Consider the following 46183-nt stretch of genomic DNA (forward strand, 5'->3'; position numbering starts at 1 on the left):
CGAAGAAGTAGACAGTGAACTCTTCCTAGATGGAGTGTCTGACTCGGCAGTTAAAATTCGCTCCCGCATTAGCGAGTTAGAGTTTTGGCCAGAGCTAGAACATTTTCGCTCCCTGTATCAACAATGGATGGATGAGGGCGCAAATAATCTTCCCGATGAAGAATACGGCATGAGCATGCGCAGAGTGTTAGATATCTTAGGCCGTGCCGCGCTTACTGGGGGGATAAATAAGTTGCTTGATATTGAGTTGCATTTGCGAGAAGGAAAAAGCGACCTTGTGATCCGCACTGATAGGCAATTAAACGAGTCATCAAGCCATGGTATGGCGTACCTTATTTTGTGTAAATTCTTGCTCGCCTTTACCCGTTTGCTGCGCGGTGATGCCGAGGCCACGGTTCATTGGCCGATAGATGAACTAGGGACGCTTCACCAAAGCAATGTAAAGAAAATATTCGATGCTTGCCAAAATAACAATATTAGTGTGGTTGGGGCGTTTCCCAACCCCGAATCAGAAGTTCTAACACTCTTTCAGAATCGTTATTTGATTGACAAAGTAACTCGCCAATTACAGGTGGTTCAACCAAAAACAAGTGCCATTACCGAGCGATTGAAAGCGAGAAAAGAAGCGCAAGAAGGCAGTAAGGAGACATCGGTATGATGACTGAGCAAGGTTTTGTATTAAGTGCACTATTGCAAGGGGCGTTTATTTGCCAAGTGACAAACGAAGAAGCGTGGCGCTTTTTAAAAAGTAACGATAACGCGCAGCAACTAGAGCCCCATCTAAACTTACTCAATCGAACCTTATCAACCACTGCAGAGGGAGAGGTTTTCTTCGCCAGTTATTTAACTATAGGGGAAGCTGAACGTAAGGTATTAACGCAACAATTCCAAGATACTGCGTCAAACCTTATTCCTTTGGTTGAGTGGCTGCTATTGGTACAGCAGGCCAGTGAGTCAGATATGCCTGTTACCATGGGCAATGCAATCCGTTTAAACGAGCTACAAACTACCATAGAAGATACCCCTGCTTACGCAGAGCAACTAGAGAAAATATCGCGTTATAAGATGTTTGGTTCTACAAGTGTAAACCTTGATGGTCAGCTTAAGCAGGTATTTAAACGCTTAACGGAATTGGGGTATCTGAGTAAGCCAAACCCAGATAAACAGATTTACTTGGCCACAGGTAAAGTCGAGCACTTGTATGAAATGATACGCTTTATTGATGAGACTGAAGCGTTAAGCTTGTCGGAACAAGCGGAGGCGGCGATTTCTCAAGGAAGCTTGCTATGAGCCAAGTGTTAATACAGGCGGGTACTAAGTTACTTAATGCGCTAGGCAGACATAGCGATCTTATTATGCAAGCCTATGTCAATGGTACAGTGAAAGAGCAAGATTACAGTGCCAAGGTGTTAGAACAACTCACACAGCTTGGTGTACTGTGGCGCCCTGATGCGCAAAGCGAACTGCGACTGAAAAGCGCGGTAAGAACCCTCCTTGAAGGCAGTCTTCAGGACGAACGAAACCGCACAATAAACGCAAATATTGGCGCATCATTGGCAAGTTTAAAGACCTTGGCCGAACACTATAAAGAAGCCCTTTATCATAATAAGTTCAACGAAGCGGCTGCGCATATGAGTGATTTAACCGAGCATGTGTATCAGTTGTCCGAGTCGCTGTCTAATAGTGTTAGGATCATGTTCAGCCGTATTAATAACGAATTTGGCTATGTATCCTCGGTTGACGCTAAAATCCGTGAAAACGAGCTAGCTCAAGGACAGGTAACCGATTTATTGTCTCAGTTAGAGTGTTTTCGATTTGACGAGTTAAGTGAAATTGCCGGTTCAAATAGAGAATTGCGGCATTTATTGGTGGTATCACTACAGCAACGCTTTTCAAAAGCGGCGCAAGAGCTGTCTGTGGTACAAGCGAGATTACTCGATTTGCTGGGCAGGTTTAGAGAATTTAAAGGGCGTACTCGGTTACTTAAGGGGTACCTGCTGCATATGGAACAGCAACCCGATTTCACGCCAGGGAACTACGCCAACCTAACGCAAGTTCCCGTGCTTTTTAACCAAACCGCTAGCGTTATTAAACCAGCGTCAGTAGATGTCAATAGTGTGGAACATGAAGAAGCCTACCACGGAATGGTGGCCTCGCTATCGCATATTCACAAACGCCATCAACATGATCATGAAGATGACAAGCAACAAGACATTGATATGACTGAGCAGTCTACGGTGTCGTTGGAAAAAGACCCGCTACAACTCGCGGTAGAAGACTACTTTTGTGACGTTATAGATTCAGGGCAACCGAAAACTGCCTTAAGCTATTATCAGGAAAAGTCACTAACCTTTGACCAAGAAGTATGGATTTATCAGGTTATTGGCGGGTATCAGGCGCTGGCCGACCAGGAAAAGCAGTTCTTCGCGTTAGATGCTCACGGTAAAAACGATCCTACGTACACAGGAAACTTCTACATTAATGATATTACATTGGGCTTGCGTTAATTCAATGTGTGAGTGGCAGCCGCATTTACAATAAGGAAATCGGGTTTACCTTTAAATTTCGCCTATTTACCCTATAATATAACTGGTGGTTCACATTTTTTTAACACGGTGAACCTAATCCTTCATGTTAGCGTAATAGGGCTGTCAATTAGCTCATGTAGCTTACTTCTATGACAGAACTTATATGTCTCGCAGGATGCGGGCAATGTAGTGGTACCGGTGCGTACGGTACGTAGAGGAATTTAATTATGCATTTATCTGAACAACAAAGCTTTAATCAAGCGTTAATCAAATTGGCGGTTTTATTGTACCAAGTTGATGGTATGGTCACCTTGTCTGAGCAGGACTATCTCAACTCTGTGGTAGAAGAGCTCGATTGGCAGAGCCCTATATGCCCAGAGGCATTTCTTACCGATACTATTTATCAAACCCGCCAGGCTATTGATACCGGCGATACGTTGCAGTATATGCGTGATCTTAAAGAAGACTTGGTATTTGATGCCGAGAAAGCGTTAGAAGTGGCCATGATGATTACGGGGGTAGACGGGGAACGAAGTGAAGAAGAAACAGAACTACTCTCAGTGCTTACTCATAAACTACTTGCTAAAGCCCTAGTGGCAAATAAAGTGAATGAGCAAAACAGTGAAGGGGAAGCAGTCGCTCACCAGTGAAAAACAGTAAAACTCCTCTTGCCGCAGCCGCCTTGGTTGTGGCTGCTAGCACACTACTAGGCGTAGCCGGGTGTCATTCACAGCCGAGTGCTAGATTTACGGCTTCGTCGGCCACATTTCCTAGCAAAGTTGCGCCTTATTCGCGTTATCTTGGCCGTATTGAAGCATGGCTAAAGTCGGAACGCATTTTTATTAGCGAAAATGAAGCGCAGGAACTGGCGATGAATATGCCGTTTGAGTGCGCAAGCAATGTCACCGATCGCGGCGTGCTTTTCGTTCACGGTTTAGGCGACTCACCGTATTTTTTTCGTGATGTAGCACAATCTTTATGTAATCAAGGCATACGAGTTCGAACCCTATTGTTACCGGGCCACGGAACTAAGCCAGGAGATATGCTTAAAGTATCTTATGACAGTTGGCAGCAGGAAACCGAGTTTCACTTAAACCTGCTTGCTGAAGAAGTTGATACGCTTTACGCCGGTGGCTTTTCTACAGGGGCGAATTTGGTGACACTTGCTGCCTCTGGGCGTGATGATGTTGAGGGCTTATTACTGTTTTCTCCCGCCTTTAAGTCACGCTTTTTTGTGTCAAAACTCGCGCCTTATGTAGATAGTTTGTTTCCCTGGCCTAATGTGGAAAAAGAAGACAATCCCAGTCGCTATAATTCAACGGCGATGCCGGGCTTCGCCGCTTATCAAGAAAGCGTAAACGCACTTCAAGGTTATTTTGAAACCAAGCAGATAGACGTGCCTGTGATAATAGTTGTTGCCGAACAAGACAGCGTTGTCGATACGCAATGGGTTGCTCAGCAGTACGCTAACAACTTCACATCACCCATCAAATGTTTGTTATGGCAGGGAGAAACCGCCCCACGAGACGTAACCGAACAGGGCGCCACAGTAGCGTTACAGACTATGCGCTTACCCGAAAAACGCATAGCTGCGGCGTCTCATATGAGCGTGTTATTTTCACCTGAAAACCCGTTATACGGTGTGCAGTCAAACTTTCGTATCTGCGACAACGGTCAATCAGAAGGTAAGCAGGCTCAATGCGAGGCTGGGGAGGAGGTATGGTTTGGGCCTTGGGGCTACACCGATAAGCAACACGTTTACTCTCGACTTACATATAACCCTTACTTTGACGCTATGATAGCGCAACTACTGGCTTTCACCGATAAGGAAAAAGCCAGTACACTATGCGCTAGGGATTAAGCATGTTCGCCAGCGGCTTCCATTTCTTTTTCTAGTCTATCAGTTTCATCAGCCCGTGGCTTGGTGAAGCGCGCTAAGGCTAGGTACAAAACAGGGGTAAGGTACAAGGTAAAGACAACCGCGATACCTAATCCACCGAATACTACCCAACCAATAGCGTTACGTGCTTCTGCCCCTGCGCCTGTAGAGAGGATAAGAGGAAGACCACCTAATATGGTCGACACAAGGGTCATCATAATTGGGCGAAGACGAACTTTACCTGCTTCAACAATGGCGTCGTACACTTCATAGCCGCGATCTCTTAGCTGATCAGCAAACTCAATAAGTAATATGGCATTTTTCGCCAACAACCCAATAAGCATAACTAAGCCAATTTGCGAATACACATTGATACTTGTACTGGTTAAGAACAAGGCATAAATAGCAGCGGCAATACCAAAGGGAACCGTGAGCATAACGACTATCGCGCTGTTTACACTCTCAAACTGCGCGGCTAGCACTAACAATACAATGATAAAGGCCAAAACATACGTTAGGGCAACTTGCTGTGACGTTTCCTCAAATGTTTGTGCTTCGCCTAAAAATACCAAACCAATCCCGTTCGGAAGGTTTTCTTGTGCAAGACTGCGAACTCCCTCCACAACATCGCTAAGGGGAATATCTTCTGGTAATTCCATTTCAATCTTAATGGCACGGCGCTGCGCTTGTCGCTCTAATTCTGCAGCTACCCCTTCTTCAGTAATATAGGCAACGCTAGACAGCGGAACCAAATTGCCGGTATTACTTTTTACGTACAAGTTGGTTAATTCAGAAGGGTTTAAGGTGCTTCTGTTATTCGTTTGAAGCATGATAGGGATAGCCTGATCGCCCACGTTAAGGTCGGCAATATCATCGCCGTTTACCGCTGCCGTTAGTGTGCTGGCAATATCACTTAAGGGAACGCCAAGCTCTTCTGCACGACGTCGGTCGATGTTTACCCGCATTTGTGGCTGAGTCGGGTCGTAACTCACCCTTGGTCGTCCTAGTTCAGGCATCGCGCTTTCTATATCACGGGCGAACGACATAGCGGCCTTGTGGATATTCTCGTAAGTATCGCCTGTTAACGCTATTTCTAATCCGCCGCCCTGACCTCGAAGGTTTAAGCTATTGCCGCCGAAAGCATTGCCGGGAGCGCCGGGGATATTCTGCAGTCCAGGACGAATTTCATTCACCACGTCCTGTAACGATTTATCTCTATTATCCCAATGTTGGAGCGGGGCAGTTATAAACACAATATTAGGGTCCCAGCGCCCTACAACGGTATAAATAGAGTCAATGGTGCCATTCTCCACATAGGGCAGTAGCATTTCTTCCATTTTCTCGGCTTGCCGATCCATAAAGTTTAGCCCAGCCCCATCAGGTCCGCGGGCAAAAATTCGAATGGTACCTCTATCTTCGCTCGGTAACAGTTCATTGTCGATGTTCTTGGCTAAAAGGTACGCACCACCGCCAGCCAGTAAGCTCAATACACCTACTACCCAAGCGTATTTCAATGCCTTCACTAAAGAATATTGGTATGCCCGTAAGCATGCGTGCCCAAAGCGGCCGAATGTAGCATGAAAGAAACCCGAGGTGGTTTGTTTCTTTACTGCTAATCGTGCGGTAAGTGCTGGAACCAGTGACAAAGCAACGAAGGATGAAATAATTACGGCACCAGCAAGTACACCGCCGAATTCTCTAAATAGCCTACCTGCGGTAGAAGGAAGAAAGGCAATAGGAATGAATACCGAGGCGAGCACCGCGGTAGTTGCAATAACTGCGAAAAAGACTTCTCGGGTTCCCACCACTGCTGCGGCACGCGCGCCTAAGCCCATGCCTCTGCGCCGTTGAATGTTTTCTGATACGACAATGGCGTCATCCACAATCATGCCGGTGGCTAACACAAGTGCTAACAGAGTAAGTATATTAATCGAAAAACCCATCGCCCATATTATGCCAAGGGCGCCTGCCAACGAGACTGGTATAGACAGGGCGGGCACGAGCGTTGCGCGCCAGCTACCGATAAATACCAGTAGGGTAACGATTACAAGGGCAATGGTGAGGCTTAGTGAAACAACAACTTCGGTAACAGAATCGCGGATAAACTCAGCGTCATCAGATGTCACTACGATATCCATATCAGTAAACCGCTTGTCTAAGTCAGCTACCATTGCAAGAACTTCATCTGAGATCTCAATGGTATTTGAGCTTGCCTGGCGTATGACACCTACTCCGATAACAGGTTTTCCGTCAAGGCGCACGACACTTGAACTATCAGCGGGACCGAAATATACGCTGGCCACATCGTTAACGCGAATATCGCCACTAACAACAATATTACCTACATCTTCTGCGGTTACCGAGGTGGCATCAGCGCGTACAATAAGCGCTTGATCAGCCGACTGAATACTGCCTGCTGGAACATCAAATGGGGCAAGGGCAAGTGCATCCGCAATGTCTGTCATGGAAAGCCCGAAACTGGTTAAACGAAGCGGATCTACGGACACCCTAAGAACGCGGGCGCGATCGCCGCTTAAACTTACATCAGCTACCCCGGGAATGCTTAAAAATAGGGGGGCCACATCGGTATCTACCCGCTCTGTGAGGGTTTCCATATCCAGCGTATCACTTGATATTGCAAGGCTAACCACTGCTTGTGCGTCGTTGTCGGCACGAATAATTGAAACTTGTTCAACATCTTCAGGCAATTGCCTTTGAACGCGACTCACCGATTCGCGGGTTTCATTTGCCGCATCTTCTAAGTTAATGCCAGGCCTAAATTCAACCCTAACGCGGGCTGAGTTTTCCTCGCTTTGGGCATAAATGTTTTTTACTCCACTCACCCGCGCTACGGCGCCTTCAAGACGGCTGGTAACCTCTGCGTCAACCGTTTCAGGAGACGCTCCGGGGTAAGACGCTGTTACTGTTACTCGAGGGGTATCTACATCAGGCAATTCTCTTACTTCAAGCCCACTTAATGCGGCTAAACCAGCAATTGCTATCAACAGATTTAATACCACAATGAGTACGGGGCGACGAATAGATAACGAGGGTAAGTCGTTCGTCACGGGAGTCTTACTCATTTGCTGGGCCTCCAGCAAGTTCGGTAGTAATCGCTTGGCCTGTACGCAAACGCTGAACGCCTTCGGCAATAAGAGTATCGCCCTCTTCAATATCGCCAGATACTAAGATAGTGCCGCGAAGGCGTTGGTGAACACTTACATCCACGCGTTTCGCTTTACCATCTTCCGCTAACCAAATATAGGCCCCGGTTGCGCCCCATAGCAAAGCGGCTTCGGGTATTGCCGCATAGCGGTCGCCTTTCATACTTAAATGAACACGAAAGCTCATCCCTGGGCGGTATTTATCAGCAGAGTTATCTAACAGGGCGCGAGCACGGAGGGTACGATCAGTCTCATTGATGCGAGAATCTATTTGCGCGATTTCCGCACTAAGCGAAGTTTCTTTATCCGTCCATGGTTCAAGCGTTACTTTCGGCGCGTTTAGCAAAACAGGTAACGCTGCTTCTGGCGCTTTAAAGTTAACGAATAGTTTAGCGCGATTATCTATGGTGGTGATCACCGTTTGTTCATTAATACGATCGCCTTCTTCTATGTCGGTAAAACCCACTACACCATCAAAAGGTGCAATTATATGGCGGTCTTCTAAGTCTACTTTGGTTTCTTCCAGGGCAACTTGGGCTAAATCTCGCTGAGTACGGGCGAGATCGAGTTCACTAATGGGCACAGCCCCTTTTTTATAACTAGATTCCAATCGCTCTAAAGTACGTTGTGCTTCTTTTAAATTCAGTTCAGCGCGCTTTACTGCTACTTGTTGACGTCTATCATCCAAGCGCACCAGTATTTTTCCCGCTTCTACAGACTGGCCAGGAACAAAGTGAATTTCTTCCACTTCATCAGATACCGGCGAGAAAAGCGTTACAGAGCGCACAGCTTCGGCACTGCCCACAGCTTCAACATTACGGGTTTCATGTATAAATGTGATAGGTTGTGTAACCACCAACTTAGCTGGTTCATCCCCACGATACTGGGCGAAACTTGTGGCGCTTGGAAGAGCGAGCGCGAGGCAGCATGTGGCTGCCGTAAAATAACGGGATAGTAAGTTTTTCATTATATTTCCGAAGCGTTTTATCGTTTTTACGTGATGAGTTTTGTTTGTATTTTGTACATCACGTTACTTAAGCATTATGTACTGTATAGCACCACAGCCAGTTCAGCTAAGCAATTGCAGTTCAGCGTATTCCCTATACAAGGTATCGCTTTTCATCAGTTCGCTATGGGTACCGGTGGCTACAACCTTACCTGCATCCATAACCACAATTCTGTCTGCGTGCTGCACGGTAGCTAGCCTGTGGGCTATAACAATGCTGGTTTTACCTTCCATTAACCGATTCATGGCTTGCTGTACCATGCGCTCGCTCATAGCATCTAGCGCGCTGGTAGCTTCATCAAGCAGTAAAATAGGGCGGTTAGCCAGAATTGCTCGAGCAATGGCAATACGTTGTTTTTGGCCGCCAGACAATTTGGTTCCGCGCTCACCAAGTTCTGTGTGATATCGATTTTCGAGGTTGTCGATGAATTCGTGGGCGAAGGCTTGCTTCGCGGCTTTTATTACCGCCTCGTCATTAGCCTCTTCATTGCCGTATCGAATGTTCTCCATTACCGTAGTTGCGAATACCACGGGCTCTTGTGTTACTACCGCAATATATTTGCGTAGGGTGTGTAGGGGCAGGGTAGATGCAGGCACGCCATCAATCAGGATGTGCCCTTGCTGAGGATCGTAAAAACGCATTAGCATTTGAAATAGTGTTGTTTTTCCTGCGCCGCTAGGCCCAACTAAGGCCAACTTTTCGTTAGCGTTTATATGTAGATTTAGGTTGGTAAACAAAGGCGCACTTCTATTGTACGCAAAGGTAACGTCTTTAAGCGTAATAGATGGCGCCATATGGGATGTATTGATTTTGCTTACGTGATCGCCGGGTGAAATGATCCCAGGTGTGGTCTGGTAAAGTTGATATAGGCGTTCTGAAGCGCCAACCCCCCGTTGCACTTCGCCAATAACTTCACTTATAGTGGCAATACTCCCCCCCGCCATTACGGCGTAAAACAAAAACGCAGACAGTTCACCTACTGTCATGGCACCGCTAAATACCTGTCTGGCGCCCACCCATGCAATAAAGATAATAGCCGTCATGCTTAAGCACATAATGCAGCCGATTAGTAACGAGCGGTAGTGTATTCTGCGCTTAGCCGCAGCCATAGCAAGCTCTACACGAGAGGCGAAGTGATGGCGCTCTTTATCTTCAGCAGTATAGGCTTGTACGGTCATTATTTCGTGCAAGCTTTGGTCGATATGTGCCCCTAAATCGGCTATTTTGTCTTGACTAATTTTGGCGTATTTACGTACCTGTGGGGCGAGAACCTTTATAGGGATAAGCACTCCCGGCACCGCCACAATTACGCAAAAGGTAAGTAGCGGACTTGAAATTCCCATCAGCACTAGCGCGCCACAAAAGGTAACGATGGAACGCAATGTCATTGATAAACTCATTCCTACCACGGTTTGGATCACCGTGGTATCACTAGTAAAACGAGAAATGACTTCGCCAGTGCGTAGTTCGGCAAAAAACGATGGCGGCAGAGATAATAAATGCGCATAGACTTGCTTTCGAATATCGGCGCTAACCCGCTCTCCTAACCACGTCATAAGGTAAAAACGCGCATAGGTTGCCACGCAAGCGACTAATGTGATGGCAAGCACGATAAGAGTGGCTTTATTCAAGGTTTCAGGCGCGCTTTCTACAAAGCCACTGTCGATAGCATACTTAATGCCCTGGCCTAGCATTAGCCATGAAATGGCAGCGGTGAACAAAGCCAGTATGGCCCCAACCACCCGCTTTTTGTACCGACGTAAATGGGAACCAATCCATAGTAAAACTTGCTTTGTAGATACTTCATTTAGCGGTGTAGCCAAAATAACCTCTTTTTTAAACTTCGACTTGGTTTTTAAAATAAGGCTGTAACGTTAGGAGAAAAACCTAACGATACTAACGTGTAAGCGTTACCGGCATGGAGCCAATCTTAAACAATGTTGAAGATTATACGCTGAATATGCATGCGTTGTTTTGAACATGCGACTACAGATGCAGTAAATCAGGTGGGTGGGCCGTTAATCTAAAAACGAGGGGGAGGGGAGAGAGTAATTGAGGTCCGCATCATTACGACGAACCTCAATTGCATTTACATAAAGCACACGGCGGTAACACCGTATGGGTTGCCCATGTTATTCGCTAGTTTTGACTAGCTGCAAGGGCTTGTTCTATATCGGCGATAATGTCATCAATATGTTCGATACCTACTGAAATGCGTACCATATCTTCACTTACCCCCGCAGACGCCAACTCTTGCGCATTTAATTGTCGGTGGGTTGTGCTTGCAGGGTGACAGGCAAGCGATTTAGCATCACCGATGTTGACCAAACGCAGTATTAACTGAAGAGCATCAATGAATTTCGAACCGGCAGCTATGCCACCTTCAATGCCAAAGCTAATAATGCCCGCAGCTTTACCGCCACAAATACGCTTGCAGGTGTCGTAATGTTCACTGGACGGCAAGGCGGCGTAATTTACCCAATTAACTGAAGGGTGTTTTTCGAGAAAAGCTGCGACCTTTTCGGCATTCTCGCAGTGACGCTCCATGCGCAAAGATAATGTTTCAAGCCCTTGCATAATATTAAAGGCACTTTGCGCAGAAAGGGCCGCGCCTGTGTTGCGAAGAGGGACTACACGGCAGCGGCCGATATACGCAGCAGGGCCAAGGGCCTCGGTGTAGGTTACGCCGTGATAGCTAGGATCAGGTGTGGTTAGCATGTTAAAGCGTTCGGCGTTGGCGGCCCAGTCAAATTTGCCCGAATCAACTATAATACCGCCCACGGTTGTGCCGTGACCGCCAATGTACTTTGTTAACGAGTGTACGGCAATATCTGCCCCGTGATCGAATACTCGGCATAAAATAGGGGTGGCTACAGTATTGTCTACAATTAGCGGTACGCCTGCGTCATGGGCAATGTCGGCCCAGCGTTTAATATCCACAATATTACCAGCAGGGTTACCAATAGATTCGCAAAATACCGCTTTTGTGTTTTCGTCGATAGCGGCAGCTAAACCCTCGAAGTCATCGGCTTGTACAAATTTAGTTGTAATTCCTTGGCGTGGGAACGTATGGGCAAACAAGTTGTAAGTGCCGCCATACAGTTGCCCGACACTCACTATGTTACTGCCTACTTCAGCAATAGCTTCAATGGCGTAGCGTATAGCGGCCATTCCAGAGGCGACGGCTAATGCGCCAACGCCACCTTCTAATTCTGTTAAACGTTGTTCTAAGACCGCATTGGTAGGGTTCATTATGCGGCTATAAATATTTCCCGGCACTTTAAGGTCGAATAGATCCGCGCCATGTTGTGTGTTATCAAACGTATAAGACGTGGTTTGATATATAGGCGTGGTTGCTGCTTTTGTGGTTTCTTCGCTAGTATAGCCTGCATGTAACGCAATCGTTTCTGGTTTCATTGAACATACCTTAAGGACGTTAGATGTTAATTTGGACGTTTAGACGTCCATCTAAGGTAGATGAAAAATAACCATTTGTGAAGCCATAAATAGTATGTTGTAAATAAAAAGTTATTGATAGCGGGAGCGTGCAGGTAATTAAGGGGGAATAGCTTTTTTTAATTCAAGAAAAAGCCCTCTCTACCTTTCGCCTTGTGTTCGCATACGCTTATTAATAATCAATGAGTTGGAGTTTCAATAGTGCAACAAACTAATAACACTGTTCTTTATCATGTACACGACCCTATGTGCAGCTGGTGTTGGGCCTTTGCGCCTACTTGGGAAAAAATAAAGCAGAGGTTACCAGAGCATATAGAGGTACGTTATTTATTGGGCGGGCTAGCGCCTGACTCTAACGAACCTATGCCTAGTGCAATGCAAACTGCTATCAGTGGATACTGGCAAACCATTATGCAAAAAGTACCAGGCACACAGTTTAACTTCGATTTTTGGGAAAAATGCGAGCCTCGCCGCTCAACCTATCCCTCTTGCCGCGCAGTTATAGCAGCCAGAAAGCAAGATCCCAGTAAGGAAATAGCGATGCTCCGAGCCATTCAAGAAGGGTACTACCTTCGTGCAATGAACCCATCAGATAATAGCACGCTAATAAGACTGGCCATTGAGCAAGACCTCGATGCTTTGCAGTTTGAGAAAGACTTAACTAGCGAAGCTACACAAAGCGAGCTGATGGAAGAAATTAGCCTAGGGCGAGCCATTGGCGCGCAGGGCTTTCCTAGTTTAATTTTGAAAACGGATGAAGGTTTTCGTTATATTCGTTATGACTATAACGACGCCAGTGTGACCCTACGCCTCTTATAGCGGTTTAAAATGGTTCAAAAAAAGGCTGCTTAATGTGCTCGTTAAACCGTGCCCTCTTTACACTGTTCTAGGCGAGAATTACCAACGAAGTTGGGTACACCAATCTCAACATCAATCACGTGAGAGGCTAATAAACCAGTTTGAGTTTCTTGAATCCAGACTTTCATTCTGTCGCCTTTTCGGGACTGTGCAAGAGAATAGCGTTTACCCCCTTCTAGGTCTGCATCTAAACGAACCACGGCTTCTCTACGATTTTTTTGTCTTGTTCCAGAATTTACAACTGCGGCTGTAACAAAGAGAACGTGTTCACCAGCTGATATGTTTCGGATTCTAAATTCATCGGACGGACGTTGATTCCAGCACATGAGTCGAACAAACTCTTCCTCGTTTTCCCACTGCTGTGCATAGAAATCTACACGGGCTTCGTTTGAGGCGATCTCTGCTTGAGGTACAGTAAGTTGTGAAAAAGAACTACATGCTGCTAGCTGCGCAAGAAGAAATATTGACGATAAAGTGCGAAATTTCATAATAATCCTTTGTTTATTTTCCTGATGCTATTCCAGCATAGCTTTTCACCAAGAAAAGCGGCAACACTAATTAAGGGGTAAATAAGACTTTTACTTGCATTAAATGGTGATATCCGTATAATTCGGCGGCCTTCCAATTGGTGTCTAATTTTTAGACGCAGGTTGAAGGCTTAAGTTAACGGTAACGCTACAACGAGTTTGAGGCATTTATGGTTACTATTCGTTTACAGCGTGGTGGCGCGAAAAAGCGTCCATTTTATCAACTAGTGGTGGCTGATAGCCGTCGTGCAAGAAACGGTCGTTTCATTGAAAACATCGGTTTCTTCAACCCAACTGCACAAGGTCAAGCGGAACGTCTTCGCGTAGATCTAGAGCGTGTAGATTACTGGGTTGGCGTTGGCGCGAGCTTATCAGAGCGCGTTTCTAGCTTGGTAAAAGAAGCTAAAAAATCTGCAGCATAAGCTGTTTTAACTGGTGAGTATAGATGAGTCTAGCGTCTGACAGAGTGGTTATTGGCAAAATTGGCGCGCCCTATGGCGTAAAAGGTTGGGTCAAAATCAACAGCTATACAGAAAAACCAGAAGGTATCTTTGAGTACTTACCTTGGTTTCTTGGTGACGAAAAAGAATATCAAATTGACCAATGGCGACCGCATGGTAAAGGCCTAGTTGCAAAAGTAGTAGGTATTGAAGACCGAGATGATGCTGAACGCATTAAAAACTTGGACATTAATATCGATGCAGCGCAACTTCCCGATTTGGGTGACGAAGGGGTTTATTGGCGCGAGCTCACGGGCATGAAAGTAGTAACAACGCAAGGTTACGATCTTGGTGTCGTGAAAGAAGTATTTAATACAGGTGCTAATGACGTGATTCACGTTAAAGCGAATGTTGGCGATGCTTTTGGTCAAAAAGAAAGATTATTACCTTTTGTTTATGATGAAGTTGTACAAGAGGTAGATAAGGAAGCGAAGGTCATTAAAGTTGACTGGGACCCGGGGTTTTAAGTGACACCGGAAAAGTGGTTCGGGGTAGTAAGCCTGTTTCCAGATATGTTTGCGCCATTCACTCAACAGGGTGTAATAGGGCGAGCAGTTAAATCTGGTAAGTTGTCGGTCGATACCTTTAACCCCCGTGACTTTACTCATGACCGCCATCGTACAGTAGACGATCGCCCCTATGGAGGCGGACCCGGCATGCTAATGATGGTAAAACCGCTTACTGACGCAATACACGCTGCCAAGAGCATTGGTGGCGAAAACAGTAAGGTGATCTACTTATCACCCCAAGGGAAACCCCTTGACCAGGCAGGCGTGCAACGCTTAGCCAATATCGACCGCACTATTTTAATATGTGGGCGATACGAAGGAATTGACGAGCGTGTAATCGAACGCCATGTAGATGAAGAAGTGTCTATTGGCGATTACGTGCTAAGCGGCGGCGAACTGCCGGCAATGGTCTTAATGGACGCAGTTGCTAGGCTAGTACCCGGTGTGCTGGGGCATAAAGCTTCAGCTGTTGAAGATTCCTTTACCGATGGACTTTTGGATTGCCCGCATTATACGCGGCCAGAAGTACTCGATGGTCAAAAGGTACCTGAGGTGTTGCTAAGTGGAGATCATGAAAAAATTAGGCAGTGGCGACTGATGCAATCTTTAGTGAGAACTAAGCAACGTCGCCCTGATTTGTTAAATCACCTAGCTCTGACTGAGGAGCAACAACGTTTGCTTGATCAATATCAAGCACTGTTGCGGCAAGATGACAGTTAACTAGGACGAGAGGATATGATGAGCAAAGTCAGTCAAGATATCATCAAAAAAATTGAGCAAGCACAGCTTAAGTCTGATGTACCTGAGTTTGGTCCAGGTGACACAGTAGTTGTTAAAGTTCGCGTTACCGAAGGTGACAAAGAGCGTCTTCAGGCATATGAAGGTGTTGTTATCGCTAAGCGTAACCGTGGTCTGCACTCGTCTTTTACCGTACGCAAGATTTCTAGCGGCGAAGGCGTTGAGCGTGTGTTCCAAACACACAGCCCGCAAGTTTCTTCAATAGAAGTTAAACGTCGCGGTGCGGTTCGTCGTGCTAAGCTTTACTATCTACGTGAGCGTTCAGGTAAGTCTGCACGTATCAAAGAAAAGCTTAACTAAGATTACTAATCCTTGCGTTATTGTTAACTTCGAAAAAGCCCGCTTTAAGCGGGCTTTTTTGTGCCTATTGTTTAATTAAGTGTCACATTTATTTACATTTTCTTCGAATAGCAAACGTAACTTATTGATTTTTATGGTGGCATACTTTTTGCTAAATCGAACTGTAGGTAAATAATAAAAGGAATAATAAAGATGAAAACCAAATTGCTCTCACTACTCTCGTTACTCGTGGTCTCACACAGTGCCTTGGCTGGGTCTGCTCCGGTAGCAACACCGGTTGACGAACCAAGTACGCTCGTAGTCATTGGCGCTGTTGCTGTTGTAATTGGCTTAGTTAAGTGGAAAAACAGGAAGTAAGTTTCCAAGTGTTAGAAAGTGTAAGTTTCAGAAGTGAACAAATTCACTTTATTGTTTTTGTATCGGTGATTTTGTTTGTTTTGCTTCTTGAAGCTTGCTTTGCTGCCAAGAAAATCAATAAAAAGATCCAATCTGATCGTTGGTTTTTTAATGTTGTTTTATTTTTCATTGGTTCGCTTTGTGTTCAGCTTATTTTACCCGTAACAGCGTTTTCTGCTTCACTATGGTCCCAAGACACCCGTTGGGGATTATTCAATGTCGTATCAACATCTATATTTAGTAGCACGTTAATATTTCTTATTGCTGCAGACTTAGTACTCTATTTAATGCATCGCTTGTACCATTCTCACCCTTGGTTGTGGAAAATACATGCTGTTCACCATAGTGACCAGTATTTTAATGTTTCAACATCGCTACGTTTTCACCCCTTAGAGTTTATTATTACCTCCTGCTTACTTTGTGCCACTATCGTCTTTCTCGCTGTTCCCCCCGCAGCAGTGCTGGTCTATTTTGTAATCCAAGCAGTCTCATCTGCCTTTACCCATGGCAATTTTTATTTGCCCGATGTCATTGCAAAAAAGCTGGCGTGGTTAATAGTCACACCTAACCTCCACTCGGTGCACCATAGCGTCCATCGACATCAAAGTAACAAAAACTTCGGGATCGTTTTAACGTTTTGGGACAGAGTGTTTAATACCCTGTCAGTGGTGAGTCTTAAAACATTAAGGGGAATAACGCACGGCGTTAGTGAACACATGCACATCATTCCCACGAATTTTTCTAGTGTGTTGTTTTTCCCCTTACGTAAAAAGCCTCGCAACAAAGCCTAACCCACCGCTGTTAGCTCGTCATATCCATTATTTTCACAGGCGATTACACCTAGCTTCAATAAGCATTAAGGCTTTTTATCGTGTATTTCATAGGTGAACTATAAATGGACTTCATCAGAATAAGTTAAAGGTATAAATAAGAGCGTGGGTTAATGACAACAGAGTACTTTCACTTTCTCGGTATATTAGGGGTGGCGTTTTTTGCCGTGTCAGGCACGTTATTAGGCCATGAGAAAAAAATAAACGGGTTTGGTGTCGTTGTTGTTGCTTGTCTAACCGCGTTAGGTGGGGGAACAATAAGAGACGTAGTCTTAAGCCAACCTATTTTTTGGATAAGTAGCCCCGATTACTTATTATCCACTTATGCCGCCATTATCGGCACCATCTTATTTATTCGCTATATGCCGCCGCTATCTAACTACTATTTTATTTTTGTGGATGCCGTAGGGCTAGCCATTTTTAATATTATGGGGATTGAAAAAGCCCTTATTGAAGGGACAGGCATGATTATCGCTATTACCATGGGGATGACCACAGGCATCTTTGGCGGGCTTATGCGAGATGTAGTGTGCAGAGAGATCCCTCTTGTGATGCAAGGAGATGTCTATGCTTCTGCGTGCTTGGCTGGAGGCCTAACCTACGCGGCATTATTCTCACTTGATGCACCCTACGCATGGTGCATTCTGGGTTCAGTTGTTGTCACTGTTGTGTTAAGAGCAGGCGCAACCCGCTGGGGATGGCGGGTGAACTTATTTAAAAAACGTCAAGCTGCGCCAAGCGATAAAGAGCAATAAACAGTACCGTGCAGTCAGGCCGCTATTTATATTAACTAAACCGTTAATATCATGTTGTCGATGAAGTAGGGGTTTTCATTGTCGATAGTTTCAATTATATGCTTGTGTAACCGTTTTTTGTGCTCACCAAAGATACTGCGTTTCTTATCGAAAGTTTTGGCGTAATTTAATGCACCTTCCATTAATGATTCGTGTGAGTCAAAAGCACGTTCAATCACATGGTCGTTAGCTAACTCCGCGCCGGATACGCGTCTACCTGAAAGCTTCATTTCGTTGAAACGATAATAGGGCACAGCTTTCTTTACAAACGCAATCATGCCAGGCAGAAACGGTATAGATAAATCTACCTCAGGGAAGCAAAAGAAGCCCTTATCTGAACGCATGAACCGAAAGTCGCAGGCGCAGGTTAGGATAGCGCCATTGCCAAAAGCGTGGCCGTTTATCGCTGCGATAACAGGTATAGGGAATAGCAATAGGGTTTTAAATACCGCATCCATGGTGTGCATGAAGTCTTTAATATCGTCAAATTGCTTTGATTGTATAGCTGGCATTAACCAGTCGGTATCAATACCTAAGCTAAAACACTTTTCATCACTTGCCGTTATCACTAATGCAGTGCAGGTATGATTTTTTTGTACTTCTTCTAAAGTAGACAGCATTTGTTTCGCAAACGCTGGGTTGTGGCGGTTTTCTGCTGTGCACATGGTAAGTATTGCCACGGTTCCATCAAAGGTAAGTTGTAAAGAGTCCATTTCCCGTTGTCGCTTCATATTGGCCATATAGGTAGCCGTATGTTGCACGAATTTTGTGGTGTTTAACAATTAAGGCTATTTATTGAGGTGAATAAATACGCACGTTTCTTCCTTGCTTGCAGGCAAACCGCGAAACCGGCGTCTATAATACTCACCAATGACTAAAAAGTGTTCGCTTAACGCCTCTACATGCCTTATTTTCACGTGGATATGCTACGAAAGGTGGTTAGATTAAAGTATTATACGTTAAAGCTTGCGCTATTAATCGTAAGTTGTTAAAAAGTCAATGACGTTAAAGAAATATAGAAAAAGCTATCTGTATAGTAAAGTTTACATGCTAATGCATACTCTTTTAACGTTCCATTTTTCTTCGTTTAGTAGTTAAGAGAGCCTCATGATTAAGGACACAGTAAATAATATTCACGTCAGCGCAGAAGATGTGCTGATTACCCCAGACGCATTAAGCGCTGAACTGCCTGTTTCTAAAAAAGCGCTAGCAGCGATATCAGATTCGCGAAAAATTGTTTCTGACATTATCCATCGCCGTGATCACCGTATGTTAGTCGTGTGTGGGCCGTGCTCAATTCACGACGTAGAAGCGGCAAAAGAATATGCGCTGAAGCTGAAAGAACTGCACGAGTCGTGTAAAGATACGCTATTTATTGTGATGCGTGTTTATTTTGAAAAACCTCGCACCACAACAGGTTGGAAAGGGCTTATTAACGATCCGCACATCGACGGTACGTTTGATATCGAAACTGGCCTACGCAAAGCGCGTGAGCTGCTAATTTGGTTGGCAGAGCTTGAATTGCCTGTGGCTACTGAAGCCCTTGACCCTATTAGTCCACAGTATCTAGCTGAACTATTTAGCTGGTCTGCTATTGGTGCCAGAACGTCTGAGTCGCAGACTCACCGAGAAATGGCCAGTGGCTTGTCTATGCCTGTAGGCTTTAAAAACGGTACAGATGGAAGTTTAGACATTGCCATTAACGCGCTAAAGTCGGCGGCTTCTGGTCACCGCTTTATGGGCATAAACAAGCAAGGTCAAGTGAGTGTAATTGCTACTAGCGGTAACCCTGATGGCCACATTATCTTACGTGGTGGTAAGCAACCAAACTACGACTCTGTGTGTGTGTCTGAATGTGAAATTGAGTTGCAAGAAGCCGGCTTAACCGCAGGGCTTGTGGTTGATTGTAGCCATGCAAACTCATCAAAAGATTATCGCCGTCAGCCTTTGGTTGCTCAAAATGTAGTTAACCAAATTCTTGAAGGCAATCAGTCTATCATCGGAATTATGCTAGAAAGTCACCTTAAAGCGGGTAATCAAAAAGCAGAAGGTAAAAAACCTGAAGAGCTCGAATTTGGTATCTCGATAACCGATGGCTGTATTGACTGGGAAACTACGGAAACCTTGATCTCGCAAACCAGAGATAAATTAATAACTGTGTTACCCTTACGTCAAAATAAACGTACCGATGTGGCTTAACATGCCGCAAGGTGTTAAGTGACATAGAGGATAACCCGTAATGGCAGATTTTTCGCAGCAACTCAATACGCTGCGTGAAGGAATAGACGAGTTGGATGCCCAACTCGTCGAGCTTTTAGCTAAACGAAGCGCGCTAACCACCCAAGTTGGGCAAATTAAAGCCGAATCCGGTATGCCCGTCTACGTTCCCGAGCGAGAGAAAGCGTTAATTGCTACTCGGCGGGCGCAAGCTGAACGAGAAGGGGTTTCCCCTGAACTTACCGAAGACCTATTGCGCAGAATTATGCGCGAGTCGTATCACACACAAAACAACCGCTATCGCTGTGTTAATCCGTCTTTAGGCACAGTGGTGGTTATTGGCGGTGCTGGTGCACTAGGTAAGGTATTTGTAGGGCTATTTGAACGCAGCGGCTACACAGTTGAAGTTGTAGAGCAACAAGACTGGGAGTCGGGAGATGCACAGAAAACGTTGAGTCGGGCTGCGCTGGTCGTGGTGGCGGTGCCTATTAATGTCACCGAGCAGGTTATTGAACAATTAACTATGCTGCCAAATGACTGTATTTTGGCTGATATTACCAGTATCAAAGAAAAGCCACTAGCTGCAATGCTTGCCACTCACCAGGGCCCAGTAGTTGGTTTACACCCTATGTTTGGGCCTGATGCGCCCGGCATGATTAAGCAAGTTGTGGTGGTGTGTGATGGACGGGAGCAAACTAAGTACACTTGGTTAATTGACCAAATGCGTATTTGGGGGGCGACCATTCATCAAAGCAGTGCTTCTGAGCATGATAAGTCTATGGCTTACATTCAGGTGATGCGCCACTTCAATACCTTTGTTTATGGGGCACATTTAAAAGGTGAAAACCCGGATCTTGAAACCCTAACCATGTTTAGCTCGCCAATTTATCGCCTTGAGTTGGCAATGGTGGGGAGGTTATTTGCCCAAGCCCCCGCTTTGTATGCAGATATTATTTTCAATAATCCGGATAATTTTAGTTTGCTCCGCCGTTTTTATGAGCGTTTTGGTGTAGCACTTTCGCTATTGGAAAATAATGATAAAGAGGCGTTTATTGAGCAATTTTCTGCAATAGGTGAATGGTTCGGTGATTACGCGAAAACCTGCTTGGTTGACAGCAAGCAATTGTTGCTCAAAGCGGATGATGGGCAGTTGTTACGTAAAAAGTAGTCGTACTTAATTACGGCTCGCTACGTTAAGGTGAATATAAGAAAAAGGCGACGTGTGAAGTCGCCTTTTTGCTATCTAAATATACAGGCGGCGATTACTCCGCCAACGCACTGGCAGCGGCAACCTTCGTTGGGCTTATTTCTTCGCTAGGGTAGCATCCTAGCACTTTAATATAGCGAGTAATTGGGCGTAGGGCATCAAGGGCATTTTGCACTGGGCCATCTTCTACATTCCCTTCCACATCAATATAAAACATCTCTTCCCAAGGGTTGCCGGGTATAGGGCGAGACTCAAGTTTAGTCATATTAATGCTGTTATCCCGCAACACCAACAAGGCTTCTACTAATGCGCCAGGTTTTTGAATAGTAGACATTACCAAGGTAGTTTTGGCTGGAACCTGCAGCGGCACCACAACCGGTTTGCGTGCCACCACTATAAAACGGCTGTGGTTTTCTTTTTGGTTGGCTAAATTGCTCTTTATGGCCATTAAGCCATACAGGTTTCCGCCTGCTTCACTGCCAATAGCCGCCACATCGTCTCGCTTCATTTCGCTTACTGTCAGCATGGCAGAAGAAGTGCTGTCCATAGTTTTAACTTCCACATTGCCCAGCTCGGCAAGAAAGTGGCTGCATTGGGTAAACACTTGCGGATGTGCATACAGAGTTTTAATTTTGTCTATGCTTGTCTCAGCGCCCACCAATAATGTATGACGAATCGGATGAGTAAGTTCACCGATAATGCTTAGCTGGGTATGTTGAAGTTGGTCGTATACTTCGTTGATACTGCCTGATGTTGTATTTTCAATAGGCAATACCGCATAGTCGGCTTCGGCATGTTCCACTTTTTGGATAATTTCGCTAAAGCTTTGGCAGCCTATTTCTAGCAATTCACCGGGACGACGAGAGAAATATTTCTGCGTAGCTAAGTAGGAATAAGAGCCTTTATCCCCTAAAAATGCCACTCGATTAAGCGGCAAGGTACTTCCTGGGTTAGCACGTTCGGCCAGCATAGCTTGTTGATTTAACACAGAGTCTTCAATGATAACATGGAATATTTGTGTGACATAATGCGGGTCTAGGCCGACATCTTTGCCTTCTTTGATTAAGCGTACAAGTAATTGTTCTTCACGCTTTTGGTCACGCACTGGAATATGATGTTTAATCTTAGTTTCTGCAACTTCATTGGTCAGTGTACGGCGTTCTGCTAATAGCGATAATAGTTCGCTGTCTAGGGCGGTTATCCGTTCTCTAACGGCATCTAAGGCATTATCTGACATAGTGGTCCACTTGTTGGTAAAAGCTAAAAAAAAACCTCCCTTAGTGGGAGGTTTTTATGCATGTAGCCGCGCCTCCCTAATTAAAGAGCATAAACGCAAAAAAGAAAGCTACTGCAACTATATTATTCGGTTTCATAGGCTAAACTTTATTCTGGCTTGCCCATGGTGTCAACCTTTTATTACAAGCTGTATATAAGTTTTTAAAACCTAACTTGATCCCCGCCGACCAAAAGGTTAGTAGGGCTAATACATTTATTCATTACCTAATAAAGCGGCCAGCATTTGGCGTACTTCTGTAGGTTCAAAGGGCTTATCACACAACGCGTTTACGCCGGTTTGTTGAATATTGGCCATATGTGCACTGTCAGCAGACTCAGAAGTCACCATAATAATGGGGATATGCGTGGTTTCTGGATTAAACCGAATAAACTCAGACAATTCTCTACCATCCATTTCTGGCATGTTGTAGTCGGTAACCACCAAATCAAACGCCTCATCCTTAATATAGGTGAGGGCCATTGCACCGTTTTCTGCTTCTTTAATTCGCTTAAGCCCCATGCCTTCAAGTACTCGGCGAATATGGTTACGCGCTAGTTTACTATCATCAACTAACAATACGCGTACATCTTGAACATCGAACAGTTCAAGCTCGAGTTCATCGTGGTTTATCAAGTCTAAGCTGGCATTTAACGCACGCGACAAGTGTAAAGGTTCAAAGGGTTTAGGAAGGATAGCGGCAACCCCAGCCTGCTTGAATTCTTCTAGTTTACTCATTCGATTTTCGCTAGATACCAGCATAAATGGGATTGTATTGTAAGCATCGCTTTGCTTAATAAATTTAAGTAAATCTAAGGCAGTACCATCTTCAAAATACATTGCGCTAACAATAAGATCGGCGCCATGTGCTTCCACCGCTGACATGGCTTGTGCCACGGTACTTACTGGATCAATTTCCTTTACATTCTCTTTGAGCAATAAGTTAGTTATTATTTTTCTTTGGGTATCAGAGGGTTCAATTAATATTATATGTAAATCAGAAATTGACAGCTTTTCCATTTCCAGACTCTTTTTGTTATGTATTACGGAAAGTAAAGGTTTAGATTATCCACCGGCAATTTTAGCGCTAAATCCACGATCTTGCAGTAACGCTTTAAGCTTTTCACGATCATCGGTTTGTACTTCAATCACGCCAGCTTTTACAGCTCCACCGCATCCGCACTTCTTCTTAAGCTCAGTGCCTAGCTTTTTTAGTTCGTCAGCGGGTAAGTCTAGCCCCTTTACTAGCGAGACACCTTTACCCTTACGGCCTTTGGTTTCTCGGTGAATTCTTACAATACCATCACTTGATACAGAACGCGTTTCGTCTTTAGTTGATTTTTTTACTTTGCCACCGTCAGTACTATAGACCAATAGTGCGTCTTGCCAATCTTGCATATTAACTCCCAAGGTATTTCAACCTTTCATCTCTACCATTTACGCCGATGCGGGGCGTATGGGGTAAGTATAAATAATCATGAGAAAAATAACATTTACTTACCGATAAAAACGCACCTGTATGGTCATCTAGGCGCACTTGATGTGATACTGTGCAAGAAGATATGGGCGAATAGAGAGTGAAGCCTTTTGGTTAAAAAGCGTGAATTCAGACCGTTATCTCATTTTATTGTGAGCTCAAGGGAACTTTCAGACGAATAAATGTGACTATGATATTTGTTTATCTGCAGTAGCTATAAAATAGGAATGCGATATGCTAAGAACTTTACTACAACTCTTTGAAAGTAACGTATCTGAAAGTGAAAAGTCACACACGGTAGAGCTGGCTACAGCAGCTTTACTAAGTGAAATTATGCGAGCAGATGCCCACGTGGATGACGCCGAACTTGCTGCTTATAAAGCGCAGCTATACGCGCGCTTTTCGCTGTCTCAAGAAGCCTTGAATGCGCTGGCTGATGAAGGCAGGGCGAGCGCAGAAGATGCTGTAGATTTGGTACAATTTACCCAGGTAATTAACGAAAACTGTGACAGTCATGATAAACAGCAAATAGTGAAAGGCTTATGGGAAGTAGCTTATGCGGACAAATCTATCGCGCCTATTGAAGAGCATACCATCCGTCGGATCGCCGATTTACTGCATGTGCCCCATAGTCAATTTATTAAAGCTAAACTGTCTGTGACAGGCGATGAACAATAACGGCTAATGTTATGGTTAAATAGAGTGCCCCAACGATAAAAAAATATGGTATAACACCGGCCATTTTTGACTGCGGCATTTTTTAAAAGTGCCTTCAAGAATCGTTTAAAAATTGAGCCTTTCAGAGAATGGGCGTGGCGAGTGTCTAGACGTAATCGAAGGAAAAAGTGTGCTTAAAACGATTAAAGGGCCGGTTGGACTTATCATTACAGTATCGCTATTTTTAATGGCGTTTTTGCTTATTATGCTAAGTGTGAATGAAAATAAATCAGATCACATTGACATCGAAAAGCAGCACGGCGCAGCAATAGCACGAGGCTTAGCCAATACGCTAGCGCCTTTTATGGCCCGGGAATTGGATGTAGAGCGAACGCTTACCCCTTTGTTAGCAGGGCTAATAGAATACCATCATTTTATCGGCGCACGGGTTTACAACGCCAACGATGAACTTATCGTGGAACAAAGCGGCCATCACAACAGAAGGTTTGCCGAAGTATTCTTCCAACAATACCCTGCGTCTGCTATGCCCAATGGTACGTTAGTTGAAAACGACGCTGTGATAGTTCGTAAAAATATCGGTAACAGTCTTTATCCCGACGGATATTTAGTTTTATTTTTTGATATTCACATTCCTGTAAAAGAACGCTTAGAAAAATTATTAATGAGCGTTACCTTACCCGTATTCGGGTTATGGTTATTGTGCACGCTTGCCAGTTTGTTTCTTGTGCACCGCTTACTTAAACCGCTTACCGTATTAACTCAGTTTACCCAGGCTGTAGTACACAAAAAAGATTTTGCCTTACGAACATCTGTTGATGAGGCCAATGAAATAGGCACCTTAGGGCAACATATTAATAGCCTTTTGGCGATGATCGAAGTGGAATTGTTGATTAACCATGAACAAAACCAAACCTTAATAGACCAACAAGAAACAATGTCTAGGCTGGCGAATTACGATAGCTTGACGGGCCTGCCAAATCGCCAATTCGTATTGGATAATTTAAAGCTAGAACTCGCGCGGGCAAGGCGCAATGAAGAAGACCTTGTGCTGTTGTTTTTTGATTTAGATGGATTTAAAGGCATAAATGATTCGCTAGGTCATGAAACGGGCGACCTAATTCTTATTGAAGTGGCAGATAGAGTAAGTAGCCTTATTAGAGAGGGTGACCTAGTTGCACGATTAGGGGGTGATGAATTTCTTATAGTGCCTGACAGAGCCGCGCGAGATACAAGTGTTGAACATCTAGCTATGCGCCTAATCAGCGCGTTCAATGAAGCTTTTCACCTTAGAGGTTTGTCGCTAACAGTTGGGGTAAGCATTGGTATCGCAAAGGCCGCGGATGCCCAGTATGACTTAAGTGAATTAATGAGTAATGCCGACTTAGCTATGTATCGCTCTAAAGCGAGAGGGCGGGGAGGTTATACGGTATTTACCCCTGACATGGTGGAAACCCACAAGCGAAAATTACATCTTGCAAACGCTATTGAACATGGACTCAAAGACGATGAGTTCATTGTTTATTACCAGGTTAAAGTGAATGGCGAGGGTATGATAGTAGGGCTTGAGGCGCTGATCCGTTGGCAGCACCCTGAATTTGGCATGGTTATGCCCTCTGAATTTATTCCTATTGCAGAGCAAGGGGGGAAAATTACCGCGATTACCCAATGGGTAATCGATCAAGTTTGTGCGGATATGCCCACACTAAAAGGGTGGTTAAAGCGACGTTTTCGTGTATCGATTAATTTATCTGGCCACGATATACGCAATAGCTCGTTATTCGACACGATTTATCAAATATTTACACGCCATCAAATAAACCCCGAGTATGTGGAGTTTGAAGTCACTGAGTCTGCCTATTTAGAAAACTTTGCACTGTCGAATAAGTTCTTTAAGCGCATGAGTAATATGGGGTGCGCTATTGCATTAGATGATTTTGGTACCGGATACTCTTCGCTAAGTTACCTTACCCAAATAAGCATCGATACGTTAAAAATAGACAAGCAGTTTGTCCGTGAATTAGAGACATCTGAACGTAGCCAGTTAGTTACGGGCGCAATTATTGACTTAGCAAAGCGTCTGTCGTTAAGTTTGTGCGCTGAAGGAATAGAAAATAGCTTTCAGTGGGACTACTTAATTTCCCATGGTTGCGACCATATTCAAGGCTTTATGTTTAGCAAGCCTGTGCCCCTTGAGGAAGTCATTGCCATGCCTAGCCAATTCGATTTACCCCAGCTAATTGCGCAGCAATCGCAGCCTGACAAAAATTAAGGCCTTGTTAAAGGTTTCGCAGTTAGTGTGTTACTAATTTGCTACGCTTTAACCAGTGTGATCTCAGTGTTTTTGGGTAACGTATTGTTATTTAATAAAAATAAATATTTGGCCTGATTTTAGCAATTCTCTCGTTTACAAGACAAGGCGGTTTGGTACGTGAACAGCGGGAGATGTTAATATGAGTGGGCTGAGTAAAATTGCTATAGGTAGTTTATTATTGTTGGCAACCCCAGCGATGGTTACTGCGCAAACAATATCGAACAAATCGTTAGCATCCAATTTGATGCAGCGGTTAGATGTGAATAAAGATGGCGTTATTTCTTTGAAAGAAGCGGTGCGCCATACAGCATTATTGCGTAATTTTGGCTTAATTGATGGTAACGAAGACGGCAAGTTAACGGTACGTGAACTGGCCACAAGCCAACTTACCCCGGGCCAACGCTCGGCTAAAAATACCGCAAGTAATAAAAAAGAAACCTAGGCTAGACGATTTTTAAGCTCGCAGGCCCCGTTAGCTAACGTTGATATTAAAATACTAACAAATAAAGGATAAGGTTCTGATCGACAAGTTTTCATTTGGCGAACGTTTAGTTCAGCTAGGCTCGCTTCGGCAGTTAACGCTCGGCAGTTTTGTACTTGCTCTCATCCCTTTGATTGCCCTGTTGTGGCAAAGCCAAAGCGATCTTGCCAAAGTGGGTAAAATGACCACGCTTGAAACACGCTTTGTGGTTGATGTGGTAGGCGATATGCAGCGCCTAGATGGCGCGGCCACTGATTTGGAGCGCAGCATTCGCCAGTTCGTGGTTATTCGCAACGAAAAAGTGGCCTCCCTTTCTGACAACGCGTTGGAAAAGTTTGCTGTTGCCGCTGACAACCTGTGTCAGGCACTGTCGATTCCTAATACCTGTGAACAGTTATCTGACCAACTAACGCAGTTGGCGGAATATCGTTCTATTGAGGATCAACTGTTGCTTAATGCGTATTTAGCATCCGTTTCTCACAGCGTTGCGCAATTACGCGACGATGTAGAACACGTGATTGCAGAGCGGGTTCAGCTACAACAAGACGACCTAAATGCCATGCAGGCAAAGCAAGCATGGTCAACGGCAATGCTTGTTAGCGTTTCTTTGTTGCTCATTTTGTTGGGCAGCCAACTCATTGTGAACCCCGTTAATAAGCTTAAACAAATTATCCGTAATGTGGCCCATCAGAAAGGTGAGTTGCCGCCGTTATCTCGACGGGCGCCAAGAGAGTTAATAGATGTAGAGCGAGACCTACATTGGTTGCATGACCGATTGCAACAACTAGAGCATATACGTACTGCGCTTTTACGCCACGCGGCCCACGAATTAAAAACCCCCTTAGCGAGTATAAAAGAAGGCTGTAGCTTACTTTCCGAGAACGTTGTAGGAGAGCTCAATTCGTCTCAGCAAGAAGTACTGTCGCTACTTAGTGGCAGTACCCAGCGCCTAAACACCCTGGTAGAAAAGTTGCTGGATTACAATTTATTGCTGCAACAAGCGCAACCAAAAATTGTTGAAACTAACCCTAAAAAACTGTTAGATGCCTGTCTAGAAGATTATGCATTAGCATTGCAAGAGCGAGAGGTTATCGTGGAGGTAGATGTTGCCATGATTCGCGCTGATGAAGAGCTGTTTCGGCGTATTCTCGATAACCTTGTGTCCAACGCCGTTGCCCATGGTGCATTAGGCAGACCAATCAATGTTCGTATTTACCAACAAGGTAAGCAAGCGGTGGTAGATGTTGCTAATCGAGGCAAGCGTATAGCCGCTGAATCTGTGCCTACTTTGTTTGAACCTTTCACCCGCGGGGCCGAGCCAAGAAACGACAATGTCATTGGAACAGGATTAGGCTTGTCGATAGTTGCCGATTGTGCGCGCTTAATGCACGGCGATGTAAGTGTAGTTGATGTAGACTATGCAGATGTGTGCTTTAGAGTGACGATTCCGCAACAGGAAAAATAAAAATGAGAATAATTGTGTTTGTGCTGACAGCGTCATTAGTGTCAGCGTGTGGTATGTTGCCCGAAAAGGAAGTTGAGAAACCTGCCGAAATAAAAGAAGCGACAAAACCGAAAGTGGTAGAGAAAGATAAACTGTGTTGGTTTGACGAGGCCCCACAATCTTTTGAGCATAACTGCGACTGGCATTTTTGGAGCAATGTTTGGCTAACGGCCGACGCAACTCCCTGGGTTAAGCGTAAACAGCTAATTGAGGCATTAGGTAATACAGAAGCCGACAAGCTAAATAAGTACTTTTTAACCTTGCCCACAGATACGCCCTATCAAGATAAACTACGTGCTCAACTTGCTCTGGATGAAGTAAGCCCTATGTTTAGTGATAGCGCACGTTTATTATTTAATACCATAGCCGTAAAGCCGAATAAACAGCAGATGGAGTTAGAGTCTGCGATGAGCGTGCTAAGCAAAGAGAATGCGCGTAATGTGCAAGCGTTAAAAGCCTTGCGGGCAGAGCTTGATGCTCAACAACAAAAACTAGAAGAATTGTTGCAAATAGAAGCAACACTGATGGATAAAAGCAGGAGTAATCAACAGTGAGTGAGCCGAACTCAGACAAGCCCCAATTATTGTTGGTTGATGATGATAAAAGCTTATTGCGTTTGCTGACCATTCGTCTTGAAGGCGAAGGGTTTCAGGTGACCGCGGTAGAAGACGGGCAAGCAGCATTAAAGAAACTGCAAAACGACAATTATGATGTGGTGCTTAGCGATCTTCGTATGCCCGGCCTAGATGGCCTTAGCCTATTTGAAGAAGTCATGGGTATTCGCCAAGATATTCCGGTAATTCTAATGACTGCCCACGGCACAATTTCAGATGCGGTGGCCGCCACTCAGCGGGGTGTTTTTGGCTTTTTAACTAAGCCTGTAGACCACGACGAATTACGTACTTTGCTGAATAAAGCGCTCAGTCAATCTCAGGCTGCGCAACCTGGCGATTGGGCAAAAGATATTATCACCCGTTCACCGGATATGCTTAATGTGTTAGACCAAGCCTATCGTATAGCACAGCGCGAAGTAAGCGTACTAATAAGTGGTGCTAGCGGCACGGGGAAAGAGCTTCTTGCTAATGCGATCCATCGTGCCAGCAACCGCAGTGATAAGCCATTTATTGCTATCAATTGTGGCGCACTGCCAGAAAACTTACTTGAGTCGGAGTTATTCGGTCACGCTAAAGGCGCGTTTACCGGTGCGGTAACGGCTCACCAGGGCCTATTTCGCGAGGCGGATGGCGGTACTTTGTTTTTAGACGAAATTGGCGATATGCCAATGACGCTACAAGTTAAGCTTTTGCGCGCGTTACAAGAAAGACAAATAAGGCCTGTAGGCAGCAGCAAGCACGTTGATATTGATGTTCGCATTATCTCTGCAACCCATAAAGATTTACATAAGGAAATGGAAGCAGGGACCTTCCGCGAAGATTTGTATTACCGTCTAAACGTGGTTAATTTAAAGCTGCCCTCATTAAAAGCACGTAGTGAAGATATTCCCTTATTATCGCGTACGCTGCTTCAACAAAGTGCGCAGCGCCATGGTGTAAACGTAAGCCAATTTTCTGATGATGCCATGCAGCAGTTGGTAAAGTCGTCTTGGCCTGGCAATGTTCGACAACTGGTGAATGTAGTGGAGCAATGTGTCGCATTAACGCAAACGCCTGTTATCCCTCTTCATTTAGTGGAACAAGCATTATCAGCTACTAAGCAAAGTTGGCCTACGCTTACCGAAGCAAGAGATGCATTTGAAAATCAATATCTTCAAAAACTGTTAAAGATGACCGATGGCAACGTAACACGGGCGGCAGAGTTAGCAGGGCGAAACAGAACTGATATGCACAAACTTATGAAAAAACACGAGTTAGACGCCGCGGATTTTCGTTAGGTAACCGCCGTGGGGCGTATGCTACTGTTGTTTAAAACAAGGGGCTCTGACTGGGCTGCTGCTTTAAGGATAAATTAGGCAAAGGTGTATCGGGAAACCTTTGGTTATACATATCAATAAATTGCTGAGCCAGCCAAGGTGCATCTTTGTTATCTGGGCGATGGCAAAAGAAATAGGGCGTTTTACCGGCTAAACGCCATTGGTGAATCTTTTCGGGCCAAGGCGCCAGACAGCGCTCATTGTCGGCTTTATTGTCGTTGCCAATAAATCGCACCATAGGTTTATTGGCAGTAGCAATAACATTCACCGGCACCCTTGGTTTTTTCTCTCGCACGTCTTTTAATACCTCACTGTCCTCAGGCCCTGAAAACAGTGCCCGGGTATCCATAATTACCCGATTGGCGCGCTGTTTTATCAGCAGTTGATTAAACGCCTTTTCTGCCTCACCTTTGGCGAAAAATAATGGATGTCGTACTTCCACAGCAACACAAATGTGCTGCGGTAGTGTGTTAAGAAAGTGGCGAAGAATAGTGAGTTTTTCAGGACCAAAACTGGCTGGCAGTTGTACCAACATCATCCCTAGTTTGTGCTGCAAGGGGGCCAGCAACGCTAATTGTGTCTGCACCTCTTCATCACAATGCTGCAACTGATGTACATGCGTTATCTGCTGGTTAAATTTAAACGTGAATGAAAAATCAGGCCCGACCGAATCGGCCCATCGTGTTACCGCGTCGGGATGAGGCAACGAGTAAAATGTGGTGTTACCTTCCACTGTATTGCATTCTTTTGCGTAGTGGCTAAGTTGGCTAGGCTCTTTGGGCAAGCCAGCAAACCATGTGCGTAACCACTGCGTGTGCTGCCACATAGGCAAACCAATATATACCGGGGGTAAGCAGGAGAAGGAATTACCTGCATTAGAAGAGGGATTATGTATATTTGTCATTGGGCTTTACGGCGCATTTGTTTATACTATGCGGCCTTTAAACTAATACATCGAACATGATGACTGCGCCGCGCTAATTTGGCCGCCATTGTAGTGCATTTATTGCATGGGACAAGGGCTAGCCAGTATCATGTGAAGCAAGAAAAAATATCAGGGGTCAAGGACCATGCGCACAGATTACTGTGGGAATATCGATTCAACTTACATTGGACAAGAAGTCACGCTATGTGGCTGGGTTAACAAACGTCGTGATTTAGGCGGCGTCATTTTTATCGACCTTCGCGATCGTGAAGGTATTGTACAGGTTGTATTCGACCCCGATTTACCCGAAGTATTGTCGGTAGCAAACACATTGCGCAGCGAATTCTGCGTTAAGTTAACGGGTAAAGTACGTCCGCGTCCCGAAGGGCAAATTAACAAAGATATGCGTACCGGTGAAGTTGAAATATTGGGTACAGGCCTTGAGGTGATTAACAAGGCAGATGTACTTCCTCTTGACTGGAACCAAGAGAACTCAGAAGAACAACGTTTACGCTATCGTTACCTTGATCTTCGGCGCCCAGTGATGAGTCAACGTCTTCAGTTTCGCGCTAAAGTTACCGGTGCCGTGCGTCGCTTCTTAGAAGAAGAGGGCTTCCTTGATATCGAAACCCCTATTCTAACCAAGGCCACGCCAGAAGGCGCGCGCGACTATTTAGTTCCTAGCCGTACACATAAAGGCGAATTCTTCGCCCTTCCTCAATCGCCTCAATTGTTTAAGCAATTGCTGATGATGTCGGGCATGGATCGCTACTATCAAATTGTAAAGTGTTTTAGAGATGAAGACTTACGGGCCGATCGCCAACCGGAGTTTACCCAAATAGATATTGAAACCACCTTCTTAGATGCAGAAGGGGTAATGGGTATTACTGAGCGTATGATACGCGACCTATTTAATAAAATGCTAAATGTTGAGCTTGGCGATTTTCCGCGTATGACTTACGCAGAGGCCATGAAGCGTTACGGTAGTGACAAGCCAGATTTACGTAACCCATTAGAATTAACGGATGTTGCCGATCTGCTTGAAACGGTTGAATTTAAGGTGTTCAGTGGCCCAGCCAAAGATCCTAAGGGGCGTGTGGCGGCTATCCGTGTACCAGGGGGGGCCTCACTCTCGCGTAAGCAAATCGATGAATACACTAAGTTCGTTAGCATTTATGGTGCGAAAGGTTTGGCATGGATAAAAGTAAATGAGCTAGCGCCAGGCCAGGAAGGATTACAGTCGCCCATACTTAAGTTCTTAAGTGAAGATATTACCGACGCCATTTTAGCGCGCACCGGGGCGCAAGCGGGTGATATTTTACTGTTTGGCGCAGATAACTACACAGTAGTTACCGAAGCTATGGGCGCTCTTCGCCTTAAACTTGGTGAAGACTTTGAATTACTTGACGGCGAATGGAAACCATTATGGGTTGTTGACTTCCCCATGTTTGAAGAGTTTGATGGTCAACTACATGCTATCCACCATCCGTTTACTGCGCCACGTGATTTGACGCCAGAAGCGCTTAAAGCTAACCCTGCAGACGCCTTGTCTGATGCCTACGATATGGTATTAAACGGGGTAGAGCTTGGCGGCGGTTCGGTACGTATTCACAATGAAGAGATGCAATCGACGGTATTTAGTATCTTAGGTATTGATGATGAAGAAGCGAAAAACAAATTTGGCTTCTTACTCGACGCACTGCGCTTTGGCGCTCCACCTCATGCAGGTTTAGCGTTTGGATTAGATCGCTTAGTGATGCTTATGACAGGTGCAACGTCTATTCGTGATGTTATGGCGTTCCCAAAAACAACCACCGCAGCGTGCCCGCTAACCTCTGCGCCAAGCCCTGCCAATCCGCAGCAGCTAGAAGACTTGGCGATTGCAACGGTGAAGAAGCAATCTTAGTCTATGGCCTATAAAAAGCCAGAATCAGCGCTGGTGGTGTTGTACGATCAACACCACCGGGTGCTGTTATTACAGCGCAAAGACGACCCTACGTTTTGGCAGTCTGTCACCGGTGCCCTTGAGGAAGGTGAATTACCTATTGAAACCGCATACCGAGAAGTTGCAGAAGAAATAGGTATAGATGCTAAAGCGCACGGGTTTAAGCTTAAAGATCACTGTAAACAAAATAAGTACGAAATTCGCAGCCGTTGGTTGCATCGCTATCCCCCTGGCACAGTCTTTAACACCGAAAATGTGTTCTCTCTACAAATAGATAGTGCCTTACCCCTTGTTCTCACTGAGCACCTGCAATATCAGTGGGTGTCTAAAGAACAAGCGCTAGCCCGTTTGTGGTCACCTTCAAATAAAGAAGCGGTATCTTTGTTTGTACCGAGTGTGCCTTAATGGTTATACTGGGTATAGATCCAGGTTCTAGGATCACAGGCTACGGTTTAATTGCGCGCAAGCAAGGTAAATTGGTCTATGTAGGGAGTGGTTGTATCCGCGTTGGTAGTGCAGATTTGCCTTCCCGTCTTGCCAATATTTATACCGGTATAAGTGACATTATTCGCCAGTATGAACCGGCACAATTTGCGATTGAACAGGTTTTTATGGCGAAAAATCCTGACTCGGCGTTAAAGCTAGGGCAGGCGCGTGGTGCGGCTATCGTGGCCGCTACGCAAGCGCAGCTTCCGGTAGCGGAATACAGTGCTCGCCAAATTAAGCAAGCTGTGGTGGGTAAAGGAAGCGCTGATAAGACGCAAGTTCAACATATGGTAAAGCATCTGCTGAATTTAGCCGGCACGCCACAAGCAGATGCTGCCGATGCGCTTGCAGTGGCTTTGTGTCACGCACATACCGAACAAAGCCTAATTAATATGGCTGGCCAAGTGCGCAAAACAGTGCGCGGTCGCTTACGTTAATTTTCTAGAACCAATCCTAACTTTTTTGCTTTTGTAAGCACACAAAGAGACTATTCATGATTGGACGAATTCGCGGTACGTTAGCTGAAAAACAGCCTCCAGAAATTCTTGTAGATGTAGCCGGTGTTGGCTACGAAATTCACATGCCAATGACCAGCTTTTACCAACTTCCTTCGATAGGAGAAGAGGTAGTTGTATTTACACACTTTGTGGTTCGAGAAGATGCTCAGCTACTGTTTGGCTTTGCTGATAAAATGGAGCGCGGCCTCTTCCGCGAACTTATAAAAGCTAATGGCGTTGGGCCTAAATTAGGATTGGCCATTTTATCGGGAATGTCGGCGGCACAATTTTTATCTAGTGTACAAAACGAAGACGTTTCGGCGTTGGTTAGTTTACCTGGCATAGGTAAGAAAACTGCCGAGCGATTGGTGGTGGAATTGAAAGACCGCTTAGCTAAATTTGGTAAAACCCAAAGTATTGTAATGCCACCGCCAAGTAGCGACTTACTCAACGCTAATACGGTAGTGCCACTTAATGATACTAGAGAAGATGCGCAAAGCGCGCTTATTGCCCTAGGGTACAAACCAGCGCAAGCAAGTAAGCTTGTGGAGAGTGTGTATCAGGAAGGAATGGAAAGCGAATCGTTAATTCGAGAAGCGCTTAAAGCCGCGATTTAATTTAAAAGCAGAACCTATATGATAGAAGCCGATAGACTGATCACCCCAGATGCCAGTAGCGAAGATGAAATTATCGACCGTGCTATACGGCCTAAAATGCTTAGCGACTACACAGGGCAACCCCATGTCTGTGAGCAAATGGAAATTTTTATTCAAGCGGCCCGCAATCGCGATGATGCGCTAGACCACCTTCTCATTTTCGGCCCGCCCGGTTTAGGTAAAACGACCTTAGCAAACATCGTGGCGAATGAAATGGGGGTGAGTATTAAAACTACCTCCGGGCCTGTGCTTGAGAAAGCGGGCGATTTGGCCGCATTGCTGACTAACTTAGAGCGCAACGATGTGCTATTCATTGATGAGATACATCGTTTAAGCCCAGTGGTTGAAGAAATTCTTTACCCAGCCATGGAAGATTATCAGCTGGATATTATGATAGGTGAGGGGCCAGCTGCACGCTCGATTAAGCTAGATTTACCCCCTTTTACGTTAGTTGGCGCGACCACGCGGGCGGGCTCACTAACGTCTCCCTTAAGAGATCGTTTTGGTATTGTACAGCGTCTAGAGTTTTACTCAGTAGCCGACTTAACCAGTATTGTTGCCCGTAGTGCAAGTTATTTGAATCTTACTATGGATGAGGAAGGCGCGAAAGAAGTTGCCCGTCGCTCAAGAGGTACACCACGTATCGCTAATCGCCTGCTGCGTCGTGTACGTGATTACGCAGAAATAAAGTCGGATGGCACCGTAGGCGCTGAAACGGCGGCGAAAGCGCTTGATATGCTAGATGTGGACAAGGAAGGTTTTGATTATATGGATCGCAAATTGCTTAGCGCTATAATCGAGAAGTTTGACGGTGGGCCGGTAGGGCTAGATAACCTAGCTGCGGCAATAGGTGAAGAAAAAGAAACCATTGAAGACGTAATTGAGCCATTTCTTATTCAGCAAGGCTTTTTACAACGTACTCCCCGAGGCCGAATTGTGTCTCAACGCGCGTACTTGCATTTTGGTTTTTCGCCCTCCGTTTAATCCTCAGTATTTGGGGCTATCGCCCCACTTTTTTATACGCAAAAAAAAGCCCGCTCAAGGGAGCGGGCTAAAACAACAAGTGTTGAAGGAAATAAATCCAGGGAACTCATGTCTAACAGGAGAAAAACTCTTGCCTAGCCGTGATAAACACCACTACGCTCTGTGCGACTGATGAAGCGTATTATAGGGAGCTTAAGAATTCTTACAATTGAGTAAAATTGTTTTTTAGCATTAGAAAAATTAATGTGTTTATCGGGTGTTAATAATCCGTCAATAAATCATTAAAACTGTTTATTTATGGGTGGTCTGACGTATAATTCTTATGGTATTTTTACTCTTTTAGTTGGAGTGCTAAGAGGGTTTTGATTAATTTTATTGAAGGTGAAAGGAATAGTTATGCATCGACATCAGGTACGTGTGTATTACGAAGATACTGATGCTGGCGGTATTGTGTACTATGCCAATTATTTAAAGTTCATGGAACGTGCACGTACCGAGTGGTTACGCAGCCTTGGTTTTGAACAAGATATATTATTGGAACAATCGGTGGCTTTTGTCGTCAAACGCGTTGAAATGAATAATTATGCGCCCGCAAGGTTTAATCAGCTGTTGAGTATTGATTCTGAGGTTGTAGAATTGAAGGGCGCTAGTATGACGTTTAAACAAACTATTAAAAACAAACAAGAATTGACATTAGTAACCGGAGAGGTTCATGTCGCTTGTGTCAATCTGGATTCAATGAAGCCCAGACGTATTCCACGTACATTATTAGGGGAAATTTCGCGTGTCATCTGATCTTACTTTTATCGGACTCTTTTTACAGGCCAGCTTTATCGTTCAGTTGGTTATGTTACTTCTACTCGGTGTTTCTATAGCTTCATGGACATTTATTTTTCAGCGTAGCAAGGCGTTGTCTGGTGCGCGTTCTGAAATGCGCCAATTTGAAGACAAGTTTTGGTCTGGGGCTGATTTAAATCGTCTTTATCAGGAACTTTCAGCGCGCAACAACTTAACTGGCATGAGCAGTATTTTCTGTGCCGGGTTCAAAGAGTTTGTACGACTACGTAAATCTAATACCAGCACCAACGGGGTAGTAGATGGTACGTATCGCGCTATGCGGGTTACCATGTCTCGACAGATTGACGAATTGGAAAGTCGTCTACCATTTTTGGCGACAGCAGGCTCTATAAGTCCCTACATCGGATTATTTGGTACAGTGTGGGGCATCATGAATGCCTTTATCGCTTTGGGTGAAGTACAGCAGGCCACGTTGGCCATGGTGGCGCCGGGAATTGCAGAGGCACTTATTGCTACTGCAATAGGCTTATTCGCCGCTATTCCTGCGGTAATTGCCTATAACCGCTTTAGCCATCAAGTTGAGAAATTAGAAAATAACTATGGCAACTTTATGGAAGAGTTCTCCGCTATATTGCACCGCCAGGCCATGGCTAGCCAAGCACAACAACCACAAGCCTAAGCTTATGTTAGGGACGAGCGAGGACTTGTTATGTATGTAAGAAAACGTAGAAGACCAGTATCGGAAATTAACGTAGTGCCCTACATTGATGTAATGTTGGTATTACTTATTATTTTCATGGTAACCGCACCGCTTATTTCGCAAGGTGTGAAAGTGGATTTGCCAAAAGCCAGTGCCAACCCAATTGAGCAAGAAGATAATCCACCTATTATTGCTTCGGTTGATGTAAAAGGGCGCTACTTCTTGAATGTCGGCGATTCACAAGACTCGCCTATAGATAAAGCATCGCTGGCGGCCGTGGTACAAGCTCAGCTTGAGAAAGATCCTAATACCCCTGTTGTGGTAAAAGGTGATGGCCAAGTAGCGTACAATGAAGTTATTCAGCTGATGGTACTATTACAAAGTGCGGGCGTACCCTCGGTGGGGTTAATGACCGACCCTGTAGAGCCAGAATAGGACTCTTGAAGTATGACAGCGTCGTCAGTCGCCATTTATAAATCGATAGGGCTCCACGTTATTGTGGCTGGACTGTTGCTTATTAGCGTCAGTTTTTCGCCTGATCCGCTGCCTAGCCTACCTACGAATGCACCCGTAATAGAAGCGACCTTCATTGATGCTCAAAAGCTAGCCAGTGAAAAGCGCGCGCAAGCACAGGCAGAAGCGCAAGCGAGAGCAGAAGAGGCTGAACGGCAGCGGCAAGCGAAAGCGGCCGCCGAAAAAAGGCGCCAGCAAGCCATAGCAGCAAAGCGGGCTCGTGAGAAGAAAGCAGAACAGGAAGCTAAGCTTAAGCGTCAAAAAGAGTTAGAACGCTTAGCGGCTCAAAAAGAACAGCAACGTAAAGAACGGGAAGCAAAAGCCAAAGCTGAAGCACAAAGAAAGAAAAAAGAAGCGGCTGAACGCGCGGAAATGGAAAGGATAATGCAAGAGCAACTAGCGCAAGAGCAAGCAGCGCAGCAAGCAAGGCGCCGAAAGCAAGTGCTTACAGAAGTTGAAAGGTACACTGCACTTATCCAACAGACAATTAAACGCAATCTCTATCAAGATGATAGTTTTACCGGCAAAGAGTGTCGATTAAATATTAAATTGGCCACCACCGGGTTTGTAACCAGCATTCGGGTATTAGGCGGCAACGAAGCGCTATGTCGCGCCGCTGAAAATGCGGTAAGACGTGCTGAAAAGTTGCCCGTTTCTGATGCAGCAGACGTATATGAGCAGCTTAAAGATATCAACTTAAAAGTGGAATTGTAGTGAAATGAAGATACGAGGTTTATGGATAGCCGCCATCGCAATGGTGTTCAGTGCTAAGGTATTCGCTACCTTAGAAATAGTCATTACTGAGGGGATGGATAATGCTCGTCCCATAGGGGTGGTGCCCTTCAAGTGGAAAGGGGAAGGCGCATTTCCAGGTGAGTTATCAGAAGTAGTAATGGCAGATCTTATGCGCAGCGGTAAGTTTAACCCTGTCGCTACCAGTGAGATGCCACAGTTCCCTGAGACAGCCAACGATGTAGATTACTCCGCGTGGGCGTCGATGGGCGTAGATACCGTGCTGGTTGGAAGTATTAGCGAAAATGGTGCTGGCAAGTATCGGGTATCTTACCAGCTCATCGATGTGTTAAAAGGTCAACTTGATGGCGGTAAGTCTCAAGTACTAAAAGATGGCCAATTGGTTAACAGTAACAGCCATGTAATTGTCGCACGCCAGGCGGTAATAGATGGCAATGATTTTCGTCAATATGCGCACCGCATAAGTGACGTTGTATATGAAAAGTTGACGGGCGTACGTGGGGCATTTTTAACCCGAATTGCTTACGTGATTGTGCGCGACCGCGAGACGTATGAAAAACCCTACGAGCTTGTGATTGCCGACTATGATGGCGAGAATGAAACGCGCTTGCTGTCTTCTCCTGAGCCATTGATGTCGCCAGTGTGGTCACCCGATGGCGAAAAACTAGCGTATGTGAGTTTTGAGAATCGTCGACCGCAAATATTTATACAAGATATATATACCAGTGAGCGAACACGTATCACTAATTTTAGCGGTATTAACAGTAGCCCGGCGTTCTCGCCAGATGGCAAACAACTTGCTATGGTGCTATCTAAAGACGGTAATCCCGAGATTTACGTGATGGATCTCGCTACCAAAAACTTACGTAGAATTACCCGTAATCGTGCAATTGATACCGAGCCTGCGTGGTTGCCAGACGGTAGTGGTTTAATTTTTAGCTCGGAACGGGGTGGTAAACCCCAGATTTATAGCGTAAATTTAACATCTATGAAGGTGAGAAGGGTTACCTTCGTCGGTGAACAAAACCTCGGCGGAACAGTTTCCCCTGACGGTAAGCATATGGTTGTAGTGAACCAAACAAATGGTAATTATCATATTGCTAAGCAGCCACTTGATGGCGGTTCGCCGCAAGTACTGACGAGAACGTATTTAGATGAGTCTCCCAGTATTGCGCCAAATGGAAGCATGATTATTTACAGCACCCTGCATGAGGGAACCCAAGTGTTATCACTGGTGTCTCTTGATGGGCGTTTTAAAGCTAGGTTACCAGCAGCCAATGGACAAGTGAAAGCGCCAAGTTGGTCACCATTTTTGTTCTAAACACTGATACAGTAAACAATAACATTTAAGGATTAGTAGAATGCAAATGAATAAAATAATGAAAAGCTTCATTATCGCTTTGCCTGTGGTGACAATGATGGCCTGTTCATCAGGTCCTAGTGAAGAAGAGTTGGCTGCTGAACGTAACCGTCTAGCGCAAGAACAAGCTGCGGCAGAAGCCGATGCGCGTGAAGCCGAAGCACAACGTGTAAAAGCTGAAGCCGCCCAACGAATGAAGCGTCAAGAAGAAATGGTTCAGCAAGAAATTGAAGCATTGAAAAATGAACAAACCGTATATTTCGACTTTGACCGCTCAGGCATTAAGCCAGAATTTCAGCGCCTTTTAGACAAGCACGCAGCATTCTTGGTTAACAACCCTGACCAAAAAGTAACAATTGAAGGCCACACTGACAGCCGTGGTACACCTGAGTACAACATTGCTTTAGGTGAGCGTCGTGCACAGTCGGTTGAAACATACCTAATGAATGCTGGCGTAAGCAGCAGCCAAATTTCAGTGGTTTCATATGGCGAAGAAAAACCTGCGGTGATGGGCTCAACTGAATACGCGTTCGCTCAAAACCGTCGCGGAGTGGTTGTATACCGATAATGGCTTATACCCTGGTTAAATCTTTAAAAATGGGCGTCGCGGTAAGCGTCGCCCTTGCGTTCTCGGGTCAGGGTTATGCTCAGGCGCCTGTGTATGATGCCAACGGTTCTACCGATTTAGAGCAGCGTATTGCGGTGCTTGAAAGAATAGTCAAAAGCCGTACAGAAATGCAACATCGCCTGCAAACGCAACTCGATAATATGCAGCAAGAAGTGGATACCCTTCGAGGTGCCGTTGAGGTTAATACCAACGAGTTGCAGAAAGTATTAGAACGCCAAAGAGAGTTATATCTCGAAATAGATAAACGGGTGGAAGCACTGAAGCAAAATGGGACGTTAACCACGTCGCCAAGCCCAACCATATCCTCGACGACGAACCAACCTACCCAAGCGCCACAGGAAGGTGAGGAAGCCGCATACAACAATGCGGTTAACCTAATATTAAAGTCGCGAGAGTACGATAAGGCAATTCCCGCTTTTCAGTCATTTATCGCGCGTTTTCCGAATAGCGAGTACGCCCCTAATTCCCACTACTGGCTGGGTCAATTGCTGTTCAATAAGCAACAATGGGAAGAGGCCAGCGATCAGTTTAATACGGTAGTAAGTCGTTTCACTAACTCTAGCAAACGTCCCGATGCCTTACTGAAACTTGGCGTTATTGCTGAGCGTACCGGTGATGTAAGCCGGGCAAAACAGTTATTTCAACAAGTGATAAGTGAATATCCTGATTCGTCGGCTAAGCGCTTAGCTGAATCGAGATTAAATAGCCTTTAAAAAAAACCTCTCATCGAGAGGTTTTTTTGTATGCACAGTGTGTTTAGGGCAACTTCCAAAAGTTTTTTATATATTTTAACGATAATTTCCGCCACTTTTTTACTACGCTCGCAAATATTATAGGTGCCGTATCAAGAGCCTAAATACCCTTAAGTGCAGTAAATGTGGGGGAATAAATGAACGATTTGTGTTCATTTTGAACGCTTAAAAGGTTTTTGACAGAAAAATGAAAATAAAAGAGGCTTTTGGGTTGCGTCAGAAAAAAATCTGAGTATTATATGCCGCCGTTGCCAAGACACAGGCAACGGTAGGAAAGAAGGGTCGTTAGCTCAGTTGGTAGAGCAGTTGACTTTTAATCAATTGGTCGCTGGTTCGAATCCAGCACGACCCACCACTTCTTCTCCTTCCATCAAATGACGGGTCGTTAGCTCAGTTGGTAGAGCAGTTGACTTTTAATCAATTGGTCGCTGGTTCGAATCCAGCACGACCCACCATCATTTGAACAACAAGCAAATCGCTTGGTGTTCGTCTCTTATCGAACATACCGTTATGTGTTACTTGATGGGTCGTTAGCTCAGTTGGTAGAGCAGTTGACTTTTAATCAATTGGTCGCTGGTTCGAATCCAGCACGACCCACCATCAAGCACGCATCTAGATTTTCCTATCAAGTACGTCAAACCCCGTTAATGATGAAGAGCCAAACTTCTCTTATTGCTTACCATTTTCCGTAGATTACAGTGTGAGTATTTATGCCCACAATTAACACGCTCATCCTCCCATCACTTCGTATTTAGGATTATGGTTAGTTTCTGCCGCACAAAGGTTGAAAAAAACACAATGATACATATCTAAGAAATGTGTAATTTTTATGACAGTTGGGTATAATCCACGCCCTTGTCGCAACAGAGATGTAGGTCAATGTCAGTAGCTTTTCGTGCGGAACAGGTCGAGTATCCTTTCCCAGCCAAACCACAGCCATTATCAGACGCCAAAAAGGCAGAGTTGAAATCTGAGATTAAAGCGTTGCTTAAGGCCCGCGATGCCGTACTCGTGGCGCATTACTACACCGATCCTGAGATACAGGCATTGGCGGAAGAAACCGGGGGCTGTGTAGCAGACTCGTTGGAAATGGCGCGTTTTGGCCGTGATGCACAGCAGCAAACATTAATTGTTGCAGGTGTACGCTTTATGGGTGAAACAGCGAAAATTCTTAGCCCTGAAAAAACAGTATTAATGCCCTCCCTCGAAGCTACCTGCTCGCTAGATATTGGCTGCCCTGTTGAAGAGTTCAGTGCGTTTTGCGACCAACACCCTGATCACACAGTAGTTGTATATGCTAATACGTCGGCTGCTGTTAAAGCGCGTGCCGATTGGGTGGTTACCTCAAGCATCGCACTAGAAATTGTTGAGCACTTAGACAGCCAGGGCAAACCTATTATATGGGGGCCTGACCGTCACTTAGGTGCTTACATAGCTAAGCAAACCGGTGCCGACATGCTTATGTGGCAAGGTGAGTGTATTGTGCACGATGAATTTTCGGCGCAAAAATTGGCCGATATGAAAGCACTTTACCCTGATGCTGCTATTTTAGTACATCCTGAGTCTCCAGCTAGCGTAGTTGACATGGCTGATGCTGTAGGTTCCACCAGCCAGCTTATAGCGGCATCGCAGAAAATGGACAATGACACCTTTATTGTTGCAACTGACAAAGGCATTTTTTATAAGATGCAACAGTTGACCCCCAATAAGACATTTATAGAAGCTCCAACGGGCGGTAACGGCGCTACGTGCAAAAGCTGTGCTCACTGCCCATGGATGGCAATGAACGGCTTAGAAGCGATTAAGGCGTCATTACAAGAGAACGCAAGTACGCATGAAATATTTGTAGATGACGGCTTACGCAAAGACGCATTGATCCCTCTGGACCGTATGCTTAACTTTTCTGCCGAGTTGAAGGCAAAACAAGGCCTATAAGCGGTTTAAGCTTAATTTATCAGCAGTTGTTCTGTTTTTTTACACTAGTTCTTGATAAACCAGCTTGCTTTACCTACTATACGCGCGCTGAAAGTTTTGCAGCAACGATTTAGCTATTTTGCATAAGCAAGGTAGGACAATTTGGAGAGGTGGCTGAGTGGCTGAAGGCGCACGCCTGGAAAGTGTGTTTAGGGTTAAACCTAACGAGGGTTCGAATCCCTCTCTCTCCGCCAAATTATCAAAAAGCCCCGTTTCTTCGCGAAGAACGGGGCTTTTTTGTGTCTAGCACAAAATTTGTAAAAGCCTAAGTCGTGCACCAATTGCATGTTTCAAACTCAACTCATCGACATACCAAAATTAAGCGCCTTTAGAGTGAGAGGGTTGGCACGTAGGGTACTTGAATAAATTTCATGATCTTAGTTATTAAAGCATGCCACCAAGTAGTACAATCGCGTTTTTATTTCATCATTCGTTAGTAGAGCCGTAAAATGAAATTTTTTATAACCCTTATTCGTAACCTTCTCGGGGCCATTATTGCATTTGTAGATGTTATTACCCGTGGCACTAAACTAAAACGTTCGCCGGAAAAACAAGAGCAAGTGGTAGAAGAAAGCCAGAATTTGGCTTTGTACCAGTTCTTTGGTTGCCCTTTCTGCATTAAAACTCGCCGTGCAATGTACAAATACAATGTGCCTATACAAAAACGAAACGTGTCAGAGGGGGCGCGGTACAGGGAAGAGCTGTTACAAGGCGGCGGAAAAATTCAAACGCCATGTCTTCGAATTGAAAATAAAGGTAGCGTTGAGTGGCTCTACGACTCTAAAGCGATTATTGACTATTTAGAAGCACGCTTTGTTGAAGCAAAGTAACTGGTAGGTATAGTTCCTTAACTAACCAAGACTAACTAAACAAGACAGGCATAGTAACTAACTAAGACAGGCATAGTACGGCAGTAACTAAATAACAGTAACTAAATAAGACAGGCATATGAACTTATTGCCATCCTTTACCGCATTTTACAGGGTATTGAAGTAAAACGAGTTCAAATTTCTGCCAATTTGCATTAAGGTGCAGCGCTAAAATTTTATAGCGGAAGTACTTCGTATGTCTTTATCTAATAAACCAAGCTTGTTGCACATGTATATGAACGGCAATATTGTATTGCAAATTGTCGTAGGCATACTGCTGGGTACGTGTTTGGCTTTCGTATCTCCTGAACTCGCCTCCAAAGCAAGCCTCCTCGGAACTCTGTTCGTGAAAGCCTTAAAGGCCATAGCACCGCTGTTGGTGTTTGTTTTGGTGATGGCCTCTATTGCCAACCATAAGAAGACACAGAAAACTTTTATTAAACCCGTACTTTTTCTGTATATGGCTGGCACACTTATAGCCTCGGTGACTGCCGTTATATTTAGTTTTGCGTTCCCTAGTACGCTGAATTTACTGACGTCAAATGTTGATCAAGTGGCGCCAGAAGGCGTTAGTGAAGTGCTACAAGCCTTGGTTTTTAACATGGTCGACAACCCAGTAAATGCATTGGTGCAAGGAAACTATATTGGCATTTTAACCTGGGCAGCAGCCTTAGGTTTTGGCCTAAGCAAGGGATCTGAAACCACCAAAAATGTGTTACAGAATCTAGCAGATAGCGTCACATCAGTCGTAAATGTTGTAATTCGATTAGCGCCTTTTGGTATTTTCGGATTAGTGGCAAACACAATCGCTAGCACCGGTATTGAGGCGCTTTTAGATTACTCTCATTTGTTACTTGTTCTCATCAGTGCGATGCTCTTTATCGCATTAGTTACCAACCCGTTACTTGTGTTTATTGCGACGCGGAGAAACCCCTACCCACTGGTTTTCACTTGTTTAAAAGAAAGTGGGATCACCGCATTCTTTACGCGTAGTTCTGCGGCCAATATTCCTGTTAATATGGCACTGTGCGAACGGTTGAAACTGAATGAAGACACTTACTCGGTATCCATCCCATTAGGCGCAACTATCAACATGGGAGGAGCGGCAATTACTATCACTGTGCTTACTCTAGCTGCAGTGAATACCCTAAATATTCCTATCGACTTCGTTACTGCGGTGCTGCTCAGCCTTGTAGCTGCTATATCGGCATGCGGAAGCTCTGGTGTTGCGGGTGGCTCGTTACTTCTTATTCCTCTTGCTTGCAGCCTTTTCAATATTCCTAACGACATTGCCATGCAAGTAGTAGCAACAGGGTTTATTCTTGGGGTTATTCAGGATTCTGCAGAAACAGCACTAAACAGTTCGACCGATGTCCTGTTTACGGCGGCAGCGTGCAAGAACTAAACATTAATTGAAAGGAAGAGAAAGATTATCAAGACATACATAGCATGAGGGAAGATTATTAAGACGGAAGATTATTAAGACAGGCATCAAACACGGCAGCAAAACTGTACTTCAGTACACTTTCTTTAACCTTGTTAGCTATTCACACTGTTAAAGGAGTAAATTAACGTTTGAACGCCCCATGCCGAAAGCCAGAAAGTCGCAAATTAGTTTATTGGATACACCGTATTATCACTGCGTTTCGCGCTGTGTACGCCGCGCGTTTTTATGTGGTGAGGAAAACGGTAAAAGCTTTGAGCATCGTCGCCAATGGG

At 44.9% G+C, this 46183-nt stretch carries 46 protein-coding genes, 4 tRNA genes and 1 pseudogene (1 of these 51 only partly in view); 41 read left to right on the forward strand and 10 right to left on the reverse strand.

Going from position 1 to position 46183, the window contains the following annotated elements; translation table 11 throughout:
* From GTH32_RS08065 to GTH32_RS08085, 5 genes are all read left to right on the forward strand, one after another.
* On the forward strand, positions 1–658 hold the final stretch of the coding sequence (locus GTH32_RS08065) for an ATP-binding protein (RefSeq protein WP_163084724.1). It extends 3041 nt beyond the left edge of the window; only the last 658 of its 3699 coding nucleotides appear in the window; the start codon falls outside the window, past its left edge; it ends in the stop codon at positions 656–658.
* Positions 655–1290, forward strand: coding sequence for a condensin complex protein MksE (locus tag GTH32_RS08070; RefSeq protein WP_163084725.1), 636 nt, complete (start codon positions 655–657; stop codon positions 1288–1290). The genes GTH32_RS08065 and GTH32_RS08070 overlap by 4 nt, the downstream gene beginning before the upstream one ends.
* The gene (locus GTH32_RS08075; RefSeq protein ID WP_163084726.1) at positions 1287–2507 is read left to right on the forward strand and encodes a phosphoenolpyruvate carboxylase; all 1221 of its coding nucleotides are present in this window, start codon (positions 1287–1289) and stop codon (positions 2505–2507) included. Before GTH32_RS08070 ends, GTH32_RS08075 begins: the two co-directional genes overlap by 4 nt.
* A gap of 248 nt (positions 2508–2755) precedes the next feature.
* Entirely contained in the window at positions 2756–3178 is a 423-nt protein-coding gene (locus tag GTH32_RS08080) for a tellurite resistance TerB family protein (protein ID WP_163084727.1), read from the forward strand.
* Positions 3175–4389, forward strand: a complete 1215-nt coding sequence (locus GTH32_RS08085) for an alpha/beta hydrolase (RefSeq protein WP_343033404.1) — start codon at positions 3175–3177, stop codon at positions 4387–4389. The genes GTH32_RS08080 and GTH32_RS08085 overlap by 4 nt, the downstream gene beginning before the upstream one ends.
* Here GTH32_RS08085 and GTH32_RS08090 read toward each other — a convergent pair.
* The 4 genes from GTH32_RS08090 to GTH32_RS08105 form a co-directional block, all read right to left on the reverse strand.
* On the reverse strand, positions 4386–7490 hold the full coding sequence (locus GTH32_RS08090; RefSeq protein ID WP_163084728.1) for an efflux RND transporter permease subunit: 3105 nt from the start codon (positions 7488–7490) through the stop codon (positions 4386–4388). The two genes, GTH32_RS08085 and GTH32_RS08090, sit on opposite strands and share 4 nt — an antisense overlap.
* A complete protein-coding gene (locus GTH32_RS08095) occupies positions 7483–8538 on the reverse strand; it encodes an efflux RND transporter periplasmic adaptor subunit (RefSeq protein WP_163084729.1) in 1056 nt (351 codons plus the stop codon). The genes GTH32_RS08090 and GTH32_RS08095 overlap by 8 nt, the downstream gene beginning before the upstream one ends.
* A 102-nt stretch (positions 8539–8640) precedes the next feature.
* A complete protein-coding gene (locus GTH32_RS08100; protein WP_163084730.1) occupies positions 8641–10401 on the reverse strand; it encodes an ABC transporter transmembrane domain-containing protein in 1761 nt (586 codons plus the stop codon).
* Between the two features lie 316 nt (positions 10402–10717).
* Positions 10718–11995, reverse strand: coding sequence for an O-acetylhomoserine aminocarboxypropyltransferase/cysteine synthase family protein (locus GTH32_RS08105; RefSeq protein ID WP_163084731.1), 1278 nt, complete (start codon positions 11993–11995; stop codon positions 10718–10720).
* 285 nt (positions 11996–12280) lie between these two features.
* Here GTH32_RS08105 and GTH32_RS08110 point away from each other — a divergent pair, with 285 nt between their 5' ends.
* The gene (locus GTH32_RS08110) at positions 12281–12853 is read left to right on the forward strand and encodes a DsbA family protein (RefSeq protein ID WP_163084772.1); all 573 of its coding nucleotides are present in this window, start codon (positions 12281–12283) and stop codon (positions 12851–12853) included.
* 41 nt (positions 12854–12894) lie between these two features.
* Here the strand turns inward: GTH32_RS08110 and GTH32_RS08115 are convergent, their stop codons facing one another.
* Positions 12895–13380: a hypothetical protein gene (locus GTH32_RS08115; protein WP_163084732.1), complete on the reverse strand. Its 486-nt coding sequence runs from the start codon at positions 13378–13380 to the stop codon at positions 12895–12897.
* Between the two features lie 209 nt (positions 13381–13589).
* On the opposite strand from GTH32_RS08115, the gene rpsP reads away from it, so the two are divergent.
* From rpsP to GTH32_RS08150, 7 genes are all read left to right on the forward strand, one after another.
* Entirely contained in the window at positions 13590–13841 is a 252-nt protein-coding gene (gene rpsP, locus GTH32_RS08120) for a 30S ribosomal protein S16 (RefSeq protein WP_163084733.1), read from the forward strand.
* Positions 13842–13864: 23 nt separating this feature from the next.
* Positions 13865–14386: a ribosome maturation factor RimM gene (gene rimM / locus GTH32_RS08125; protein ID WP_163084734.1), complete on the forward strand. Its 522-nt coding sequence runs from the start codon at positions 13865–13867 to the stop codon at positions 14384–14386.
* A gap of 45 nt (positions 14387–14431) precedes the next feature.
* Positions 14432–15148, forward strand: coding sequence for a tRNA (guanosine(37)-N1)-methyltransferase TrmD (trmD, locus tag GTH32_RS08130; protein WP_203565419.1), 717 nt, complete (start codon positions 14432–14434; stop codon positions 15146–15148).
* Between the two features lie 18 nt (positions 15149–15166).
* Positions 15167–15526 (forward strand): 50S ribosomal protein L19, encoded by a 360-nt coding sequence (rplS, locus tag GTH32_RS08135; RefSeq protein ID WP_163084773.1) that lies wholly within the window; start codon positions 15167–15169, stop codon positions 15524–15526.
* Between the two features lie 192 nt (positions 15527–15718).
* Positions 15719–15883 (forward strand): hypothetical protein, encoded by a 165-nt coding sequence (locus GTH32_RS08140; protein WP_163084736.1) that lies wholly within the window; start codon positions 15719–15721, stop codon positions 15881–15883.
* Positions 15865–16713, forward strand: coding sequence for a sterol desaturase family protein (locus GTH32_RS19480; RefSeq protein WP_163084737.1), 849 nt, complete (start codon positions 15865–15867; stop codon positions 16711–16713). The genes GTH32_RS08140 and GTH32_RS19480 overlap by 19 nt, the downstream gene beginning before the upstream one ends.
* 152 nt (positions 16714–16865) lie before the next feature.
* Positions 16866–17507 (forward strand): trimeric intracellular cation channel family protein, encoded by a 642-nt coding sequence (locus GTH32_RS08150; protein WP_163084738.1) that lies wholly within the window; start codon positions 16866–16868, stop codon positions 17505–17507.
* 35 nt (positions 17508–17542) lie between these two features.
* On the opposite strand, the gene GTH32_RS08155 is transcribed toward GTH32_RS08150, so the two are convergent.
* Positions 17543–18286, reverse strand: coding sequence for an enoyl-CoA hydratase/isomerase family protein (locus GTH32_RS08155; RefSeq protein ID WP_246223181.1), 744 nt, complete (start codon positions 18284–18286; stop codon positions 17543–17545).
* A 367-nt stretch (positions 18287–18653) separates the two neighbouring features.
* Between GTH32_RS08155 and GTH32_RS08160 the strand changes: the two genes are divergently transcribed.
* Positions 18654–19745 (forward strand): 3-deoxy-7-phosphoheptulonate synthase, encoded by a 1092-nt coding sequence (locus GTH32_RS08160; protein ID WP_163084739.1) that lies wholly within the window; start codon positions 18654–18656, stop codon positions 19743–19745.
* A 40-nt stretch (positions 19746–19785) separates the two neighbouring features.
* Entirely contained in the window at positions 19786–20931 is a 1146-nt protein-coding gene (tyrA, locus tag GTH32_RS08165) for a bifunctional chorismate mutase/prephenate dehydrogenase (RefSeq protein WP_163084740.1), read from the forward strand.
* A gap of 94 nt (positions 20932–21025) precedes the next feature.
* Here the strand turns inward: tyrA and pheA are convergent, their stop codons facing one another.
* The 3 genes from pheA to GTH32_RS08180 all read right to left on the reverse strand — a co-directional run bounded on the left by pheA (position 21026) and on the right by GTH32_RS08180 (position 23641).
* Entirely contained in the window at positions 21026–22207 is a 1182-nt protein-coding gene (pheA, locus tag GTH32_RS08170; protein ID WP_163084741.1) for a prephenate dehydratase, read from the reverse strand.
* A gap of 252 nt (positions 22208–22459) precedes the next feature.
* Positions 22460–23263, reverse strand: a complete 804-nt coding sequence (locus GTH32_RS08175) for a response regulator (RefSeq protein ID WP_163084742.1) — start codon at positions 23261–23263, stop codon at positions 22460–22462.
* A gap of 45 nt (positions 23264–23308) precedes the next feature.
* Entirely contained in the window at positions 23309–23641 is a 333-nt protein-coding gene (locus GTH32_RS08180; protein ID WP_163084743.1) for an SUI1 family translation initiation factor, read from the reverse strand.
* A 313-nt stretch (positions 23642–23954) separates the two neighbouring features.
* On the opposite strand from GTH32_RS08180, the gene GTH32_RS08185 reads away from it, so the two are divergent.
* The 6 genes from GTH32_RS08185 (at position 23955) to GTH32_RS08210 (ending at position 30585) form a co-directional block, all read left to right on the forward strand.
* Positions 23955–24398, forward strand: coding sequence for a tellurite resistance TerB family protein (locus tag GTH32_RS08185; RefSeq protein WP_163084744.1), 444 nt, complete (start codon positions 23955–23957; stop codon positions 24396–24398).
* Between the two features lie 169 nt (positions 24399–24567).
* Complete coding sequence (locus tag GTH32_RS08190) at positions 24568–26667, forward strand: EAL domain-containing protein (RefSeq protein ID WP_163084745.1); 2100 nt, start codon at positions 24568–24570, stop codon at positions 26665–26667.
* Positions 26668–26848: 181 nt separating this feature from the next.
* Complete coding sequence (locus GTH32_RS08195; protein ID WP_246223182.1) at positions 26849–27151, forward strand: EF-hand domain-containing protein; 303 nt, start codon at positions 26849–26851, stop codon at positions 27149–27151.
* A gap of 220 nt (positions 27152–27371) precedes the next feature.
* Positions 27372–28655: a sensor histidine kinase gene (locus GTH32_RS08200; protein WP_246223183.1), complete on the forward strand. Its 1284-nt coding sequence runs from the start codon at positions 27372–27374 to the stop codon at positions 28653–28655.
* Positions 28656–28657: 2 nt separating this feature from the next.
* Positions 28658–29248, forward strand: a complete 591-nt coding sequence (locus tag GTH32_RS08205; RefSeq protein ID WP_163084746.1) for a hypothetical protein — start codon at positions 28658–28660, stop codon at positions 29246–29248.
* Positions 29245–30585 (forward strand): sigma 54-interacting transcriptional regulator, encoded by a 1341-nt coding sequence (locus tag GTH32_RS08210; RefSeq protein ID WP_163084747.1) that lies wholly within the window; start codon positions 29245–29247, stop codon positions 30583–30585. The genes GTH32_RS08205 and GTH32_RS08210 overlap by 4 nt, the downstream gene beginning before the upstream one ends.
* 31 nt (positions 30586–30616) lie before the next feature.
* Here the strand turns inward: GTH32_RS08210 and GTH32_RS08215 are convergent, their stop codons facing one another.
* Complete coding sequence (locus GTH32_RS08215) at positions 30617–31528, reverse strand: DUF72 domain-containing protein (protein WP_246223184.1); 912 nt, start codon at positions 31526–31528, stop codon at positions 30617–30619.
* Between the two features lie 166 nt (positions 31529–31694).
* Here GTH32_RS08215 and aspS point away from each other — a divergent pair, with 166 nt between their 5' ends.
* The 20 genes and pseudogenes from aspS to GTH32_RS19485 all read left to right on the forward strand — a co-directional run.
* Positions 31695–33455: an aspartate--tRNA ligase gene (gene aspS / locus GTH32_RS08220; protein ID WP_163084748.1), complete on the forward strand. Its 1761-nt coding sequence runs from the start codon at positions 31695–31697 to the stop codon at positions 33453–33455.
* A gap of 3 nt (positions 33456–33458) precedes the next feature.
* Positions 33459–33899: a dihydroneopterin triphosphate diphosphatase gene (nudB, locus tag GTH32_RS08225; RefSeq protein ID WP_163084749.1), complete on the forward strand. Its 441-nt coding sequence runs from the start codon at positions 33459–33461 to the stop codon at positions 33897–33899.
* Positions 33899–34417, forward strand: a complete 519-nt coding sequence (ruvC, locus tag GTH32_RS08230; RefSeq protein WP_163084750.1) for a crossover junction endodeoxyribonuclease RuvC — start codon at positions 33899–33901, stop codon at positions 34415–34417. Before nudB ends, ruvC begins: the two co-directional genes overlap by 1 nt.
* 56 nt (positions 34418–34473) lie before the next feature.
* Complete coding sequence (ruvA, locus tag GTH32_RS08235; RefSeq protein WP_163084751.1) at positions 34474–35094, forward strand: Holliday junction branch migration protein RuvA; 621 nt, start codon at positions 34474–34476, stop codon at positions 35092–35094.
* Positions 35095–35112: 18 nt separating this feature from the next.
* Positions 35113–36117: a Holliday junction branch migration DNA helicase RuvB gene (gene ruvB, locus GTH32_RS08240; RefSeq protein WP_163084752.1), complete on the forward strand. Its 1005-nt coding sequence runs from the start codon at positions 35113–35115 to the stop codon at positions 36115–36117.
* A gap of 396 nt (positions 36118–36513) precedes the next feature.
* On the forward strand, positions 36514–36912 hold the full coding sequence (gene ybgC / locus GTH32_RS08245; RefSeq protein WP_163084753.1) for a tol-pal system-associated acyl-CoA thioesterase: 399 nt from the start codon (positions 36514–36516) through the stop codon (positions 36910–36912).
* The gene (tolQ, locus tag GTH32_RS08250; RefSeq protein ID WP_163084754.1) at positions 36902–37594 is read left to right on the forward strand and encodes a protein TolQ; all 693 of its coding nucleotides are present in this window, start codon (positions 36902–36904) and stop codon (positions 37592–37594) included. Before ybgC ends, tolQ begins: the two co-directional genes overlap by 11 nt.
* 30 nt (positions 37595–37624) lie before the next feature.
* Complete coding sequence (tolR, locus tag GTH32_RS08255) at positions 37625–38050, forward strand: protein TolR (RefSeq protein ID WP_163084755.1); 426 nt, start codon at positions 37625–37627, stop codon at positions 38048–38050.
* Between the two features lie 12 nt (positions 38051–38062).
* On the forward strand, positions 38063–38842 hold the full coding sequence (gene tolA / locus GTH32_RS08260) for a cell envelope integrity protein TolA (RefSeq protein WP_163084756.1): 780 nt from the start codon (positions 38063–38065) through the stop codon (positions 38840–38842).
* A 4-nt stretch (positions 38843–38846) separates the two neighbouring features.
* Positions 38847–40202 carry a Tol-Pal system beta propeller repeat protein TolB gene (gene tolB / locus GTH32_RS08265; RefSeq protein ID WP_163084757.1) on the forward strand — a complete coding sequence of 452 codons (1356 nt, stop codon included), beginning with the start codon at positions 38847–38849 and terminating at the stop codon, positions 40200–40202.
* 40 nt (positions 40203–40242) lie between these two features.
* On the forward strand, positions 40243–40809 hold the full coding sequence (pal, locus tag GTH32_RS08270; RefSeq protein ID WP_163084758.1) for a peptidoglycan-associated lipoprotein Pal: 567 nt from the start codon (positions 40243–40245) through the stop codon (positions 40807–40809).
* Positions 40809–41582 carry a tol-pal system protein YbgF gene (gene ybgF, locus GTH32_RS08275; RefSeq protein ID WP_163084759.1) on the forward strand — a complete coding sequence of 258 codons (774 nt, stop codon included), beginning with the start codon at positions 40809–40811 and terminating at the stop codon, positions 41580–41582. Before pal ends, ybgF begins: the two co-directional genes overlap by 1 nt.
* A gap of 318 nt (positions 41583–41900) precedes the next feature.
* Positions 41901–41976 (forward strand) — tRNA-Lys (locus GTH32_RS08280).
* Positions 41977–42000: 24 nt separating this feature from the next.
* Positions 42001–42076, forward strand: a tRNA-Lys gene (locus GTH32_RS08285).
* Positions 42077–42145: 69 nt separating this feature from the next.
* A tRNA-Lys gene (locus GTH32_RS08290) sits at positions 42146–42221 on the forward strand.
* Positions 42222–42500: 279 nt separating this feature from the next.
* Entirely contained in the window at positions 42501–43556 is a 1056-nt protein-coding gene (nadA, locus tag GTH32_RS08295) for a quinolinate synthase NadA (protein WP_163084760.1), read from the forward strand.
* Positions 43557–43699: 143 nt separating this feature from the next.
* Positions 43700–43789 (forward strand) — tRNA-Ser (locus GTH32_RS08300).
* A gap of 255 nt (positions 43790–44044) precedes the next feature.
* A complete protein-coding gene (locus tag GTH32_RS08305) occupies positions 44045–44425 on the forward strand; it encodes a glutathione S-transferase N-terminal domain-containing protein (RefSeq protein WP_163084761.1) in 381 nt (126 codons plus the stop codon).
* Positions 44426–44660: 235 nt separating this feature from the next.
* The gene (sstT, locus tag GTH32_RS08310) at positions 44661–45869 is read left to right on the forward strand and encodes a serine/threonine transporter SstT (protein ID WP_163084762.1); all 1209 of its coding nucleotides are present in this window, start codon (positions 44661–44663) and stop codon (positions 45867–45869) included.
* A 181-nt stretch (positions 45870–46050) separates the two neighbouring features.
* Positions 46051–46183: pseudogene (locus GTH32_RS19485) on the forward strand (transposase); the annotation flags it as partial.

The sequence above is a fragment of the Alteromonas profundi genome (genome assembly GCF_010500865.1).
Lineage (GTDB): Bacteria > Pseudomonadota > Gammaproteobacteria > Enterobacterales > Alteromonadaceae > Alteromonas > Alteromonas profundi.

Coding starts and splice junctions, on each gene's coding strand:
- GTH32_RS08105 (WP_163084731.1), bottom strand. CDS start 11,995: ATGAAACCAGAAACGATTGCGTTACATGCAGGCTATACTAGCGAAGAA.
- GTH32_RS08205 (WP_163084746.1), top strand. CDS start 28,658: ATGAGAATAATTGTGTTTGTGCTGACAGCGTCATTAGTGTCAGCGTGT.
- tolR (WP_163084755.1), top strand. CDS start 37,625: ATGTATGTAAGAAAACGTAGAAGACCAGTATCGGAAATTAACGTAGTG.
- GTH32_RS08175 (WP_163084742.1), bottom strand. CDS start 23,263: ATGGAAAAGCTGTCAATTTCTGATTTACATATAATATTAATTGAACCC.
- tolA (WP_163084756.1), top strand. CDS start 38,063: ATGACAGCGTCGTCAGTCGCCATTTATAAATCGATAGGGCTCCACGTT.
- GTH32_RS08075 (WP_163084726.1), top strand. CDS start 1,287: ATGAGCCAAGTGTTAATACAGGCGGGTACTAAGTTACTTAATGCGCTA.
- GTH32_RS08070 (WP_163084725.1), top strand. CDS start 655: ATGATGACTGAGCAAGGTTTTGTATTAAGTGCACTATTGCAAGGGGCG.
- ruvC (WP_163084750.1), top strand. CDS start 33,899: ATGGTTATACTGGGTATAGATCCAGGTTCTAGGATCACAGGCTACGGT.
- GTH32_RS08200 (WP_246223183.1), top strand. CDS start 27,372: ATGACCACGCTTGAAACACGCTTTGTGGTTGATGTGGTAGGCGATATG.
- GTH32_RS08155 (WP_246223181.1), bottom strand. CDS start 18,286: ATGGCCAATATGAAGCGACAACGGGAAATGGACTCTTTACAACTTACC.
- trmD (WP_203565419.1), top strand. CDS start 14,432: ATGTTTGCGCCATTCACTCAACAGGGTGTAATAGGGCGAGCAGTTAAA.
- rpsP (WP_163084733.1), top strand. CDS start 13,590: ATGGTTACTATTCGTTTACAGCGTGGTGGCGCGAAAAAGCGTCCATTT.
- aspS (WP_163084748.1), top strand. CDS start 31,695: ATGCGCACAGATTACTGTGGGAATATCGATTCAACTTACATTGGACAA.
- GTH32_RS08110 (WP_163084772.1), top strand. CDS start 12,281: ATGTGCAGCTGGTGTTGGGCCTTTGCGCCTACTTGGGAAAAAATAAAG.
- rplS (WP_163084773.1), top strand. CDS start 15,167: ATGAGCAAAGTCAGTCAAGATATCATCAAAAAAATTGAGCAAGCACAG.
- sstT (WP_163084762.1), top strand. CDS start 44,661: ATGTCTTTATCTAATAAACCAAGCTTGTTGCACATGTATATGAACGGC.
- GTH32_RS08195 (WP_246223182.1), top strand. CDS start 26,849: ATGAGTGGGCTGAGTAAAATTGCTATAGGTAGTTTATTATTGTTGGCA.
- tyrA (WP_163084740.1), top strand. CDS start 19,786: ATGGCAGATTTTTCGCAGCAACTCAATACGCTGCGTGAAGGAATAGAC.
- pheA (WP_163084741.1), bottom strand. CDS start 22,207: ATGTCAGATAATGCCTTAGATGCCGTTAGAGAACGGATAACCGCCCTA.
- ruvB (WP_163084752.1), top strand. CDS start 35,113: ATGATAGAAGCCGATAGACTGATCACCCCAGATGCCAGTAGCGAAGAT.
- GTH32_RS08150 (WP_163084738.1), top strand. CDS start 16,866: ATGACAACAGAGTACTTTCACTTTCTCGGTATATTAGGGGTGGCGTTT.
- ruvA (WP_163084751.1), top strand. CDS start 34,474: ATGATTGGACGAATTCGCGGTACGTTAGCTGAAAAACAGCCTCCAGAA.
- rimM (WP_163084734.1), top strand. CDS start 13,865: ATGAGTCTAGCGTCTGACAGAGTGGTTATTGGCAAAATTGGCGCGCCC.
- ybgF (WP_163084759.1), top strand. CDS start 40,809: ATGGCTTATACCCTGGTTAAATCTTTAAAAATGGGCGTCGCGGTAAGC.
- GTH32_RS08115 (WP_163084732.1), bottom strand. CDS start 13,380: ATGAAATTTCGCACTTTATCGTCAATATTTCTTCTTGCGCAGCTAGCA.
- GTH32_RS08185 (WP_163084744.1), top strand. CDS start 23,955: ATGCTAAGAACTTTACTACAACTCTTTGAAAGTAACGTATCTGAAAGT.
- tolB (WP_163084757.1), top strand. CDS start 38,847: ATGAAGATACGAGGTTTATGGATAGCCGCCATCGCAATGGTGTTCAGT.
- nadA (WP_163084760.1), top strand. CDS start 42,501: ATGTCAGTAGCTTTTCGTGCGGAACAGGTCGAGTATCCTTTCCCAGCC.
- pal (WP_163084758.1), top strand. CDS start 40,243: ATGCAAATGAATAAAATAATGAAAAGCTTCATTATCGCTTTGCCTGTG.
- GTH32_RS08080 (WP_163084727.1), top strand. CDS start 2,756: ATGCATTTATCTGAACAACAAAGCTTTAATCAAGCGTTAATCAAATTG.
- GTH32_RS08215 (WP_246223184.1), bottom strand. CDS start 31,528: ATGACAAATATACATAATCCCTCTTCTAATGCAGGTAATTCCTTCTCC.
- GTH32_RS08160 (WP_163084739.1), top strand. CDS start 18,654: ATGATTAAGGACACAGTAAATAATATTCACGTCAGCGCAGAAGATGTG.
- GTH32_RS08305 (WP_163084761.1), top strand. CDS start 44,045: ATGAAATTTTTTATAACCCTTATTCGTAACCTTCTCGGGGCCATTATT.
- GTH32_RS08140 (WP_163084736.1), top strand. CDS start 15,719: ATGAAAACCAAATTGCTCTCACTACTCTCGTTACTCGTGGTCTCACAC.
- ybgC (WP_163084753.1), top strand. CDS start 36,514: ATGCATCGACATCAGGTACGTGTGTATTACGAAGATACTGATGCTGGC.
- nudB (WP_163084749.1), top strand. CDS start 33,459: ATGGCCTATAAAAAGCCAGAATCAGCGCTGGTGGTGTTGTACGATCAA.
- GTH32_RS08180 (WP_163084743.1), bottom strand. CDS start 23,641: ATGCAAGATTGGCAAGACGCACTATTGGTCTATAGTACTGACGGTGGC.
- GTH32_RS08090 (WP_163084728.1), bottom strand. CDS start 7,490: ATGAGTAAGACTCCCGTGACGAACGACTTACCCTCGTTATCTATTCGT.
- GTH32_RS08095 (WP_163084729.1), bottom strand. CDS start 8,538: ATGAAAAACTTACTATCCCGTTATTTTACGGCAGCCACATGCTGCCTC.